42 protein-coding genes are annotated in these 43921 nt (G+C 69.2%); 24 read left to right on the forward strand and 18 right to left on the reverse strand.

The annotated features are described in order from the left end of the window. The 3 genes from Q0W90_RS05750 to Q0W90_RS05760 all read left to right on the forward strand — a co-directional run. On the forward strand, positions 1–966 hold a 966-nt coding region (locus Q0W90_RS05750), incomplete at its 5' end, for an FAD-binding protein (protein WP_297773565.1). 27 nt (positions 967–993) lie between these two features. Further along, positions 994–1818 carry a biotin--[acetyl-CoA-carboxylase] ligase gene (locus tag Q0W90_RS05755; protein ID WP_297597994.1) on the forward strand — a complete coding sequence of 275 codons (825 nt, stop codon included), beginning with the start codon at positions 994–996 and terminating at the stop codon, positions 1816–1818. 27 nt (positions 1819–1845) lie between these two features. Continuing rightward, the gene (locus Q0W90_RS05760; protein ID WP_297773568.1) at positions 1846–2364 is read left to right on the forward strand and encodes a PH domain-containing protein; all 519 of its coding nucleotides are present in this window, start codon (positions 1846–1848) and stop codon (positions 2362–2364) included. Here Q0W90_RS05760 and Q0W90_RS05765 read toward each other — a convergent pair. Beyond that, positions 2319–2978, reverse strand: a complete 660-nt coding sequence (locus Q0W90_RS05765) for a GtrA family protein (protein WP_297597990.1) — start codon at positions 2976–2978, stop codon at positions 2319–2321. The genes Q0W90_RS05760 and Q0W90_RS05765 overlap by 46 nt on opposite strands. A gap of 113 nt (positions 2979–3091) precedes the next feature. Between Q0W90_RS05765 and Q0W90_RS05770 the strand changes: the two genes are divergently transcribed. From Q0W90_RS05770 to Q0W90_RS05795, 6 genes are all read left to right on the forward strand, one after another. Continuing rightward, complete coding sequence (locus tag Q0W90_RS05770; protein ID WP_297598007.1) at positions 3092–4432, forward strand: 5-(carboxyamino)imidazole ribonucleotide synthase; 1341 nt, start codon at positions 3092–3094, stop codon at positions 4430–4432. A 15-nt stretch (positions 4433–4447) separates the two neighbouring features. Further along, positions 4448–4969 (forward strand): 5-(carboxyamino)imidazole ribonucleotide mutase, encoded by a 522-nt coding sequence (purE, locus tag Q0W90_RS05775; protein WP_297597988.1) that lies wholly within the window; start codon positions 4448–4450, stop codon positions 4967–4969. A gap of 68 nt (positions 4970–5037) precedes the next feature. After that, positions 5038–6207, forward strand: coding sequence for an acyl-CoA dehydrogenase (locus tag Q0W90_RS05780; protein WP_297597986.1), 1170 nt, complete (start codon positions 5038–5040; stop codon positions 6205–6207). 254 nt (positions 6208–6461) lie between these two features. Beyond that, positions 6462–7607, forward strand: a complete 1146-nt coding sequence (locus Q0W90_RS05785) for a SpoIIE family protein phosphatase (RefSeq protein ID WP_297598004.1) — start codon at positions 6462–6464, stop codon at positions 7605–7607. Continuing rightward, the gene (locus tag Q0W90_RS05790) at positions 7604–9205 is read left to right on the forward strand and encodes a CHASE3 domain-containing protein (RefSeq protein WP_297597983.1); all 1602 of its coding nucleotides are present in this window, start codon (positions 7604–7606) and stop codon (positions 9203–9205) included. The genes Q0W90_RS05785 and Q0W90_RS05790 overlap by 4 nt, the downstream gene beginning before the upstream one ends. Next, positions 9202–9645, forward strand: coding sequence for a response regulator (locus tag Q0W90_RS05795; RefSeq protein WP_297773572.1), 444 nt, complete (start codon positions 9202–9204; stop codon positions 9643–9645). Before Q0W90_RS05790 ends, Q0W90_RS05795 begins: the two co-directional genes overlap by 4 nt. Positions 9646–9665: 20 nt before the next feature. On the opposite strand, the gene pstA is transcribed toward Q0W90_RS05795, so the two are convergent. The 5 genes from pstA to Q0W90_RS05820 form a co-directional block, all read right to left on the reverse strand. After that, a complete protein-coding gene (gene pstA, locus Q0W90_RS05800; protein WP_297597978.1) occupies positions 9666–10514 on the reverse strand; it encodes a phosphate ABC transporter permease PstA in 849 nt (282 codons plus the stop codon). Position 10515: 1 nt separating this feature from the next. Then, entirely contained in the window at positions 10516–11529 is a 1014-nt protein-coding gene (gene pstC, locus Q0W90_RS05805; RefSeq protein WP_297598002.1) for a phosphate ABC transporter permease subunit PstC, read from the reverse strand. Positions 11530–11563: 34 nt separating this feature from the next. Beyond that, positions 11564–12703 carry a phosphate ABC transporter substrate-binding protein PstS gene (gene pstS, locus Q0W90_RS05810; RefSeq protein WP_297597976.1) on the reverse strand — a complete coding sequence of 380 codons (1140 nt, stop codon included), beginning with the start codon at positions 12701–12703 and terminating at the stop codon, positions 11564–11566. 30 nt (positions 12704–12733) lie between these two features. Next, a complete protein-coding gene (pstS, locus tag Q0W90_RS05815) occupies positions 12734–13828 on the reverse strand; it encodes a phosphate ABC transporter substrate-binding protein PstS (RefSeq protein ID WP_297773604.1) in 1095 nt (364 codons plus the stop codon). A gap of 76 nt (positions 13829–13904) precedes the next feature. Then, on the reverse strand, positions 13905–14699 hold the full coding sequence (locus tag Q0W90_RS05820) for an ATP-binding cassette domain-containing protein (protein ID WP_297597974.1): 795 nt from the start codon (positions 14697–14699) through the stop codon (positions 13905–13907). Between the two features lie 187 nt (positions 14700–14886). Between Q0W90_RS05820 and pstS (Q0W90_RS05825) the strand changes: the two genes are divergently transcribed. Then, positions 14887–15990, forward strand: coding sequence for a phosphate ABC transporter substrate-binding protein PstS (gene pstS, locus Q0W90_RS05825; protein WP_297597972.1), 1104 nt, complete (start codon positions 14887–14889; stop codon positions 15988–15990). Between the two features lie 18 nt (positions 15991–16008). After that, positions 16009–18003, forward strand: coding sequence for a serine/threonine-protein kinase PknD (locus tag Q0W90_RS05830; protein WP_297597970.1), 1995 nt, complete (start codon positions 16009–16011; stop codon positions 18001–18003). A 3-nt stretch (positions 18004–18006) separates the two neighbouring features. Here the strand turns inward: Q0W90_RS05830 and Q0W90_RS05835 are convergent, their stop codons facing one another. Together Q0W90_RS05835 and Q0W90_RS05840 are read right to left on the reverse strand one after the other, a co-directional pair. After that, complete coding sequence (locus Q0W90_RS05835; protein WP_297697346.1) at positions 18007–19209, reverse strand: CoA transferase; 1203 nt, start codon at positions 19207–19209, stop codon at positions 18007–18009. 14 nt (positions 19210–19223) lie between these two features. Continuing rightward, a complete protein-coding gene (locus tag Q0W90_RS05840) occupies positions 19224–20138 on the reverse strand; it encodes a class I SAM-dependent methyltransferase (RefSeq protein ID WP_297598516.1) in 915 nt (304 codons plus the stop codon). 169 nt (positions 20139–20307) lie between these two features. Here Q0W90_RS05840 and Q0W90_RS05845 point away from each other — a divergent pair, with 169 nt between their 5' ends. Next, positions 20308–20958 carry a cation transporter gene (locus Q0W90_RS05845; protein ID WP_297598518.1) on the forward strand — a complete coding sequence of 217 codons (651 nt, stop codon included), beginning with the start codon at positions 20308–20310 and terminating at the stop codon, positions 20956–20958. Between the two features lie 15 nt (positions 20959–20973). On the opposite strand, the gene ctpC is transcribed toward Q0W90_RS05845, so the two are convergent. The 4 genes from ctpC to Q0W90_RS05865 form a co-directional block, all read right to left on the reverse strand. Further along, on the reverse strand, positions 20974–23160 hold the full coding sequence (ctpC, locus tag Q0W90_RS05850) for a manganese-exporting P-type ATPase CtpC (RefSeq protein WP_297773606.1): 2187 nt from the start codon (positions 23158–23160) through the stop codon (positions 20974–20976). Positions 23161–23254: 94 nt separating this feature from the next. Beyond that, entirely contained in the window at positions 23255–23536 is a 282-nt protein-coding gene (locus Q0W90_RS05855; protein ID WP_293035627.1) for a DUF1490 family protein, read from the reverse strand. A gap of 193 nt (positions 23537–23729) precedes the next feature. Further along, positions 23730–24446, reverse strand: coding sequence for a TIGR03089 family protein (locus tag Q0W90_RS05860; RefSeq protein WP_297773577.1), 717 nt, complete (start codon positions 24444–24446; stop codon positions 23730–23732). Then, a complete protein-coding gene (locus tag Q0W90_RS05865) occupies positions 24434–25906 on the reverse strand; it encodes an LCP family protein (RefSeq protein ID WP_297598522.1) in 1473 nt (490 codons plus the stop codon). The genes Q0W90_RS05860 and Q0W90_RS05865 overlap by 13 nt, the downstream gene beginning before the upstream one ends. 108 nt (positions 25907–26014) lie before the next feature. Here Q0W90_RS05865 and rfbD point away from each other — a divergent pair, with 108 nt between their 5' ends. From rfbD to Q0W90_RS05880, 3 genes are read left to right on the forward strand one after another with little or no spacing between them, the layout of a single operon-like run. Next, on the forward strand, positions 26015–26929 hold the full coding sequence (rfbD, locus tag Q0W90_RS05870; RefSeq protein WP_297773579.1) for a dTDP-4-dehydrorhamnose reductase: 915 nt from the start codon (positions 26015–26017) through the stop codon (positions 26927–26929). Continuing rightward, positions 26922–27812 carry a glycosyltransferase family 2 protein gene (locus tag Q0W90_RS05875; protein ID WP_297773583.1) on the forward strand — a complete coding sequence of 297 codons (891 nt, stop codon included), beginning with the start codon at positions 26922–26924 and terminating at the stop codon, positions 27810–27812. The genes rfbD and Q0W90_RS05875 overlap by 8 nt, the downstream gene beginning before the upstream one ends. 1 nt (position 27813) lies before the next feature. Continuing rightward, on the forward strand, positions 27814–28890 hold the full coding sequence (locus tag Q0W90_RS05880) for an NDP-sugar synthase (RefSeq protein ID WP_297598527.1): 1077 nt from the start codon (positions 27814–27816) through the stop codon (positions 28888–28890). 61 nt (positions 28891–28951) lie between these two features. On the opposite strand, the gene Q0W90_RS05885 is transcribed toward Q0W90_RS05880, so the two are convergent. From Q0W90_RS05885 to cofD, 4 genes are read right to left on the reverse strand one after another with little or no spacing between them, the layout of a single operon-like run. Then, on the reverse strand, positions 28952–29491 hold the full coding sequence (locus tag Q0W90_RS05885; protein ID WP_297697341.1) for an NUDIX domain-containing protein: 540 nt from the start codon (positions 29489–29491) through the stop codon (positions 28952–28954). Further along, a complete protein-coding gene (locus Q0W90_RS05890; protein ID WP_297697340.1) occupies positions 29488–31080 on the reverse strand; it encodes a class I SAM-dependent methyltransferase in 1593 nt (530 codons plus the stop codon). Before Q0W90_RS05890 ends, Q0W90_RS05885 begins: the two co-directional genes overlap by 4 nt. Positions 31081–31102: 22 nt before the next feature. Beyond that, positions 31103–32461, reverse strand: coding sequence for a coenzyme F420-0:L-glutamate ligase (locus Q0W90_RS05895; RefSeq protein ID WP_297773587.1), 1359 nt, complete (start codon positions 32459–32461; stop codon positions 31103–31105). Beyond that, entirely contained in the window at positions 32458–33459 is a 1002-nt protein-coding gene (gene cofD / locus Q0W90_RS05900; RefSeq protein ID WP_297773590.1) for a 2-phospho-L-lactate transferase, read from the reverse strand. Before cofD ends, Q0W90_RS05895 begins: the two co-directional genes overlap by 4 nt. A 401-nt stretch (positions 33460–33860) precedes the next feature. Here cofD and Q0W90_RS05905 point away from each other — a divergent pair, with 401 nt between their 5' ends. Continuing rightward, positions 33861–34199 carry a WhiB family transcriptional regulator gene (locus Q0W90_RS05905; protein ID WP_363319584.1) on the forward strand — a complete coding sequence of 113 codons (339 nt, stop codon included), beginning with the start codon at positions 33861–33863 and terminating at the stop codon, positions 34197–34199. Between the two features lie 35 nt (positions 34200–34234). Here Q0W90_RS05905 and Q0W90_RS05910 read toward each other — a convergent pair whose 3' ends face one another. Then, positions 34235–34657 (reverse strand): metallopeptidase family protein, encoded by a 423-nt coding sequence (locus Q0W90_RS05910; protein WP_297598537.1) that lies wholly within the window; start codon positions 34655–34657, stop codon positions 34235–34237. Between the two features lie 189 nt (positions 34658–34846). Here Q0W90_RS05910 and Q0W90_RS05915 point away from each other — a divergent pair, with 189 nt between their 5' ends. The 4 genes from Q0W90_RS05915 to manA all read left to right on the forward strand — a co-directional run bounded on the left by Q0W90_RS05915 (position 34847) and on the right by manA (position 39199). Beyond that, on the forward strand, positions 34847–35299 hold the full coding sequence (locus Q0W90_RS05915) for a DUF3499 domain-containing protein (RefSeq protein ID WP_297598539.1): 453 nt from the start codon (positions 34847–34849) through the stop codon (positions 35297–35299). Between the two features lie 161 nt (positions 35300–35460). Then, positions 35461–36867, forward strand: coding sequence for a phosphomannomutase/phosphoglucomutase (locus Q0W90_RS05920; RefSeq protein WP_297773593.1), 1407 nt, complete (start codon positions 35461–35463; stop codon positions 36865–36867). Continuing rightward, positions 36864–37964, forward strand: coding sequence for a TobH protein (locus Q0W90_RS05925; RefSeq protein WP_297697337.1), 1101 nt, complete (start codon positions 36864–36866; stop codon positions 37962–37964). The genes Q0W90_RS05920 and Q0W90_RS05925 overlap by 4 nt, the downstream gene beginning before the upstream one ends. Positions 37965–37972: 8 nt before the next feature. Continuing rightward, complete coding sequence (gene manA, locus Q0W90_RS05930) at positions 37973–39199, forward strand: mannose-6-phosphate isomerase, class I (RefSeq protein ID WP_297601160.1); 1227 nt, start codon at positions 37973–37975, stop codon at positions 39197–39199. Here manA and Q0W90_RS05935 read toward each other — a convergent pair. Next, on the reverse strand, positions 39177–40541 hold the full coding sequence (locus Q0W90_RS05935) for an oxidoreductase (RefSeq protein ID WP_297601177.1): 1365 nt from the start codon (positions 40539–40541) through the stop codon (positions 39177–39179). The genes manA and Q0W90_RS05935 overlap by 23 nt on opposite strands. 99 nt (positions 40542–40640) lie before the next feature. On the opposite strand from Q0W90_RS05935, the gene Q0W90_RS05940 reads away from it, so the two are divergent. The 4 genes from Q0W90_RS05940 to Q0W90_RS05955 all read left to right on the forward strand — a co-directional run bounded on the left by Q0W90_RS05940 (position 40641) and on the right by Q0W90_RS05955 (position 43872). Next, a complete protein-coding gene (locus Q0W90_RS05940; RefSeq protein WP_297773598.1) occupies positions 40641–42158 on the forward strand; it encodes an amino acid permease in 1518 nt (505 codons plus the stop codon). 103 nt (positions 42159–42261) lie between these two features. Next, positions 42262–43509 (forward strand): alkane 1-monooxygenase, encoded by a 1248-nt coding sequence (locus tag Q0W90_RS05945; RefSeq protein ID WP_297773601.1) that lies wholly within the window; start codon positions 42262–42264, stop codon positions 43507–43509. Then, positions 43506–43673, forward strand: coding sequence for a rubredoxin (locus Q0W90_RS05950; RefSeq protein WP_297601168.1), 168 nt, complete (start codon positions 43506–43508; stop codon positions 43671–43673). Before Q0W90_RS05945 ends, Q0W90_RS05950 begins: the two co-directional genes overlap by 4 nt. A gap of 10 nt (positions 43674–43683) precedes the next feature. After that, positions 43684–43872, forward strand: coding sequence for a rubredoxin (locus Q0W90_RS05955; RefSeq protein ID WP_297601171.1), 189 nt, complete (start codon positions 43684–43686; stop codon positions 43870–43872). The last annotated feature ends 49 nt before the right edge of the window (positions 43873–43921 follow it).

Consider the following 43921-nt stretch of genomic DNA (forward strand, 5'->3'; position numbering starts at 1 on the left):
CGCGACACCGCCCTGGTCGAACTCGTGCTCTCCGGCGGTCGGGTCACCGGCGCGATCGTCGAGACCGGCGGTGAGCGCCGCGCCATCCGCACCCGCCTGGGCGTGCTGCTGGCCGCCGGCGGCTTCGAAGGCAACGACGAGTTGCGCCGCGCGTACGGGGTGCCGGGTACCGCGCGAGACACCATGGGCGGCCCGGGAAGTCGCGGCCTGGCGTTGCAGGCCGGCATCGCCGCGGGCGCGGACACCGACCTGCTGGATCAGGCGTGGTGGTCACCGGGCATGACCCACCCCGACGGCCGGTCCGCGTTCGCGCTGTGGTTCACCGGCGGCATCTTCGTCAACCAGGACGGCAACCGGTTCGTCAACGAGTCCCGGGCCTACGACCGGGCCGGCCGCGAGATCATCGCGCAGCTCCAAGGCGGCTCAATCACGTTGCCGTACTGGATGATCTACGACGACAAGGAGGGCGAGGTGCCGCCGGTCCAGGCGGCCAACGTCTCCATCGTCGAGACCGAGAAGTACGTCGCCGCCGGCCTGTGGCATTCCGCGGACACCCTCGAGGAACTCGCCGACAAGATCGGGGTCCCGGGTGAGCGGCTGGCGGCAACGGTGGCGCGGTTCAACGGTTTCGCCGCCACCGGCGTCGACGCGGACTTCGGCCGCGGCGACGAGGCGTTCGATCGCGCCTTCTCGGCGGGCGCGTCACCGCTGGTGCCCATCGACTCACCGCCGTACCACGCCGCGGCGTTCGGCATCTCGGATCTGGGCACCAAGGGCGGCCTGCGCACCGACGCCGCGGCGCGGGTGCTCGACACGTCCGGGGATCCCATTCCAGGCCTCTACGCGGCGGGCAACACGATGGCCGCGCCCAGCGGCACCGCGTATCCCGGCGGGGGCAACCCGATCGGGACCAGCATGCTGTTCAGCCATTTGGCGGTGATGGACATGCTCGGCCGGTCCCGTTGAGGGGCAACGCGTTCTAGGCTGGGTGCGGTGACAGACCGAGATCAACTTCGAGCACCCCTGGACGCCGCCGCGCTGCGCGCCGAGTTGATCGGCACCGGGCTGGGCTGGCGCCAGCTCGACGTCGTCGAACAGACCGGCTCCACCAACGCCGACCTGCTGGCGCGCGCGGCGTCGGGGACCGACGTGGCCGGGGCCGTGCTGATCGCCGAGCACCAGACCGCCGGTCGCGGGCGGCACGGCCGCGGCTGGTCGGCCACCCCGCGAGCCCAGATCACGATGTCGGTCGGTGTCAGCGTGGTCGACGTCCCGAGCACCGGGTGGGGCTGGCTACCGCTGGCCACGGGGGTGGCGGTGGTCGACGCGGTCGCGCCGCTGCTGGAAGGTGCCGGGGTCCGGGTGGGCCTCAAGTGGCCCAACGACGTGCTGGCCGGGCCGGCGGATTCGCCGGGCAAGCTGGCCGGAATTCTCGCCGAGGTGGCGAAGCCGGTCGTGGTGATCGGCTTGGGGCTCAACGTGACTCAGTCCGCCGACGAGATCGACGGCCCCGGCGCGACGTCGCTGCTCGATCTCGGCGTCCCCGCACCCGACCGCACCCGGCTGGTATCCGCGCTATTGGCCGAGCTCGGACGGCGCCTCGTGGCCTGGCGGGCCGCGCGGGGGGCCGACTGGGCGCTGGCCGCCGACTACCGGGAGCGCAGCCTGACCATCGGCGCCCGGGTGCGCGCGCACCTGCCCGGCGGCAAGCACATCGACGGGACCGCGAGCGGCATCGACGACCAGGGCCGGCTTTGTCTGGAAAGCGGCGGGCAGAGCTCCGTGGTCGCGGCCGGCGATGTGGTGCATGTGCGCTAGTGGTGATCGCAGCTAAAGTCGGCGGGCATGGGCTACCCGGACAATGTGCTGGCCGCCGGCGAGCACGTCATCGTGCACCGCCACCCGCACTGGAAGCGGCTGATCTGGCCGGCGTTGGTTCTGATCCTGACAACCGGGCTGGCGGCGTTCGGCTCCGGTTACCTCAACTCCACGCAGTGGGATCAGCTCGCCAAGAACATCATCCACGGCGTGATCTGGGGGATCTGGCTGGTGATCGTGGGCTGGCTGACGCTGTGGCCCTTCGCAAGCTGGCTGACCACCCATTTCGTGGTGACCAACCGGCGGGTGATGTTTCGGCACGGGGTGGCCACCCGCACCGGAATCGATATTCCGCTGGCCCGGATCAACAGCGTGGAATTCCGCGACCGGATCATCGAGCGAATGTTTCGTACCGGCACGCTGGTCATCGAATCGGCGTCACAAGATCCGTTGGAGTTCTACGACATTCCGCGGCTGCGCGAGGTGCACGCGCTGCTGTATCACGAAGTCTTCGACACCCTGGGTTCCGAGGAATCGCCCAGCTGACCCAGGCGGCCGGCCCGGTTGCGCCAGGCGCGCAGCAGGGTGACGTTCCCGCCCTCGATCTCGTCCTCGAAGACCTCGGCGATACCGCCGGCGGTGAGGGCGGATTCCAGGGCCAGGTCGGGGGTGCGGTCGAACTGGTCGGGAAAGACCCAGCGCCGGAACGCCCAGAAGCGGAACGCCATCTGCAGCAGGTTTCCGATGAGGTAGGCCGAGATGAAGTCGGCGACGTTTTCCACCGTCAGCGACACCATCGGCTGGCGCAGCTGCAACACGTAGCTGGAGAACCACAGCGGCGCCATGGAAAGCAGCACCCCCACGCCGCTGAACGCGAAGAACAGCAGCGCCTCGTGGTGGCGCTCGCGCCCGCCACGGTTGCGGAAACTCCATTCCCGGTTCAGCACGTAGGACGCGATGACCGCCACGATGCCGGCGATCACCTTCGCGGTCACCGGTTTGGGTTCAAGAATTGTCAGCTTGAGCGTGTAGAAAATCGCCGAGTCGATGACGAACGTGGTGCCGCCGACAATGGCGAATTTGATCAGTTCGTGATGGCGTAGCAAATAGGGCTGCAAAACCCTTGGTAGACGCGCGATCGTGGCTTCGGCGAAGGACACAACACGTCAGTGTACGGACGGACACAAATTCGACGCAAAATCGTACATAACAATTCGATGTCGGCCCCGGTCAACACGTCTTTGGCGCCGGTTTGTGAAGCCGTGACACCATGATGGCCGTGCCGAGTACACGCCCGCCGGGCGCAGCCCCGCCTGGGACGGCCCCCGCGGCCGCCCGAGCCGTTCCCCGGGTCACCCCCGTCGTCGCGATGGTCGGTGGCGGTCAGCTGGCGCGGATGACCCACCAGGCGGCGATCGCCCTGGGCCAGACGTTGCGGGTGCTGGCCACCGCCGCCGACGAATCGGCCGCGCAGGTCAGTCCCGACGTGGTGATCGGTTCGCACACCGATCTCGAAGACCTGCGCCGGGTGGCGGCCGGCGCCGACGTGCTGACCTTCGACCACGAGCACGTCCCGACCGAGCTGCTGGACAAGCTGGTCGCCGAGGGCGTCAACGTGGCGCCGGCGCCGCAGGCGCTGGTGCACGCCCAGGACAAGCTCGTGATGCGGCGGCGGCTGGAGGACCTCGGCGTCCCGGTGCCCCGCTATGCCGAGATCCGAAGCGTCGACGAACTCGATGCCTTCGCGCGGCGTATCGCCGGCCCCGTGGTCGTGAAAGCGGTCCGCGGGGGTTACGACGGGCGTGGGGTGCGGATGGCCCGCGACCCTTCGCACGCCCGCGAGATCGCGGCCGCGTTCCTGGCCGATGGGGTGCCGGTGATGGCCGAGGAGCAGGTGAACCTGCGCCGCGAACTGTCGGCCCTGGTGGCGCGGTCGCCGTTCGGCCAGGGCGCGGCGTGGCCGGTCGTCGAGACCGTGCAGCGAGACGGGATCTGCGTGCAGGTGATCGCCCCCGCCCCGGACCTGCCCGACGGCCCCGCCGCCGACGCGCAGCAGCTGGCGTTGCGACTGGCCGGCGAACTCGGGGTGGTCGGCGTGCTTGCGGTCGAGCTGTTCGAGACTGTGGATGGGGCGCTGCTCGTCAACGAGCTGGCGATGCGCCCGCACAACTCCGGGCACTGGACCATGGACGGGTCGCGCACCAGTCAGTTCGAACAGCATTTGCGCGCGGTGCTGGACTATCCGCTCGGTGACACCGACGCCCTCGCGCCGGTGACCGTGATGGCCAACGTGCTGGGCGCCGGGACGCCGCCGGAGATGAGCCTTGACGAGCGGCTGCACCACCTGTTCGCCCGGATGCCCGACGCGCGCGTGCACCTGTACGGCAAACAGGAACGCCCCGGCCGCAAGGTCGGTCACATCAATTTCGTCGGCTCCGGGGCGACAGACCCGATGGACGTAGTGAAGCTGCGGGAACGCGCCGGGCTGGCGGCACATTGGTTGTCACACGGGCAGTGGACGGACGGATGGGATCCACACGCCGGCGACGATGAACAGGGCAGCGCGATCGGAAAGAAGCGAGGAGCGGCGTCGATGGACTGCCGGCGACGATGAACAGGAGCGGCGGAGATGACCACGTCTGAACGGGCTCGGGTCGGTGTGATCATGGGCAGCGACAGCGACTGGTCGGTGATGGCCGACGCCGCGGCCGCGCTGGCCGAGTTCGACGTACCGGCCGAGGTCCGGGTGGTCTCGGCGCATCGCACGCCCGGCGTGATGTTCGACTACGCCCGCGGCGCGGCCGAGCGCGGCATCGAGGTGATCATCGCCGGGGCCGGCGGCGCGGCCCACCTGCCCGGGATGGTCGCGTCCGCGACGCCGCTGCCGGTGATCGGCGTGCCGGTGCCGCTGGAGCGCCTCGATGGCCTGGACTCGTTGCTGTCGATCGTGCAGATGCCGGCCGGGGTGCCGGTGGCCACGGTCTCCATCGGCGGCGCCCGCAACGCGGGCCTCCTCGCCGTGCGCATTCTCGGATCGTCCGACCCGGCGCTGCGGGCGCGGATCGTCGACTTCCAGGAGCAGTTGGCCGCCAGCGTGCGGGCCAAGGATGAGGCGCTGCAACAACGTCAGGGTAAAGTTACCGGCGAGTAGCTTGGCGACCGGGCGGGCGTGCCCGCCGAGGCGCCGGGCAGTGCGGCAGAGCTTAAGAGGAGGCCGAGATGGCTGGATGGGCCGGAAACCCCACCTTTGATTTGTTCCAGTTGCCTGAGGAACACACCGAATTGCGGGTAGCGATCCGGGCGTTGGCGGAGAAGGAGATCGCGCCGCACGCCGCCGACGTCGACGAGAATGCCCGCTTCCCGCAAGAGGCGCTCGAGGCACTGATCGCCTCCGGGTTCAACGCCGTGCACGTGCCCGAGGAGTACGGCGGGCAGGGCGCCGACTCCGTGGCGGCGTGCATCGTCATCGAAGAGGTCGCCCGCGTCGACGCGTCGGCGTCGCTGATTCCCGCGGTCAACAAGCTGGGGACGATGGGGCTGATCCTGCGCGGCTCCGACGAGCTGAAAAATCAGGTGCTGCCCTCGATCGCGGACGGTTCGGCGATGGCGTCCTATGCGTTGAGCGAGCGCGAGGCCGGCAGCGACGCGGCCTCGATGCGGACGCGGGCCAAGGCCGACGGCGACGACTGGATTCTCAACGGCGCCAAATGCTGGATCACCAACGGCGGGAAGTCGAGCTGGTACGCGGTGATGGCCGTGACCGATCCGGACAAGGGCGCCAACGGCATTTCGTCGTTCATGGTGCACAAAGACGACGAGGGTTTCACCGTCGGGCCCAAGGAGCGCAAACTCGGCATCAAGGGCTCGCCGACCACGGAGCTGTATTTCGAGAACTGCCGGATTCCGGGCGATCGGATCATCGGCGAGCCGGGGACCGGCTTCAAGACCGCGCTGGCGACGCTGGACCACACCCGGCCCACCATCGGCGCCCAGGCGGTCGGCATCGCGCAGGGCGCGCTGGACGCCGCCATCGCCTACACCAAGGACCGCAAGCAGTTCGGCCGTCCGGTCAGCGACAACCAGGGGGTGCAGTTCATGCTCGCCGACATGGCGATGAAGGTGGAATCCGCCCGCCTGATGGTCTACCACGCCGCCGCCCGCGCCGAACGCGGTGAATCCCACTTGGGTTTCATCTCCGCGGCCTCGAAGTGCCTGGCCTCCGACGTCGCGATGGAGGTCACCACGGACGCGGTGCAACTCTTCGGTGGCGCCGGCTACACCGTCGATTTCCCCGTCGAGCGGATGATGCGTGACGCCAAGATCACCCAGATCTACGAGGGCACCAATCAGATTCAGCGCGTGGTGATGTCGCGCGCGCTGCTGCGCTGATCGATCCGCGGGGTTGTTGGGAAAACGCCGGCCGCACCGCATAGGATCGCCACGGCGCGTGAAGTCCAAGCCGACAGCCGGTAAACAGTCACCGGCTAGCGCTTCCGGCCAGCGCCACCGAGCAATGGTCTTATCGCGGCCAGGGGGTCTGCAGTGCAGAACGTGACTTCCCACACCCGTCCACGGATGGCCGGGAATTGATTCCGGCGCGTGCTCCGGTCATGCCGGCCGCGCAGCGGCAGCCGCTGAAGCCGATGTCGTTGCTGTTGGTCGAGGACGACCGCGCCGACGCGGTTCTCGTCGAAGACCTGATCACCGACGCGGTCACCGACATCCGCGTGGTGTGGGCCAAGTCGATGGCGGACGCGGAGCGCGAGCTGGAATCCGCCCGTCCCGGGTGCGTGCTGCTGGATTTGCACCTGCCCGACGCCAGCGGGATGGACGCGTTGAACCGCATCGCCAAGCTCGACCCCACCGTCCCGATCGTCGTGCTGACCGGGCTGAACGACGAGTACTTCGGGGCGTCGGCGGTCGCCGCCGGAGCCCAGGACTACCTGGTCAAGGGCCGGGTCGAGCCGGAGATGCTGCGCCGCGCGCTGCTGTACGCGATCGAGCGCAAGCGCGCCGAGCTCATCTCCGCCGATTTGCGCGCGACGCAGCTGCGGGCCCGCGAGAACGCGCTGCTGGAACGCGGTCTGCTGCCGTCCCCGCTGCTGCTGGACAGCCCGGGCGTCGACATCGTCGCCCGGTACCGGCCGAGCCGCGAAGACGCCTTGCTCTGCGGTGACTTCTACGACGTCGTCCAGACGCCCGACCGGATCGTGCACGTCCTGATCGGTGACGTCGCCGGGCACGGCCCGCATGAGGCGGCGCTGGGCGCGGCGCTGCGGATCGCGTTTCGGGCGCTCACCTTCGCCGGCGTGCACGGCGTCGAACTGATGCGGCAGCTGGAGCGGGTGTTGCATTCGGAACGAACCGGCACCGGGATTTTCGCGACCGTGCTCGGCCTCGAGATCTCGCCGGACAGCCCGCGGGTCAGCGTCATCCGTGCCGGGCATCCGGGAATGTTGCTGCAGGGCGGGGGCGCGGTCGAATGGCTCGAGCCGCCGGGCGGCCCGGCGCTGGGCCTGCACGCCGACGACTGGCCGCGCCACGAGCTTGCGCTACCCGCGGGGCACGGGTTGCTGTTGCTGACCGACGGGCTCTACGAGGGATATTCCGGGCACGGAACCGAACGGCTCGGCGAGGACGGCCTGCTCGAACTGGCCCGCTCGCACGCGAACCGGCCCGGCCCGGCGTTCGTCGACGCGCTCATCGACGGCGCCCAGGAACTCGCCGAGCCGCGCGGGGGCCTCACCGACGACATCGCCGTGCTCCGCATCGAGAGGACCACGACGTGACGGCACCGGGTCCCGTTCGGCTCGCGCAGCTCACCGTGCGGGGATGGCTGGCCCTCGTCCTGTGGATCATGGGCGCGACGGTGCTACTCGGGGCGCTGGTCGGCGCGGTGCTGCTGAATCGCACCGACCAGGTGTCGCGCGAGGTGGGTGGCGACATACAGCCCGCGCGCGTCGCGGCGACCCACCTGCAGGCGGCCTTGCGGGACCAGGAAACGGGTGTGCGTGGGTACCTGATCTCCGCCGACCGGCAGTTCCTCGCGCCGTATTACGACGGGCAACGCGCCGAACAGGCGGCGGCCGACGAGATTCGGCGACTTGTGGGGGAGCGCGCGGCATTGATGGCCGATCTGGACGCGGTCGAAGCGGCGGCCGCCGACTGGCGGACGAGCTATGCCGAACCGGTCATCGCGGGTGTGACCCCCAAAGTTCCCAGCGTCGTCAGCACGTCGATGGCCGACCTCGGCAAGGCCAAATTCGACCGTCTACGAGTGCTTTTCGATGCGCAGAACACGCACCTGGCGGACGCGGCGACCAGCGCCGTCGACGAGCTCGACGAGATCAACGGCTGGCGCGACTGGGTGCTGGGCTCGATGGTGCTGATCGTCATAGGGGCGGCCGTGGTGCTGGGGTTGCTGAGCCGCGCGGCGATCACGCGGCCGATCGCAAATCTGGCCGCGGTCTGCCGCCGAATCGCCCAGGGTAATTTCACCGAAACCATCTCGGCGCCCCAGCGGCCCAAGGACATTCGGAACATGGCCATCGACGTGGAGAGCATGCGCAAGCGCATGGTCGACGAGCTCGACGTGTCACGTTCGTCCCAAGCGCAGCTGGATGAGCAGACCGCGGAATTGCGCCGTTCCAACACCGAACTCGAGCAGTTCGCCTACGTCGCCTCCCATGATCTGCAGGAGCCGCTGCGCAAGGTCGCCTCCTTCTGCCAGCTGCTGGAGAAGCGGTACGGCGACAAGCTCGACGAGCGGGGCATCGAATACATCGGCTTCGCCGTCGACGGCGCCAAACGCATGCAGGCGCTGATCAACGACCTGCTCACCTTCTCCCGAGTCGGCCGGCTGGGCACCACGGAAACCGAGGTGGCGCTCGACGCGACGCTCGACGCCGGCCTGGCCAACCTGGCGGTGGCGATCGAGGAAACCGACGCCGAGGTCGAGCGGCCGGCGGAGCCGCTCCCGCAGATCGTCGGGGACCCGATGCTGCTGACGATGCTGTGGCAGAACCTCATCGGCAACGCGATCAAGTTCCGGCACAAGGATCGTCCGCCCCGCGTCGTCATCGAATGCGCACCCGGCACCGGCACCCACGACGGCGAATGGATGCTGAGCGTGTCGGACAACGGCATCGGCATCCCGGAGGAATTCTCCGACAAGGTCTTCGTCATCTTTCAACGGCTGCACGGGCGGGAGGTGTACGCCGGAACCGGTGTCGGTCTTGCGCTGGTCAAGAAGATCGTCGAGCACCACGGCGGCACCGTGCGCATCGACACGTCCTACACCGAGGGCACCCGATTCGAATTCACGCTGCCCGTTCCCGGACCCGTCGAGGAAGAAGACCCAGTCGCTTTGGAAGGAGCGCATCAGTGACCACGGCCGAGGGTAGAGCGATCGATATCCTGCTCGTCGAAGACGACCCGGGAGACGAGCTCATCACGCGAGAAGCGTTCGAGCACAACAAGCTCAAGAACAGGCTGCACGTCGCGCACGATGGGGAGGAGGGCCTCAACTACCTCTACCGGCGTGGTGAGTTCGCCGACGCGCCGCGGCCCGACTTGATCCTGCTCGATCTGAACCTGCCCAAATACGACGGCCGCCAGCTGCTGGAGAAGATCAAGTCCGACCCCGCGCTGGCCCAAATCCCGGTCGTCGTGCTCACCACCTCCTCGGCGGAGGAGGACATCCTGAAGAGCTACAAGCTGCACGCCAACGCCTACGTCACCAAACCCGTTGACCTGGACCAGTTCATGAAGGCGGTCCGGCAGATCGACGAGTTCTTCGTTCAGGTGGTGCGGCTGCCGACCGCCTGAACGGCCCACGCTGAAATGGGTTACGCCGATTCCGAGTGACGCCGCGCGAACCAGGTGATCAGCCGTCCGAGGAGGATCAGCACGAACACGAACACGATCAGCAGGAACGCCGCGTCGTAGGACAGGTCGCGAGCCGCCTTCGACGGCAGGTTGTAGAACGTCCAGATCGGGTAGGTCAGGTAGCCGACCGGTGAGCCGGTGAGCTTGCCGCTCGGCGCGGAATTCGACCAGCCCGCCGTGTACAACATGGGCGCCGTCTCGCCGACCGCCAGCGCGAGCGCCACCAGCAGACCGGTGACGATTCCGGGGATCGCCGACTTGAGCACGATCTTGCGCAGGGTCCAACCGAGCGGTAGCCCGAGCGCTTCGGCCCCCTCCCGGTAGGACGTGGGCACCTGAGCAAGCGCGGACTCGGTGGCCTTGGCGATGTACGGAATGCTCATCGCCGAGAGCGTCAGCACCCCGGCCGCCAGGGAAAACCCCCATCCGAACTTCACCACCAGCGCCAGGTAGCCGACGTACCCGAGCACGATCGACGGGATGCCGGACAGTATTTCGTAGGCACCCCGCAGAATGGAACGCGTTCTGCCGCCGGCGAATTCGGAGAGATAGATTCCCGTCAGCACGCTGACCGAGCCCCCGACCAGCAGGACGCCGACACCGACGACCACCGTGCCGATGATGGCGTTGCGCAGGCCGCCGCCATTGCCGCGGGTGTCGGTCACCAGCACGCTCCAGGTGAACACCGGCAACGCGCGGCCGACGACCTCGATCAGCATCCACAGCGTCGGCACGACCACCACCGCCAAGCAGCACGCGCAGGCGGCCCAGAACAGCGCGTTGACGACCTTGCGTCGGGTACCGACCACGTCAGACCCCTCGTCCCACCGGCAGTGCGGTACCCGACACCCGGCGCACCATGGCGCGGGCCGCCACGTTCGTCAGCAACGTGATCACCATCAGCACCAGGGAGACCTCGGCGAGGGTCTTCACGGCGAAGTCGGTGAAGTCGGTCATCGCCGAATCCAATTGCGACACAACGGTGGCGGCGATGGTGGTCATCGTCGAGTAGATGTTGGTGGGCATCGCGCCCAGCACCGCGCCCGACACCATGGCGACGGCCATCGTCTCGCCCAGCGCGCGCCCGAGCCCGAGCACCACGGCGCCGACGATCCCGCTGGACACCCACGGCAGGGTGACCCGTCGCGCGCACTCCCAGTCGGTCATCCCCAGCGCGACGGCACCCTCGCGCGGCAGCACCGGCACCTGCCGGATCAGGTCGCGGGTGGTGCTGGCGATGATGGGAATCACCATCACCGCCAGCACCAGGCCGGACACCAACAAGCCCTCCCCGTTACCGGTGTTGCCGCGGAAGTAGTCGAGCACCGGCACGTCGGGGGCGTTGCGGGCGATCACCGGGGCCACGTTGTGCGCGATGAACGGCCCGAATGTCATTGCGCCCCATAGGCCGACGATGACACTGGGGATGCCCGCGAGCAATTCGAGCACCATTCCGACGGCCGACGCGAGACGCTTCGGCAACCGCTCCGCGATCACCAACGCCGCACCGATCGACACCGGCACCCCGATGATCAGGGCGATCGCCGACGTCGCCAGGGTCCCGACGATCAGCGGCAACGCCCCGTAGTAGGCGCCGGCCGGATGTCGGACGCCTCGGGTGACCACGGCGTCGCCATAGGTGTTGCCGGGGTTCCAGTCGGTGGCGGTGAAAAAGTGCAGCCCGTTGACCCTGATCGCGGGCAGCGCCTCGAGGAGCAGGGTCGCGAGCACGAACACGAGCGCGAGCAGCGGAACCACCGCACCCACCGCACCCAGGGAACGGATGGCCAGGCCCGGGCGGCGCGCGCCGCGGATCCGCTCCAGCGCGTTCCCCGCCGTGAAGTCGGTCACCAAATCCCTACTGGCCGCTGATCTTGGCGATCTGGGCGTCCGACGACTTCGCGACCTCGGCCGGCAGCGGCTGGAAGTGAACCTTGTCCAGGAAGGAGGCGTTGTTGCCGTCGGTGATCGCCCAGTGCAGGAAGGCCTGCAGCGTCTGGGCGGTGGCGGAGTCCTTCTGGCTGCTGTTGACGATGGCGTACTCGTAGTTGACGATCGGGTACCCGTCCGCGGCCGGGCCGTTGATCAGCGAGATCGCCTGGTTCGCCGGGGTTTTCGTTGCGAAGCCGGCAGCCGCGGCCTGGATGCTCTTGGCGTCGGGCAGCAGGTACTTGTCGGAGGCGTTGGCCAGTTGCGCCTCGCCGAGCCCCTTGCCCTGGGCCTGGTCGAGGAAGCTGATGCCGATGTAGGCCACGCAGCCCGGGGTGTCCGCGCAGCCGGTCACCATGCCGCCGTTGCCGTTCTCGCCGAGCGCGCCGGGCACCGCCGGGAAGTCGACGGTGGTGCCGAAGCCGGGCGAGTGGCCCCAGCCGTCGGGGTCCTGCTTGGACAGGTATTGGGTGAACAGGAAGGTGTCACCGGACCCGTCGGAGCGGTGCAGCGGAACCACCGGTGTGGCAGGCAGATTCACCCCGGGATTGAGCCCGGCGATCTGCGGGTCGTTCCAGGTTTTGACGGTGCCGTGGTACATGGCGGCCAGCACCTTGCCGTTCAGCTTGATGTGCTCGGTGACACCGGGAAGGTTGTAGTTGACCTGCTGTGCCGAAATGGCCAGCGCGATGTTCATCAGCCCCTTGTGCGCGGCCATGTCGCCCTCGGACAGGTAGGCGTCGGAGGCGCCGATGTTGACCGCCCCGGCCGCCGCCTGGGAGATCCCGGTGCCCGAGCCCGTGCCCTGGGTGGTGATCGTGACGTTCGAGTACTTGTCGTGATAGGCCGGGCCCCACAGGTTGAACAGCGGGTACAGCAGCGTGCTGCCGGTCTCCGACAACGTCACCGGCGATGACGCCGGCGTCGTTGCGACCGGGCCGCCGCCGCCACCCGGATTCGGCGAACCGCTCTGCGAGTTCGAACCACACGCGGCCATGCCGACGACGAGGACCAACACCAATGGTGCCGCCGCGGCCGCCGCCAGCAACCTACTCAAACGAACTTTCACGGTCTTCTCCCTTTCATTGCGTTACTGTGCTCATCCGCTGATCTTCGCGATCTGGGTGTCCGACAACGTCACCACCGGTTCCGGCAGCGGCTGGAAGTGAAGCTTGTCCAGGAAGGAGGCGTTGTTGCCGTCGGTGATCGCCCAGTGCAGGAAGGCCTGCAGCGTCTGGGCGGTGGCGGCGTCCTTCTGGCTGCTGTTGACGATGGCGTACTCGTAGTTGACGACCGGGTACCCGTCGGGGGCGGGGCCGTTGATCAGCGAGATCGCCTGGTTCGCCGGGGTTTTCGAGGCGAAGCCGGAGGCCGCGGCCACAACGTTGTTGGCCGTGGGCAGCAGGTACTTGCCGGAGGCGTTGCCCAGCTTGGCCTGACCGAGCCCGTGCTGGTCGGCCTCGTCGAGCGAGCCGATGCTGGTGTAGGCCACGCAGCCGGGGTTCGCGGCGCAGCCCGTCACCATGGCGCCGTCGCCGTTCTCGCCGAGTGCGCCTGGCACCGCGGGGAACTCGACCGTGGTGCCGAAGCCGGGCGAGTGGCCCCAGCCGTCGGGTTCCTGCTGGGACAGGTACTGGGTGAACTGAAACGTGCTGCCGGACCCGTCGGAGCGGTGCAGCGGAACCACCGGGGTATCCGGGAGCTGCAGGCCGGGGTTGATGCCCGCGATCTGTGGGTCGTTCCAGGTTTTTATCGCGCCCCGGTACATGGCGGCCAGCACCTTGCCGTTGAGCTTGAGGTGCTGATGGACACCCGGCAGGTTGTAGTTGACCTGCTGCGCCGAAATGGCCAGCGCGATGTTCATCAGCCCCCGGTGCGCGGCCATGTCGCCCTCGGACAGGTAGGCGTCGGAGGCGCCGATGATGACGGCCCCGGCCGCGACCTGGGAGATCCCGGCGCCCGAGCCGCTGCCCTGGGTGGTGATGGTGACGTTCGGGTACTTCGCGCGATAGGCGGCGCCCCACTCGCTGAACAACGGGTAGAGCAGCGTGCTGCCGGTCTCCGACAGTTCGACGGTGGACGTCGCCGGGGCGGCGGCGACGCTGCCGGCGCTCAGCCCGGTGTTCGGCGCGCCCCCCCTGGGGGTCTCGGCGTGCGAACCGCACGCGGCGATCCCGAGGGCCGGCGGAACAATGGCCACCAGGCCCAGCAGCGTACCCAGACGAGCCCTCACGTCCTCGCTTCCTCTTCCCCTGCGAGACCCTTTCCCGCTATCGACTTTCCGTGACCCCGGCCCTGTGCGAGGAGCCTTGATCCGAGCCCTGGGTTGGCCGGAACGGCGCGAAGTAGCGGACGGTCTCCTCATGCTTGGGCGACAGGAACAGCTGCTCGGTCGGCCCCTCCTCGACCAGCCTGCCCTCGAAAAAGAAGGCGGTCCGGTCGCCGGTGCGGGCGGCCTGGGCGAGGTCGTGGGTGACCATGATCACGGTCAGCCGGTCGGCAAGTGAGCGGATGAGCCCCTCGATCTTTTCGGTCGTGGTCGGGTCCAGCGAGGAAGTGGGCTCGTCGAGTAGGAGCACCGCCGGGTTGACCGCGAGCGCGCGCGCCAGGCACAGCAGCTGCTGCTGGCCACCGGAGAGCCGGAACGGGGAATCACCGAGCCGGTCCTTGACCGCGTCCCACAGGCCGACCTCGGTGAGCCGCGCCTCGGCGACGTTTTTGAATTCCTTGCGCGGCGCCATTTTGTGCGCTCGCACACCGGCCACCACGTTGTCCATGATCGACATCGGGAACGGATTGGGACGCTGGAACAGCATGCCGACGCTGCGGCGAAACTCCATCAGGTCGCGGTCGGAGAAGATGGTGCGCCCGCCCAACAGGACATCACCGCTGTGCCGGAAACCGGAGACCTTGTCGTTCATCCTGTTCAGGGTGCGCAGGAAGGTGGTCTTACCCGAGCCGGTAGGACCCAGCAGGGTGGTGACCGAGCGGGCGGGGAAGTCGAGACTGACCTGCTCGAGGACCGTCTTGGGGCCGAACCCCAGAGTCAGATCGACCGCGCGCATGGGCTGGCGGCCATCATCGGCGCCAGGAGCCGCAACTGCGGCTTGTAGCTGTTGTTCGCGACGCATTGACAACCGATGCTACGTGTTTGCGCCCGGCGGGCGGTCACGGGCCGTTAACCTCCTATTCTTTGTCAAGGGTTTGTATATTCGCGATTAGTTAACTTTCGTTGACGATCGAAGGAGTTTCGTGAGATTCGCTCGATCTGGAGTCGCACTGAGCGTGGTGGCCGCCGCCCTCACGCTGGCGGGATGCGGCGGCGACAACACATCGTCGGGATCGAGCGCCGCGTCGGCGCGGGTGGACTGCGGCGGTAAGAAAGTGCTGAAAGACAGCGGCTCGACCGCGCAGCAAAACGCCATCGAGCAGTTCGTCTACGCCTACGTTCGCGCCTGCCCCGGCTACACGCTGGATTACAACGCCAACGGATCCGGCGCCGGCGTGACCCAATTCCTCAACAACCAAACCGATCTCGCCGGGTCCGACGTGCCCCTGGACCCGTCCACCGGTCAGAACGACCGGGCGGCGCAGCGATGCGGTTCGCCGGCCTGGGATCTGCCCACGGTGTTCGGGCCGATCGCGGTCACCTATCACCTCACCGGGGTGAACGGGCTGAAGCTGGACGGGCCCACCGCCGCGAAGATCTTCAACGGCACCATCACCAAGTGGGACGATCCGGCACTGAAGGCGATCAACGCGGGCCTGGGCCTGCCGTCGACGCCCATCGCGGTCATCTTCCGCAGCGACAAATCGGGCACCACCGCCAACTTCCAGAAGTACCTCGACGGCGCGTCCGATGGCGCCTGGGGCAAGGGCGCCAACGAGACGTTCAACGGCGGCGTCGGGCAGGGCGCCAGCGGGAACAACGGCACGTCCGCGCTGCTGCAGAACACCGAGGGGTCGATCACCTACAACGAGTGGTCCTTCGCGGTGGGCAAGCAGCTGACCATGGCTTCGATCATCACGTCGGCGGGTCCGGACGCGGTGCCGATCACCACGGACTCCGTCGAGAAGACGATCGCCGCGGCGACCTTCAAGGGGCAGGGTAACGACCTGGTGCTCGACACCTCGTCGTTCTACAAACCCACCCAGTCGGGCGCCTACCCCATTGTGCTGGCGACCTATGAAATCGTCTGCTCGAAGTATCCGGACGCGGCGACGGGCACGGCGGTGAAAGCGTTCATGCAGGCCGCGATCGGTCCGGGCCAGGACGGTCTGGACCAGTACGGTTCCATCCCGCTGCCCAGCTCGTTCACGGCAAAGCTGTCGAGCGCGGTCAATGCGATTTCCTGACGCCAAGGAGGCTCGACGGTGAGCGATAGCGGGCCGCCCTCGCGGGCCGGGTCCTGGTTCGGCCCCTACCGGCTGGTGCGACTTCTGCGCCAGGGCGGCATGGGTGAGGTGTACGAGGCCGAGGACACCCGCAAGCACCGCATGGTGGCCCTGAAACTGATCTCGCAGCAGTTCTCGGGCAACTCGGAGTTCCGTGCCCGCCTGCAGCGCGAGGCCGATATCGCCGGACGGCTGACCGAACCGCATGTGGTGCCGATCCACGACTACGGCGAGATCGACGGGCGATTCTATGTGGACATGCGCCTCGTCGACGGCGTCAATCTGGGCACGCTGTTGTACCGGGACGGGCCACTGGCCCCACCGCGGGCGATCGCCATCATTCGCCAGGTCGCCGCCGCGCTGGACGCCGCGCACGCCGCCGGGGTGACGCACCGCGATGTCACACCGGGAAACATTCTGGTCACCCCCAGCGATTTCGCCTACCTGGCGGACTTCGGCATCGCGCGGGCCGCGACCGATCCGGGGCTGACACAGGTCGGGACCGCCATCGGCACGTACTACTACATGGCCCCGGAACGATTCACCGACGATACGGTCACCCACAGCGCCGACATCTATTCGCTCGCATGCGTTTTGAGTGAATGCCTGACCGGTTCGCCGCCATATCGGGCCGACACCGTCGAACGGTTGGTCGCCGCGCATCTGACGAAGACGGCCACTCCGCCCAGCCAGTTGCGTCCCGGCGCGTTTCCGCCCGCCTTGGATCAGGTGATCGCCAGGGGCATGGCCAAAAATCCCGAGGAGCGTTATCGGACCGCCGGCGAATTCGCCGCCGCCGCCCACGACGCGCTGACCACGTCCGAGCAGCTGAAGGCCAGCACGATTCTGCGCGAGGGGGAAAACGCGGCCCAGCGCGCGGAGGCATCGGCTCACCGCCCGGAGCGCGAGCCGCACTCCGGCCCCCCGTGGCCCGGCGCGGAGACCATGGCGGGTCCGGTGGCGTCGAGTACGGGCGGTACCGGTTGGTCGGAGCGCTCCGGCCATAACCCGTCGCTGATTCGCCCCGCCCCAACGACATTCGGCCACGCCTACGGGCCCGAGCCCGACTTCGGGAGGCCCGCTGTGCCGATCGACAGCAAACGAAGGCAGTGGATCATCGTCGGCGCCATCGCGCTCGTCGCCCTCGTCGCTTTCATCGTGGCGGTCGCCGGTTATTTGTCCACGCGGTCCTCGGGGCCGCCAGAGCAGGCGTCCGGTCAAAGTGTGTTGCCCTTCAACGGCATTGACTTCCGCCTCTCCCCGGGCGGGGTGGCGCTGGACGGCGCCGGCGACGTCTACGTCACCAGCGAAGGCATGTACGGCCGGGTGGTGAAGTTGTCGGCCGGTTCGAACGCCACCACGGTGCTGCCGTTCCACGGGCTCTACCAGCCACAGGGGCTGGCCGTCGACGGTGCGGGCACGGTGTACGTCGCCGACTTCAACAACCGGGTGGTCAGTCTGGCCGCGGGCTCCAACGACCAGAAGGTGCTGCCGTTCACCGGTCTGAGCTATCCCGAGGGTGTCGCGGTCGACAGCCAGGGCAGCGTGTACGTCGCCGACCGCGGCAACAGCAGGGTGGTGAAGCTGGCGGCGGGAGCCAAGACGCAGACCGAGCTGCCGTTCTCCGGACTCAACAACCCCGACGGCGTGGCCGTCGACGCCGCGGGCACCGTCTACGTCGCCGACACCGACAACAACAGGATCGTGAAGCTCGATGCCAATTCAAATACCCAGGCGGAGTTGCCGTTTCAAAACATCTCGGTGCCGTGGGGCATCGCGGTGGACAACAGCGGCACCGTCTACGTCACCGAACACGACAAGAGTGACGTGGTGAAGTTCCCGGCGGGCTCGAACACGCCGACCGTCCTGCCGTTCAACGGGCTCAACACGCCCTTGGCGGTGGTGGTCGACAAGGACCGTAGCGTCTACGTCGCCGACCGCGGCAACAACCGGGTGGTCAAGCTGACGCCGTGAGGTTCAGGACGCGGGCTGCGGTGCGCCCAGATACTCGTCGGTGTGCTGCCCGAGGGCCGGGGGAGGGTCGGTGGCATCAGCGTCGAAGCTGGAATAGCGTGCGGGAGTGCGGATCACCGTGACCGCGCCCTCACCGTCGCCGACCGGCAGGGCGAGCTCGTTCTCGGCGAACAGCGCGGTGCCGACCACCTGCTTCCAGGTGTAGGCGTGGCAGGCCATCAGGCCGCCCTCCTGAAGCAGCCGGACCCATTCGTCGGCGGTCTTGGCGGCCAGCGCCGACTCGAGTTCCTCGGTCAGCTCCGGATAGTTGAGCGCCCGGGCGCGCTGGTCGATGAACCGCTCGTCGTCGCGCATGTCGGGCCGGCCGATGATCTCGCACAGCTTGTCCCAGTGCTTGGGCACGTACGCGCTGATCACCAGGTACCCGTCGGCCGCCCGGAACGCGTCCGATGGCTGGGTGGCGAACCCGACGCCCTTGCGCCGCTTGGGCTTTGCCGCCGAAGCCGATTCGCTCGGTTTGGGTTCCGCGTCCGGCTTGTTCAGGTGGATGGTCAGCTGACTGGCCTGCAGGCTGACCGCGACGTCATACATGGCGACCCGCACGACGTCGGCCACCCCGTGGCGCTCACGGTTGAGCAGCGCGGCCAGCACCGCCTGGGCCAGCACGTGACCGCTGGCGGCGTCGACGAGCTGGAACGGAATGATCTGGGGTTTGCCGCTGGGCGTGGGCATTCCGGTGGTCATGCCCGATTCGGCGGCGACCATCAGGTCGACGCCCGGCCGGCTGCCCTCCGGGCCGTTGCCGCCGTAGGCGGACAGGCGCGCGTAGATGAGTGTGGGATTGCGGGATTGCAGCTCGCCGGGGCCCAGGCCCATGCGTTCCATCACCCCGGGCCGAAACCCTTCCAGCACAACGTCCGCGGTGTCGACCAGCCGCAGGATCTGCTGCTTGGCCTCGTCGCTGCGCAGGTCCGCCATCACCGACTTCTTGCCCCGGTTGTGGGGCAGGAACAGGGTGGCCAGCGGCGGGCGGCCGGGAAGGACCGCGGTGATGTGGCGGGCCGCCTCGCCGGCGGGCGCCTCGACCTTGATGACCTCGGCTCCCAGGTCGGCCAGCACCTGTCCGGCCATCGGCCCGGCGATGTTCTGGGTGAAGTCGAGTACCCGGAATCCGTCAAGCGGCTTGGCGGGCTTGCTGTTTGGCACGGTGGTTGCCTCCTTTAACGAGCCGTGTTCAGCACCGCGGTGCAGTAGTAGTTCTGGGCGAAGGGTGCGTCCGGGTCGGTCGATTGCAACGGCAGCCCGTTGTTGGCCAGCATCTGATTCAGCGGGGTGCGAACGGGTTGCCAGCCCCGCCGCTGCAGATAGGCCGCCACGTCATTGCGCCGGCCGGGGAAGCCGAGGTCGCCCAGGGCGATGTCGAGGCCGTTGCGCCGCCATTTTTCGCTCGCCGCGTTCAGCGCGTCCCCGTTGATGCCCGTATTCGCGAAGACCTCGGCCACCAACTGGCTGCCGTCGGCGGACAGCGCGGTGATGTTGTCCAGCAACCGATCCTGGGCCTGCGGCGGCAGGAAGCCGACCAGTCCCTCGGCGGCCCAGGCGGCGGGCCGCTCGGCGTCGAAGCCGGCCTGTCGCAGTGCCGAGGGCCAGTCGTGGCGCAGGTCGACCGGAACGGTGCGCACCTCGGCCGTCGGCCGTGCGCCGAGTTCGGCGACGGTGGCGGCCTTGAATTCGAGGACCTGCGGCTGGTCGATCTCGAACACCGTGGTGCCCGCGGCCCAGGGCAGGCGATAGGCGCGGGCGTCCAGACCGGAGGCCAGGATGACCACCTGGTGGATACCGGCGGCCCCCGCCTCGGCGAAGAACGCATCGATGTACCGGGTGCGGGCGGCCAGCATGTCGGTCATACGTTGCATGCCCCAGGGGGCGCCGGGCACGTCGACGTCGGCCGAGTCGAGTTCGCCGGCGGCCCACCGGGTCATGAAGTCGACACCGACGGCGCGCACCAGCGGCTCCGCGAACCGATCGTCGATCAGCCCGTCCCGGGTGGCCCGGGCCCGCCCCGCGGCGACCATGGTGGCGGTCGCCCCCACGCTGGTCGCGAGGTCCCAGGTGTCGTCGTCGGTGCGCGCCATCGAGGAAATCCCTTCGGGTCTACTGGTTAGCCACAATAACTACCAACGCCGGGCCGCGACCCGCGGCCCGCTCGTAGCCGTGCCGGCGCCGCCGGCGAGGCGCGACACGGATCGATCACGGCCGGGTGTCGCCGCCCCCACCCCGCCGCGCGGTCGCTAACCTGGCGCAATGACCACTTCGGTCGCCACCGCGCGAGAATGCACGGCCCGGCACGACGCCGACTGGCGGCGCGGCGCGCAGTGGGCGCGCCGGCTGGCCTGGATCAGCCTGGCCGTGGTGCTCGTCGAGGGTGTCGTCGGGCTGTGGCAGGGACTCTCGGTCGGCTCCGTCGCCCTGACGGGGTGGGCCCTGGGTGGCGCGTCGGAGGCGCTGGCCAGCGCCGTGGTGGTGTGGCGGTTCAGCGGTGCACGCACCTTTTCCGCCAGCGCAGAGCGGCGCGCACAACGCGGCGTCGCGGTGTCGTTCTGGCTGACCGCCCCCTACATCGCCGCCGAATCCATCCACCACCTGGCCGGTGAACACCGCGCCGAGACGTCGGTGATCGGTATCGGGCTGACCGCCCTGGCCTTGCTGCTCATGCCGGTGCTGGGCCGCGCCAACTACCGGCTGGGTGCGCGGTTGGGCTCGGGAGCCACCGAGGCCGAGGGAATCCAGAACTACCTGTGCGGCGCACAGGCCGCCGGGGTGCTGATCGGCCTTGCGGTGACGGCACTGTGGTCGAGCGCATGGTGGATCGACCCCGCGGTGGGACTCGCGATCGCGGGTGTTGCCGTGTGGCAGGGCGTTCGCGCCTGGCGCGGCGAGGAGTGCGGCTGCTGAAGGGGCGGTACGCGCTCACTTGCCGTTGATGACGCGCGGCGACCCGCGGCGCCCGGCTTCGCCGCTTGTCGCGCTGTTGCGCGGCGCATCCAGCCGGTACCTGATCAGCCGGGAGCTGTTGGCCACCACCGCCACCGACGACGCGTTGTGCAGGATCGCGGCCAGCACCGGGGACAGCGCGCCGCCGGCGCCGATGATCAGCCCGGCGGCATTGACGGCGATGGACATGCCGTAGTTCTCCCGGATGACGTCGACGGCGCGGGCGCCCAGGTCCCGCACGTCGAGCAGGCGATGCAGATCGTCGTTGGCCAGTGCCACGTCGGCGGTCTCCACGGCGACATCGGTTCCGGCCAGCCCCATCGCGATCCCGATGTCGGCGGCCGCCAGCGCGGGGGCGTCGTTGATACCGTCGCCGACCATGCCGACGACGAAGCCCTCGTCCTGCAGTTCGCGCACCGCCGCGAGTTTGTCCTCCGGCATCACCTCGGCGCGCCATTCGTCGATCCCGAGTTCGCCCGCCACCACCTCGGCGATGTCCGGGTGATCTCCGGTGAGCATCACGATCCGGCGAATACCATTGGCGCGCAGCTTCTTCAGCACCTCGGCGGCCTCCGGCCGCACCTCGTCGCGCAGGCTGATCAACCCCACCAGCGTGCCGTCGACCGCGAGCAGCAGTGGCGTCTCGGCCTGGCGGCGCAGCTTGTCCACCCAGTCCGACGCCTTCTTGGACACCTTGACCTTTTCGGAGCGCAGCAGCCCGGGGCTGCCCAACAGCAGGGTCCGGCCGTCGGCCCAGGTCCGCATGCCCAGCCCGACCAGCACCTCGCACTCCTCATGCGGCGGAATGGTGATGTGGCGTTCCTCGGTCGAGCGGATCACCGCCTCGGCCAGTGGGTGGCGGGAGTGGATCTCTGAGCTGGCCGCATACGCCAGCACCTGCTCGGGTTGCCAATCCTTGTGCAGTGCAATGATATTGGTGACGACCGGCCGCCCGACCGTCAGCGTTCCGGTCTTGTCGAACACAACCGCGTCCACCCGGCCGGCCTGCTCGAGATGCGAACCGCCCTTGATCAAAATGCCGCGGCGCGCGCCGTTGCCGATCGCGGCGCTGATCGCCGTCGGGGTGGCCAGGCCCACCGCGCACGGGCAGGCGATCAGCAGCATCGTCATCGCCCGGCGGACGTCGCCGGTGATCGCCAGCGTGATGGCCGAGACGATGAAGGAGGTGGGAACGAAACGGCGAGAGAAGTTTTCGCCGATGGTCTGGATCGGCGCCCGATCGTGCTGCGCCTCTTCGACCCGGCTGATGATGCGCCCGATCGTGGTCTGGCTGCCGACCGCGCTGGCCCGCACCACCAGGCGCCCGCGCACCACCACCGACCCGGCGTGCACCTGCGCGCCGACCACGACGCTGACCGGCAGATTCTCGCCGGTGATCGCGGACTGGTTGACGACCGCCTCGCCATCGACCACCTCGCCGTCGACCGGTATCGCGACGTGGTCGTGCACCACCACGTCGTCGCCGATCTGCACGGTGTCGATCGGCACCTGCACCTCGGCTTTGGGCCCGGGTGCCCCAGCAGGACCCGTCAGCCGGATCCACGCCGTGTCCTGGCTGCCGCGCAGCAGCTCGGAGATGGCCCGCCGCGTCCGGCGCAGCGTCAGATCCTGTAGGTACTCGCCGATGTTGAGCAGCCACAGCACCGTCAGCGCGACGACGTTCTCCCGCAGCACCAGGCTCGCCACGGTCGCCGCCGAGACCAGCGCGTCGGTCCCGGCCCTGCCCGAGCGCAACGAGCGCAGCGCGCCGCGCAGGAAGGGGTAGCCGGTGAAGACGGTGACGCCGGTGGCGAACAGCCGCCCGCTCGGGCCGAGCAGCGGCGGTCGCGCGAACACGTAGCGGCGCACCCCGAGCAGGGCCAGCGCCGCGCCGCCGACGACCATGCGCAGCACGTCGGCGTTGCGGATCTCCTCCGAATGCGGCGCGCGGGCGGGGATCAGCTCGGCGGCGACGTGTGCCGCGTCGCCGATGGCCGCCAGCACAGAGTCCCGGTCGCAGCGCCGGGGCGAATACCAGACGACCACCGACCCGGTGCGCGGGTAGGCGTGCACCACGCGCACGCCCTCGCACTTGGCGACGGCCTCCTCGACCGCCACGGCGCGCCGGGAATCGGCGCGCACCCACCCGACCGAGACCCGCATGCGTCCGGCCGCATCCGAAACCACGTGCAGCGCAGCGTCGTGCGCCCGCGCCTCGTCTGCAACGTCGGAGACCAGGGCCAGGTCCATGGCGCGATCAGTGCTCGTGGTCGTGGGTGTCGGCGATCGACGGCGTGGGCGCCTCCTCGCCGATACGTTCGCGGGCCTCGGCCATGACGTCGGCGAGCCGCAGCCGCGCCGACTCGGCGGCCTCCTCGGCCTTGCGGGTGCCGCGCAACCCCAGCTCGGCGGCCGACACCGCGGTCTCGTGCAGCGGCGCCTTGGCCACGGCCTTGCGCACCACCTCGTAGGCCGTCACTCCGACCAGCCCGGTGACGACCGTCCCCGCCGCCTTCGCCAAGAGCCCGTACACCGCCATTGCCGCACCCTTTCTCGTCGTCTCAGCGTTTAGCCCATGCTCGCTCGACGTTAACATCGAAATATTGCGATATCAATATGTATTGGGGCCGGCGCCTGGCATCCCCGCCGCGGCCTCACCCCGGCGCGAGGGTGTGCAGATGTACGCCCTCGACGGCGCGTCGCCGGACGGACACGCACGCTCGGCGGGGGGCCTACAGAACCCGGGTGACCTTTTCGCTCTCGATTCGGCGCGCGTGGGCGGCCGGGTCGGCGTTGGCCACCTGCACCAGCGAGGCGCCGACGGCCATGATCGCCAGCAGGCCGTCCACCAGCTCGGCGGGCCGCGACCACGGCGCACCGGAAAGAACCCGGTCACTCGAGGTCAAACCCCTTGTCGCCGCGGAGGTTTGACAGTCGGCCAGCACCTCGTCGACCGATCGCCCGCCCAGCGCCGGGCCCGGATGAGGTTCGGGAACGATCTGGTCGCCGTGCACCCGCACCGCGGTGGCGTAGTCGGTCACGCCGATGGGCAGGTCGGGTGCCGAACGGCCGAACGGATCCAGCGACAACACCGCGACCTCGCCCCCTGCGACCGCGTCGTCCGCCTCGCCCAGCCGCTCGGCCGTGCACAGTGCGATGTCCGCCTCGCCGGCCAGCACCGCCTCCGCGCCGATCCACCACACCCCGAACAACACCGCCGCCGTCTGCCAGTGCGCGGGCAGCAGGATCGCGACCCGGCTGGCCGGGCCGGTCCCGAGTTCGTCGCGCAACAGGTTGCCCGTCTTGGCGGCCCAGTTCGCCAGCGTCACCCCGGACAATTCGATGCGCTCGCCGGTGGCGTCGTCGTAATAGGTGATCCGTGGGCCGACCGGGTCGGCCCGCAGCATCGGATCGAGGATGGCCCCGGACAGCGTGCTCAGTTGATGCACTCGGGCTTGTCGGAGCCGGCGGTCAGGATCGGCGACGGCGCCGGAACGTCGGGGTTGGCGGCCACCGCGCCGGCCGTGGACACCCGGGCGGGCATGATCGATTCGGTGCCGGAAAGCCCCGAGCCCGGACCGCTGTAGTCGTTGGCCAGCACCACCCGCACCGCCCCCGGCGCCAGCGAGGTGTCGGCGACCACCGGCAATCCACCCAATTCCTTGGAGACCTCCTTTGCCCCCAGGTCATCGCTCTTGGCGGCGCGAACCTGGCTGGCCTTGACGTGCCCGCCATCGTTGTTGCCCACCATACCCGTGGCAAAGCCCTTGGCGCTCAACACGTCTGACACGGCCGAGGCCAGCCCGTTGATATCGGTGTCGTTGACGACGCTGGCGGTGGTCTTCGCGGGGGTGTAGGCGATCTCCTCGGTCTTGCCCTCCTCCTGTTCGTGCAGCAGGCCACCGACCCAGTCGGCCACCTGGTGCGGGTCCACCCGCACCACGCTCTGCATGCCGTCGTCGCTCCAGCCGGCGCCGTCGAGCACCGGGATGGTGGCGAAGGCGACGTTGCCGCCGGCCAGCTTCTGCATCTGTTGCACGAAATCCATCACGTCCCACCCGGCGGAGATCACCACCGACCGCTGCACGGCGGCTTCCAGGCGCCTCACCGTGGTGGGGCTGGACAACGTCTTACCGGAGATGACCCGGTGGGCCAGCGACGCCATCACCACCTGCTGGCGCACCACCCGGTCCAGGTCGCCGCGCGGCAGTTCGTGGCGCTGGCGCACGAAGCTGAGCGCTTCCGCGCCGCTGAGCCGCTGCGGGCCCGCCGGGAAGTCGGCGCCCGACATCGGTTCGAAGACCGGCTCTTTGAGGCAGACGTCGACGCCGCCGAGCGCGTCGGTGATCAGCGAGAAGCCGAGCAGGCCGATCTCGGCGTAGTGATCGACGGTGACGCCGGTGAGATCGGCGACCGTCTTGATCAGCGCCTCGCGACCGGCCTCGGTGCCCTGGGCGGCCGCGTCCGCCGCGGCATCCCCGGCCCTGACCAGCCCGGCGCGCTTGGCTTCCCGGGTCTGGCCGTAGACGCCGTTGATCTTGGTCTTGCCCAGGCCGGGGGCGGCGACGTAGGAGTCGCGCGGGATCGAGATCGCGGTCGCCGACTTCCCGTTGTTGGGGATCCGGATCAGGATGATCGTGTCGGTGTTGGTGGCTTCCTCGTCGCCGGCCTTCAGCGCGTCCAGTTCCTCTTGGGACAGCGGGTTGCCGTGGGCGTCGGTGCGGCTGTCCAGGCCGACCAGCAGGATGTCGATCGCGCCGTCGTCACCGCCCTTGCCCAGCGAGGGCGCCGACATGTGAAAGATGCCGTCTTCGAAGGACCGGACATTGCTCCACGCGATCCCGGTGCCGACGACGACCGCGAGCGTCAGCACGGTGGCAATCACACGAACCACACGTTGCACAGGCATCCCACTACATTACTTGCGACACATGAGCTTCTCGGGTAGCCGACGGCGGCGTGGCCCGCGCTACCCCGCGATTTCTTGGGGCTTTTCGGGTCATGCCAAACTCGAACCATGTCAGGCAGGATCGTGATCGCCGGCGCCGGTGGGCAGCTGGGCGGCTATTTGAGCTCGCTGGCAGCACGTCAGGGCCGTGACGTCCTGGCGCTGACGTCGTCGCAGTTCGACATCACCGACCCCGCGGCCGCCGAGCGGATCGTGCAGCGCGGTGACGTCGTGATCAACTGCGCGGCCTACACCGACGTCGACGGCGCCGAGACCGACGAGGCGGGCGCCTTCGCGGTCAACGAAGCCGGTCCCGGGCACATCGCGCGGGCGTGCGGGCGGGCCGGCGCCCAGCTGATCCACGTCTCCACCGACTACGTCTTCAACGGGGACTTCGGCGGCGCGGCGCCCCGACCGTACGAGCCCAGCGATCGGACCGCGCCGCAGGGTGTGTACGCCCGCAGCAAGGCCGCGGGGGAGCAGGCCGTCCTGGCGGCGCTGCCCGAGGCGGTCGTGGTCCGCACCGCCTGGGTCTACACCGGCGGCACCGGCAAGGACTTCGTCGCCGTCATGCGCCGGCTGGCCGCCGCGGAGGACTCAGATCGCCCGGTGGATGTGGTCGACGACCAGACCGGCTCCCCGACCTACGTCGGCGACCTGGCCGAAGCACTGCTGCAGATCGTCGACGATCGGGTGCCCGGCCCGATCCTGCACGCCGCCAACGAGGGCGCGGTCTCGCGCTTCGACCAGGCCCGCGCGGTCTTCGAGGAATGCGGCGCCGACGCGGCGCGGGTGCGGCCGGTCAGCACCGACCACTTTCCCCGGCCGGCGCCGCGGCCCAGCTACTCCGCGCTGTCCGGTGGTCAGTCCGCGGCGGCCGGGCTGCGGCCGCTGAGGCCCTGGCGCCCTGCGCTTGTCGCGGCCCTGGCCGCCTCTGGAAGCGGTGCCGCGGCCGATCGACCGTTACCCTCGACGCGTGACTGACGCCCTGCCGGTCGTGACGGTGACCTACTCGCCGGGCCCGCACCTGGAGCGCTTTTTGGCCTCGCTGTCGCTGGCCACGGAGCGGGAGGTGCGCGTGCTGCTTGCCGACAACGGCTCCACCGACGGCACCCCGCAGGCGGCGGCCAATCGCTACCCCAACGTGCGGCTGTTTCACACCGGAGCCAACCTCGGCTACGGGACGGCGATCAATCGCGCCGTCGCGCAGCTGGGCCGCGAGGACGACTGGGTGATCGTGGCCAACCCCGACGTGCAGTGGGGCCCGGGCAGCATCGACGCGCTGCTGGACGCCGCGTCGCGCTGGCCGCACGCGGGTGCGCTGGGCCCGCTGGTCCGCGACCCCGACGGATCGGTCTACCCGTCGGCGCGCCACCTGCCCAGCCTGATCCGCGGCGGCATGCACGCGGTCGTCGGGCCGTTCTGGAAGACCAACCCGTGGTCGGCGGCGTACCGCCAGGAACGGCTGGAGCCCAGCGAGCGGCCGGTGGGTTGGCTGTCCGGGTCGTGCCTGCTGGTGCGCCGGTCGGCCTTCGGCCAAATCGGCGGGTTCGACGAGCGCTACTTCATGTATATGGAGGACGTCGACCTCGGCGACCGGCTCGGCAAGGCCGGCTGGCTTTCGGTCTACGTGCCGTCGGCGGAAGTCCTGCACCACAAGGGCCACTCCACCGGCGGGGACCCGGCCAGCCACCTGGCCGCCCACCACAAGAGCACGTATATGTTTCTGGCCGACCGGCACGCCGGTTGGTTGCGCGCGCCGCTGCGCTGGATGCTGCGCGCCTCGTTGGCGGCACGTTCCCGCCTGATGGTGCGCAACGCGGTGCGCGCATCCGGCCGGCGGAAACTGGTAGAAGGGCGACACTGAGGTGGGAACTCCGCAAGTCGACGTCGTGATCCTGGTCGGCGGCAAGGGCACCCGGCTGCGGCCGCTGACGCTGTCGGCGCCCAAGCCCATGCTGCCCACCGCGGGACTGCCGTTCCTCACCCATCTGCTGTCCCGGATCGCCGCCGCGGGCATCGAGCACGTCATCTTGAGCACGTCGTACCGGGCGGCTGTCTTCGAGGCGGAGTTCGGTGACGGCTCCAAGCTGGGCCTGCAGATCGAATACGTCACCGAGGAGCGGCCGCTGGGCACCGGCGGCGGCATCGCCAATGTCGCCGGCCATCTGCGGCACGACACCGTGATGGTGTTCAACGGCGACGTGCTCTCCGGCTCCGATCTGGGCCAGATGCTCGACTTCCACTCCGCGCAGGAGTCCGACGTCACCCTGCACCTGGTGCGGGTGGGCGACCCGCGGGCGTTCGGCTGTGTGACCACCGAGGAGGGCCGCGTCACCGCCTTTCTGGAGAAGACCCAAGATCCCCCGACCGACCAGATCAACGCCGGCTGCTACGTGTTCTCGCGCGCCATGATCGACCGGATCCCGCGCGGCCGTGAGGTCTCGGTGGAGCGCGAGGTGTTCCCCGCGCTGCTCTCCGACCCGGACGTCAAGGTCTGCGGCTACGTCGACGCCAGCTACTGGCGCGACATGGGCACCCCGGAGGACTTCGTCCGGGGGTCGGCGGATCTGGTGCGCGGCATCGCGCCGTCGCCCGCACTGCACGGCCACCGCGGCGAGCAGTTGGTGCACGACGGTGCGGCGGTGTCGCCGGGCGCGGTGCTGATCGGCGGCACCGTGGTGGGGCGGGGCGCCGAGATCGGGCCCGGCGTCCGGTTGGACGGCGCGGTGATCTTCGACGGCGCCAAGGTCGAGGCCGGCAGCGTGATCGAGCGCTCGATCATCGGATTCGGTGCGCGCATCGGTCCGCGGGCCCTGATCCGCGACGGGGTGATCGGCGACGGCGCCGACATCGGCGCGCGGTGCGAACTGCTGCGCGGCGCCCGGGTGTGGCCCGGTGTCTCGATTCCCGACGGCGGGATCCGTTACTCCAGCGACGTCTGAGCGGATTGCGCCGCCGAACGTGACGCTACCGTCACGCTCGCCGCCGAACGTGACGCTACTTTCACGCTCGACCGATCGCCCGCGCGACCAGATACGCCAGCGCGTGATCGGTGCCCGCCGGCAGCGCGTCGGCGGGCCACCACCGCAGGTCCTCCGACTCGTCGCTGATCGCGATCTGCGCGCCGGCCGGTGCGTGCGCCACGAACTGCACATCCAGATGGCGGGTCGGCACCCCCAGCGAGCACACCACCGGGTGCACGTGCACCGCGGCCAGCTCGGGTTCCATGCGCAGCCCGTCGACCCCGGACTCCTCGGTGGCCTCGCGCAATGCCGCGGCGACGATGTCGGCGTCGTCGTCGTCGCAGTGGCCGCCCAGCTGCACCCACCGGCCCAGCCGGCGATGCAACGTCAGCAGCACCTGGCTGCCGGTGTGATCGAGGACCAGCGCCGAGGCGGTGACGTGGCCCGGCACGCACTCGCGGCGGCACGCGTCGGCGCGGGCGTGCACGAAGGCCAAGACGGCGTGCCGCAACGCATCCTGGGCCGCATCAGGGGGCTCCCAGGCGGACAGGACCGCGATCGCCGACTCGCGCAGGCTCACCGCGAACCCCGCCGGTTCCTGCGATCGGCCAGCGACACCCACACCGCGCGGCAGTCCGCCACCGCCGCGGCCGGCAGGCCCAGCCCGTCGATCAGCACGCGGCGGTCGACCAGGTCGAGCGCCTTCTCGATCTCGTCGGCCTTCAACAGCAGGTCGACATCGCAGGGGAGCTCGGGGTCGGCGTGCTCCGGCCGGGGAACGGGCAGCTGCTCGGCCTCACGGGGTTCCAGCTCCAGCACGCCCCCGCCGTAGCTGCGTCCGATGATCTCGGTGAAGGCGAACGTCACGCTGTTGTGGAACACCGCGGCCAGCGCCGCCGGGTCGACCCCGGGCGCCAGGCGCACCCGGTGCACCGTATCGGTGCTCGTCGCCGCGGCCGCGTTGACGGTCAACCGCGGCGCCCGGTGAATCTGGCGCAGCAGGAACAGGTCTGGCACCCACAGCGACGGCGTGCTCCACCAGGGCTTGCGGATCGAGCACTTGTAACCGCGGTGCACGCCGGCCGCCTCCCCGGCGCGGATGTGGGCGATCAGTGCGGGATCGGTCGGCTCACGCGGCGCGTTGAGCAGCCAGCTGCGGTGCCCGGCGGCGACATCGCTTGCCCGGCAATCGGTGTCGTAGAGGAGCCCGGACAGCTGGGCGCTGCGCGAGACGAGCGGGAGGCAGTGTGGGCGTAACCCCAGCTCGCGAGCCTGCGCGTCGGTCAGGGTGAAAAAGGCGTTGCGCCCGGTCACGATGCCCACCTCCACCTCGGCGAGAGACCCGAGCGGGGTCAACGCTTCGGAGCCCTTGAGCGCCCGCAACAGCCGGATCGCGGCGGGGTCCAGAAAGTACGTGGTCCACTTCTCGTTTTCGTGCAGCAGCGCGGGCGCCCATTCGACGCCCAGGTCCGCGTCGGCCAGCGCGTCGGCGTCCGGCAGGTGCACCGTGCGGATGCGCGCGGGGATTTGTCCCGCGCCGCTGTCTCGGACGCCGCAGAACAACACCACCTCTTGCAGGATGCCGTCGAACACCAGCCGCTCGAAGGTCAGCAGCGTGATGTCGCGGAATCGGCTCAGCAGAAAATCGCGCAGCGGTGCGGCGTAGGTGACCTGCAGCAGCTCGGCCGGAAGCACCAGTCCCACCCGCCCGCCGTCGCGCACCAACATGGTGCTCGCCACGACGAACGGGACCCAGGCGTTGGTCAGCCTGGTGGGACGCAAGCCCTCGCGTCGCATCACCTCCAGCGCCGGGTCGCGCTGCTGCGCTGCCCAGTTGCCGAACCGGATGTAGGGCGGGTTGCCGGCGACCCCGTCCCAGCCGCCGGCCTCGGTGCCGGCGAGCCAGGTGAACAGGCTCTCGGCGTCGACGGGAGCGAATCGCCGGGACTTGGCCGCCTCCCGCGCGATCAGCTCGACGCCGCGCACCCGGTCGCTGAGCCCGGCCAGCTCACGCAGGATCGCGCCGTCGCCGCAGGAGGGTTCGACGATCTTGGGGCCGGCCTCACGAACCCAGCGGGCCAGGAACTTCGCCACCGGCGCGGGGGTGTAATAGCCGCCGCGGGCCTTGTCGGCCGAGGCCGCCACCTTGCCCGCGAACGTCATGGGCATAAGTATCTCGGAAAACTCCGGCTCACCTGCGGATCAGGAGATCCCCGGCGTCCGCGGCGTCGCGCGGGCCGGTGGGGTCGGCGGCATAGCCGATGGCGATGGCGCCCAACGGCTCCCAGTCGGCGGGCAGCTCGAGCTCGGCGCGCACCAGGTCGGCGGCGAAAATCGTCGAGCCGATCCAGCAGCTGCCCAGCCCGCGCACCGCCAACGCGACCAGCAGGGCCTGCACGGCCGCGCCGACCGCGACGGTGAACATGGTGTGCTCGGCGCCGGTGCGGGCGGCATCGGGATAGGCGTGGGCGCCGTCCGGAACCAGCATCGGGATGACGACTTCGGGCGCGTCGTAGAGGAGCTGGCCGCGCGCCACCCGCCGCTCGACGGAGTCGGCCGCCCGGCCGTCGCCGGCGAGGTCGGCGCGCCACTTGTCCTTCATCCGGTCCAGCAGCCGGGTCCGGGTGGCTGGGGTCCGCAGCCAGACGAACCGCACCGGGCGGGTGTGGTGGGGGGCCGGTGCGGTCAGCGCCTCGGCGACGGCCGCCTCCACGAGATCCGCGGGCACCGGCTCGGCGCTGAACCGGCGCACCGAGCGCCGCAACAGCTGCGCCTGGCGGCGGCCCAGGTCGACGGCCTCGGCGGTGCCGAGCCAGAACAGGTCTTCGGTGCCGGGCCGCACCAAGTGCCGCGCCGTCGAGCCGTCGTCGCTCACGGCCAGGCCGCGCACCACCGCCACCGGCATCGCGGTCAATTTGCCCTTGACCAGATCGGCGGCGGCGGCGATCTCGTCGGCGACCGCGACCTCGGTGACCAGCAACTCGTTGCCGTGTTGGTCGATCGCCCCCGAATAGCCATGCAGCACAGCCAGACCCGCGGCGCCCACCGCCGCGTCGGTCTGGCCGTTGCGCCAGGCGCGGCCCATGGTGTCGGTGATGACCACGGCGACCTCGACCCCGAGCCGCTCGCGCAGCCCCGCGCGCAGCGTCGCGGCGCTGCCGTCCGGGTCGACGGGCAGCAACGCCAGCTCGTCGCGGCCGACGTTGGATCCGTCCACGCCCGCGGCGGCCTGCACCAGCCCGATCCGGTTCTCGGTGATCAAGGTGCGGCCTTTGCGGGCCAGCACGCGAACGGCTTCGTCGTCGACCAGCTTGCGCCGCAGTCGATCGCGCTCCTCGGGATCCCGGGGCGCCGGCACCAGCCGGCCCTCGCATTTGGACACCGCCTTGCTGGTGACCACCACGACGTCGCCGTCGCGCAGCCACGGTGCGGCCGCGGCGATGGCCGCGCCCAAATCGTCGCCGGGCCGGAATTCGGGCAGCCCGGCGACGGGCAGGATCTCGATCGCGGCGGCGGTGCCGTGTTCGCCGGGTGAAGGCGAGTGAGTCATGGCGCCACCCCCGCAAGGTCCAGCCCGGCCCTGACCATCTCGGCCGTCGCCTCGGGGTCGGTCATCACCAGCGGCACCGCGCGCACCGCCACCCCGTCGATGTCGGCCCCATCGCCCTCGCTGACCAGCCAGCAATCCAGGATGCCGGTGCCCCGCCGCGCGCCGTAGTGGCGCCCGACGGCCTCGGCGGTGGACTCGACCCCGATCACGGACAGGCAGGTATCGGCCATGCCGCGCAACGGCTTTCCAGCGATGATCGGCGAGTAGCCGACGACCGGGGCCTTCGCCGCCCGCAGCGCGCCGCGGATGCCGGGAACGGCCAGGATAGCGCCGAGGCTGACGACCGGATTAGACGGCGCCAGCAGGATGACGTCGGCGTCCGCGATGGCCGCTATGGCTTCAGTTGCGGCGGCTGCCTTTTCGGCGCCGACGAAAGCGAAGCTGTGGGTGGGCACCTGGGCCCGGTAGCGCACCCACCACTCCTGGAAGTGGATGGCCCGCCGACTGCCATCGTCGGGATCGGTTATCACCACGTGTGTCTCGCAGCGGTTATCGGTGACGGGCAGCAGCCGCGCGCCCGGCTGCCAGCGGTCGCACAACGCCGTGGTGATCTGTGACAGCGGGTAGCCGGCGTTCAGCATTTGGGTGCGCACCAGGTGGGTGCCCAGGTCACGGTCGCCGAGTCCGAACCAGTCCGGCTGCACCCCGTAGCGCGCCAATTCCTCTTTGGCGTGCCAGGTTTCGTCGCGGTGCCCCCACCCTCGCTCCGGGTCGACACCTCCACCTAAGGTGTACATGCAGGTGTCCAAATCGGGGCAGACTCGCAGTCCGTGGATCCAGGCGTCATCGCCAATGTTGACGATCGCCGTCAGCTCGTGACTGCCGGCTTCCGTGTCTGGGCGCCGTTGCGTGTGAAATTGACCCAGCCCGAACAACTGTTGAACCCCCAGCAGGAAGCGGGCGCCGCCAACCCCACCGACCAGAACGGTGACCTTCACTTGAGCCTCACAGAGCACGACAGTACTGCCCGCCGACAGCGCCGTGGCGGGCCCGTCGGGGCGGCCTCAAAGTTGAGGTTCCCCACCGCTTGTGGGGAAGCTCGTGGGGGAGAAGTGAGCTATGTGATCGACACGCCGACGGCTCAATACAACAGAAACGCCGAAATTCGATCACGAGATGGTATGGAAATGCGCCAAAGTGCTTGACCCGGCAGATCAACCCGTGTCTAATCACAACAGTGTCATTTCCCGGTTGGCCGGCCGACTCCGGTGTCGCAGACCGAGATTCGATCACTTGTTCGAATTGTCTGTACATCAGAACAGTGGGAAACCAAACACTCTCTCTCAATCAAGCTGAGGAGGCGGACGACCGTATGTCTTACGACACTTTTCGAAGCGCCATGGCGAGCACGCCGCACACCGATATCGACCCGGCACTGGACCGCCCCGCTCGGCCGCACCTGACCGTGGTTCCTGATGCGCCAAGCGTATTCGAGTCCGAGCCGTTGCCGGCGCCCGTCGCCGACCAATGGCAGGACCGAGCGCTGTGCGCCCAAACCGACCCCGAAGCCTTCTTCCCGGAAAAGGGTGGTTCCACCCGCGAGGCCAAGAAGATCTGCCTGGGCTGCGAGGTGCGCCACGAGTGCCTCGAGTACGCCCTCGAGCATGACGAGCGCTTCGGCATCTGGGGCGGTCTCTCCGAACGCGAGCGCCGCCGCCTCAAGCGCGGCATAATCTGAACAGTCGCCACGTGGCGCTTCGCGCCGCACCGTAGTTATTCGTCGTCGATCATCGGATCGATGACTGACGGTTCAACGTCGAGGTAGATGGCGACTTGGGCCACCAAAATTTCGTGCAGCAAGTCGCCGAGTTCGTCGGTGTCCTTGACCCTTCGCTCAATTGGCTTGCGGAACAGGACAATTCGTGCCCGCGTGGAGTTGCCGCGGATGTCGACACCGGCCGGGATCAAACGGGCCAGGGGGATCGGTCCGTCGGCGATCACCTCGGGTGGCCACTGCACACTGTCCGGATCTTTGGCCGCGATGCGCGGGATTTCGTCGACCGCCACGTCGAGGTCGGTCAGCCGGTCCTGCCAGTTGCGCTCGATGGGTTCGTAGGCCTCTAGCACCGCCATGTCGAACCGCTCGGCACGGCTGCGCCACCCCGGAACACTGGGCGGCAGCAGGGAGCCGCGCATCTCGCGCCCCCTGCGGAAGAGTCGATGGGGGACCGGCTGGCGCGGAGCCGATCCGTCCGATAACCGCTCTCTTCGCGGGGAACTGCGCGAATCGCCCACGAGCCCGATGGTAACGGTTGCACATCAGCGGCCGAGGAGTTGCGCGTGTCCGGCGCTTCGGCGGCGTTTGTGCACGATAGCCTTTCGAACGTGAACGTTCCCCGTCGCTGTTGCCGGCCCGGGTGCCCGCACTACGCCGTGGCGACCCTAACGTTCGTCTATTCGGACTCGACGGCAGTCGTCGGCCCGCTGGCGACCGCTCGGGAACCGCATTCCTGGGATTTGTGCGTCAACCATGCCGGCCGCATCACCGCGCCCCGCGGATGGGAGCTGGTGCGCCATGCCGGTCCCCTCGTTTCTGAGCCCACCCACCCTGACGAGGACGACCTGGTCGCCCTTGCCGACGCGGTTCGCGAAGGCGGTTCGGGAGATCACGGCCCGTACGGCGGCGCCGGAACGCCCGTGAGCGGCTTCGCCGATCCGCACATCCATCACGGTGGATCGCAGGCCACCGCGCCCAGCAGCAGCCTGCTCGCCCCGCCCGAGCATCGTTCCGGACGGCGCCGCGGACATCTGCGCGTGTTGCCCGATCCGACCGACTAGCCCTGATGGTGGCGACCCGGGTCGCCCCGCTCCGCCGCGGCTCGCGAACTCCACGGGCCGCGCGCACCGGCGTTCGGCAAATCCGCGCGCACCGTGGGGGCTCGTGTTCTCTTTGGCCCGATAGGCTGACGGCCAAGAGTTCACGTCGTCAGGAGTCCCGCATGTCTCGGCCCGCCGCGACTGTCCACCGTGTCGTCAAGGCATACGACGTGCGTGGTCTAGTCGGCGAAGAGCTCGACCAGTCGCTGGTCGCCGACCTGGGCGCGGCCTTCGCCGGACTGATGCGCGCCGAGGGTGCCCGCCAAGTCGTGATCGGCCACGACATGCGCGACAGCTCGCCCACGCTGGCCGCCGCCTTCGCGGCCGGTGTCACCGGTCAGGGCCTTGACGTCGTGCGAATCGGCTTGGCCTCCACCGATCAGCTCTACTTCGCCTCCGGGTCGCTGGACTGCCCCGGCGCGATGTTCACCGCGAGCCACAATCCGGCCGCCTACAACGGGATCAAGCTGTGCCGGGCGGGGGCCAAACCGGTCGGCGCCGAGACGGGGCTGCGCGTCATCGCCGACGACGTGATCGCCGGCATCGAGGTCTCTGAGGGCTACGACGGGCAACCCGGAACGGTCACCGATCGCGACGTGCTGGACGACTATGGGCAGTACCTGCGCTCCCTGGTGGACACCTCCGGGCTGCGCCCTTTGCGGGTGGCCGTGGACGCCGGCAACGGCATGGCCGGTCTGACCACGCCCGCGGTGCTCGGCCCGATCGACTCGATCGCGTTGTTGCCGTTGTACTTCGAGCTCGACGGCGCATTTCCCAATCACGAGGCCAACCCGCTCGAACCCGCCAACCTGGTGGACCTGCAGGCGTTCGTGCGCGAGACCGGCGCCGATATCGGGCTGGCCTTCGACGGCGACGCCGATCGCTGCTTCGTCGTCGACGAACGCGGCAACCCCGTGTCGCCGTCGACCGTGACCAGCCTGGTCGCGGCCCGCGAACTGGGCCGCGAGATCGGCGCGACGATCATCCACAACGTGATCACCTCGCGCGCGGTGCCGGAGCTGGTCGCCGAGCGCGGCGGTACGCCGCTGCGGTCCCGGGTGGGGCACTCCTATATCAAGGCGCTGATGGCCGACACCGGCGCGATCTTCGGCGGCGAACATTCGGCGCACTACTACTTCCGCGACTTCTGGGGCGCCGACTCCGGGATGCTGGCGGCGCTGTACGTGCTGGCCGCGCTCGGCGAGCAGGACCGCCCGCTGTCGGAGCTGACGGCGGACTACCAGCGCTACGAATCCTCCGGCGAGATCAACTTCACGGTGGCCGACGCCGCGCAGTGCACGGAAGCGGTGTTGAGGTCGTTCGGCACCCGGATTCACTCCCTCGACCACGTGGACGGGGTGACGGTGGACCTGGGCGACGGCAGCTGGTTCAACCTGCGGAGCTCGAATACCGAGCCGTTGCTGCGGCTCAACGTGGAGGGCCGCACGGCCGAGGATGTCGGCGTGGTGGTCGCCCAGGTCAGCACTGAGATCGCTGCGCAGACGTCACGCGCGAAAGCCGCTCCGTGAACGCCACCCGGGCGATCGATCTCGAAGACACCGAGGGCCTGCTGACCGCGGACCGCGACGGCCTGCTGCGCGCGGCGTCGTCGGCCGGCGCGCAGGTGCGCGCCGTCGCCACCGCGGTCGAGGAGGGTGCGCTGGATCCGCTGCGCGCGGAGGACCGTCCGCGCAGCGTGATCTGGGTGGCCGGCCGGGGTACCGCCGAGGCCGCCGGGGCGATGCTGGCCTCGACGATGGGTTCGGTGGCGTCCCAACCGTTCACGCTGGCCGCCGAGGCGCCCCCGTGGGTGGGCCCGCTGGACGTGCTGATCGTCGCCGGCGACGATCCCGGCGAACCCGCGTTGGTCGCTGCCGCCGCGACCGGGGTGCGCCGCGGTGCGCGGGTGGTGGTGGCGGCGCCCTACGAGGGCCCGCTACGGGATTCCACCGCCGGCCGGGTTGCGGTGCTGGCGCCCCGGCTGGGGGTTCCCGACGAATTCGGATTGTGCCGGTACCTGGCCGCCGGGCTGGCGGTGATGCACGCCGTGGACCCGCGGCCCAGCATCGACCTGGGGTTGCTCGCCGACGAGCTCGACGCCGAGGCGCTGCGCAACAGCGCCGCCCGCGAGCTGTTCACCAATCCGGCCAAGCTGCTGGCCGCGCGGATCGCCGATCGCCAGGTGGCGCTGGCCGGCGACGGTGCGGCGACGCTGGCGCTGGCTCGGCACGGCAGTTCGGTGCTGCTGCGGGTCGCGAACCAGGTGACCCCGGCCACCGGGCTGGCCGACGCGGTAGTCGCCCTGCGCGCTGCGGCGCCGCACGGCTTCGAGGATCCAGACGCCGCCCTGTTCCACGACGAAGAGCTCGACGGGCCGCTGCCCCCGCGGTTGCGGGTGCTGGTAGTCGTCTTGGCGTCCGAGCAAACGACGGTGGCCGCCCGCACGGCCGGGCTCGATGACGTGTACGTGCTCGCCGCCGAGGATGTGCCCGACGGACCGGGCGGTTCGGCCGGCTCGGGTGTTTCGCCAGCGCTGGGGGGCCCCGGGCGCGCCGAGCAGCAGCTGGCAGTATTAGCCGTCCGGCTGGAGATGGCCGCGGTTTACATGCGACTGGTGCGGGGATAACTAGAACAGTGGAACTGCTTCGCGGGGCCTTGAGAACGTACGCGTGGGGTTCGCGTACCGACATCGCCGAGTTCACCGAGCGTGCGGTGCCGGCGGCGCATCCGGAGGCGGAGCTCTGGTTCGGCGCCCATCCGGGTGATCCGGCCTGGCTGGAAACCGACAACGGTGAAATCACCTTGCTCGAAGCGCTGGACGCCGACCCGGAGGGTCAGCTCGGGCCGGGCTCGCGGGCCCGGTTCGGCGACGTGCTGCCGTTCTTGGTCAAGGTGCTGGCCGCCGACGAGCCGCTGTCGTTGCAGGCGCACCCGAGCGCGGCGCAGGCGGCCGAGGGTTACCTGCGCGAGGAGCGGGTCGGCATCCCCCTGAACTCACCGGTGCGCAACTACCGCGACACCTCGCACAAGCCGGAGTTGCTGGTGGCGCTGCACCCGTTCGAGGCGTTGGCCGGCTTCCGCCCGGCGTCGCGCACCGTCGAGCTGTTGCGGGCCCTGGCCGTCTCCGACCTCGACCCCTTCATCGACCTGCTGAACGACCAGTCCGACGCCGACGGTCTGCGCGCGCTGTTCACCACGTGGATCACCGCCCCGCAGCCCGACATCGACGTGCTGGTGCCCGCCGTGCTGGACGGCGCGATCGCGTACCTCAGTTCGGGGGCAACCGAATTCGCGGCCGAGGCCAAGACGGTGCTCGAGCTCGGCGAACGCTATCCCGGCGACGCCGGGGTGCTGGCGGCGTTGCTGCTCAACCGCGTCAGCCTGGCCCCGGGTGAGGCCATCTTCGTGTCGGCCGGCAATCTGCACACCTATCTGCGGGGTTTTGCGGTGGAGGTGATGGCCAACTCCGACAACGTGTTACGGGGTGGCCTGACCCCCAAGCACGTCGACGTGCCCGAGCTGCTGCGGGTGCTGGACTTCGCCCCCACCACCGAGGAGCAGTTGCGGCCGCACATCCGCCGCGAGGGCTTCGGCCTGATCTATGAGACACCGGCCGAGGAGTTCGCCGTCGCGCTGCTGGACCTGGAAGACGAGTACGTCGGCCACGAGGTGGACGCGACGTGCAGCCACGACGGACCGCAGATCCTGTTGTGCATCCAGGGCTCCACGACGGTGCACGGCAAATCCGGCTCGCTGACGCTGAAGCGGGGGATGGCCGCCTGGGTGGCGGCCGACGACGCGCCGATCCGGCTGGTCGCGCACGAGCCCAGCAAGCTGTTCAGGGCGACGATAGGGCTGTAGGGGCCCGGCGTCGCTCGCCCAGCCACAGCCGCGCGTTGTGTGCGATGGCCCGCCCGATGATCCGCGGCGGCGGAACCATATAGAGGCTGTCCAGCAGCGAGAACCTGCGCAAAAACCATTCCGCCAGAACGGGTTCGGTCTCGGCGGCCCCCAGGAATTGGTCGAACAGCGCACCGGAGGGCCGCCACCACCAGGGAATCGGTCCCTTCGTGCCGGCGTGGTGGAAGGTGACGTCGCCGACGGCGTTCATCGCCCACACCGGGAAGGTGCTCTTGGCGGTGGCCCGGTTGAGCGTCGTGGCCAGTCGATCGTCGGGGCCTTGCAGCGCGCGGCGCAGGTGATCGGCCTGCAGGGAGGTCATCGTCATGCCCTGCCCGAACGTGGGGTTGAAGCTGGCCACCGCGTCGCCGAAGGCGATGATGCCGTCCGGGAAGCGGTCCAGCTTGTCGTAGCGGCGCCACCTGCTGGCCGGAAAGGCGTGGAACGACGGATCGCCGAACGGCTCGGCGTGCGCCAGCGCCGCGGTGAAGTGGGCGGGAAGGAGTTGCTCGGCCAGGGCCAGCATCTCGGGGAATGTCCTCGGGGGTTTGACGTTGGCCACGCCGAAGGTGGTGAGGACCCAGGTGCCGTCCTCGTAGCACAGCATGCCCAGCCCCAGTGACTCGTCATGGGAGGCTCCGGCGACCACCACCTTCTCCGCGATCAGCCCGTCGGGGATACGGAACTGCTGGGTGGCGTAATTGATGCCGATGTCGACGGCCTGTTCGACCGGCCGCGCAAAACCCCACTGCGTCAACCACACCGGCAGCCGGGTGCCCCGGCCCGCCGCGTCGACGACGAGGTCGGCGGCGATGAATTCCGGCTCCCCGTCGTCGGGGCCGGCCGGATCCACCAGTGCACCGATCACCCGTTGCCGCGCGCGGTCGAACCGCGGCTCGGCCACCGAGCGCCGCACGATCGTGACGTTGTCGAGGCCATGAACGCGTTTGCGCAACTGCCATTCCAGATGCGGGCGGCTGGGCACGTAGGCGGTGAATTCGTCGCGCAGGGTGTGGCCCGTCCCGAGAACGTGGCCCGCGGCGCCCAGATGGATGCAGTCGGGCCGATTCTCCAGCTTGGGCACGCCGGCGTCGACCATGTCGTCGAGCAGGCCGGGAAACAGGTTCTCGAATTCGATCGCCCCGCGCGCCATCAACATGTGCAGGTGGCGGTCCTGGGGAACCGCCGCCCGGTTCGCCGGGGCGGCCGGCAACTCGTCGCGCTCGTAGACCGTCACCCGCGAATACGCGTCCGAAAGCACCCGCGCGGCGCACAGCCCGGCAATGCTCCCCCCGATGACCAGCGCGTGGTTCCTCGTTCTGGCTTTGCTGTCCGGCATCCGCGGAGAGTACCCAGTACTGTGTCGGACCAATGGCTCCCAGCGTTGGGAAAGGGCGGTTGCATGGCCAATCGATGGCGCACGAAGTCGGTCGAACAATCGATCGCCGACACCGACGATCCGGACACCAAGCTGCGCAAGGAGCTTACCTGGTGGGACCTGGTCGTTTTAGGCGTTGCGGTGGTGATCGGCGCCGGCATCTTCACCGTCACCGCCTCGACGACCGGCGACATCACCGGTCCGGCCATCTGGGTGTCGTTCGTGATCGCGGCGGGAACCTGCGCGCTGGCGGCGTTGTGTTACGCCGAGTTCGCCTCGACGCTGCCGGTGGCCGGTAGCGCCTACACCTTCTCCTACGCGACCTTCGGGGAGTTCCTGGCCTGGATCATCGGCTGGAACCTGCTGCTGGAATTGGCGATCGGTGCCGCCGTGGTGGCCAAGGGCTGGTCGAGCTATCTGGGTACGGTGTTCGGGTTTGCCGGTGGCACAGTCGGATTCGGTTCGGCCCAGGTGGACTGGGGCGCGCTGGTGATCGTCGCGGGGGTGGCGACGCTGATCGCGTTGGGCACCAAGTTGTCGTCGAGGTTCTCCGCGGTGGTCACCGCGATCAAGGTGTCGGTCGTGCTGTTCGTCGTGGTGGTCGGCGCCTTCTACATCAAGCGGGCCAACTACTCGCCGTTCATCCCCAAGCCGGAGGCGAGTCACGAGGCCAACGGCATCGACCAGTCGGTCCTGTCGTTGCTGACCGGCGCGCACAGCAGCCACTACGGCTGGTACGGCCTGTTGGCGGGGGCATCCATCGTCTTCTTCGCGTTCATCGGGTTCGACATCGTGGCCACCATGGCCGAGGAGACCAAGAATCCGCAGCGCGACGTCCCCCGCGGGATCCTGGCATCGCTGGGCATCGTGACCGTGCTCTACGTCGCGGTCGCGATCGTGCTTTCCGGCATGGTGTCCTACACGGAACTCAAAACGGTTCCGGGCCGTGGCCAGGCGAACCTGGCGACGGCCTTCACCGCGAACGGCATTCACTGGGCCAGCAAGATCATCTCGATCGGCGCGCTGGCGGGATTGACCACGGTCGTGATGGTGTTGATGCTCGGCCAGTGCCGGGTGCTGTTCGCGATGGCGCGCGACGGGCTGTTGCCGCGGTCGCTGGCCAAGACCGGCGCGCGGGGAACCCCGGTGCGGATCACCGTGGTGGTCGCCCTGGTGGTGGCCGTGACCGCGTCGGTGTTCCCCATCACCAAGCTCGAGGAGATGGTCAACGTCGGGACGCTGTTCGCCTTCGTCCTGGTCTCCGCCGGCGTGATCGTCCTGCGCCGGACCAGGCCGGACCTCAAGCGCGGCTTCAAGGCGCCGTGGGTGCCGGTCCTTCCGATCGCCTCGATCGCCGCGTGCCTGTGGCTGATGCTCAACCTCACCGCGCTCACCTGGGTGCGATTCGGCGTCTGGCTGGTGGTCGGCACGGCGATCTACGCCGGCTACGGCTACCGGCATTCGGTGCAGGGCGGCCGGGAATCGGTGGAGCCCGTGCGCAACGCCTCGCTCGAGGCCGATCCCCACAGCCCGGTGCCGTAACACCCAGCGGCTTTACAAAATAGCATCGTTTGTCTAGACAGAAGACGCAAACCTCGGTATTGTCCAACCTGAACGTGGTGTGACTCACAAGGAGGTTTGGCATATGACGACACTCGAACCGCAGGTAAACCAGGGAACCGATGCCCCCGCCTGGCGGGACAAGAAGCGTCGCCTGTGGCTGATGGGCCTGATCGCCCCGACGGCGCTGTTCGTGATGCTGCCGCTCATCTGGGGGTTGAACCGGCTTGGCTGGCATGCCGCCGCCCAGGTGCCGCTGTGGATCGGGCCCCTCCTGCTCTGGGTCCTGCTGCCGATCTTGGACCTGCGTTTCGGGCCCGACGGGCAAAACCCGCCCGCCGAGGTGATGGAGCAGCTGGAGAACGACAGGTACTACCGCTACTGCACCTACGTCTACATCCCGTTTCAATACCTCAGCGTGGTTCTCGGCGCCTACCTGTTCACCGCGTCGAACCTGCACTGGCTCGGCTTTGACGGGGGGCTGGGCTGGGCCGGCAAGCTGGGCCTCGCGCTCTCGGTCGGTGTGCTCGGTGGCGTCGGCATCAATACCGCGCACGAGATGGGCCACAAGAAGGACTCGCTGGAGCGCTGGCTGTCCAAGCTCACCCTCGCGCAGACCTGCTACGGCCACTTCTACATCGAGCACAACCGCGGTCACCACGTGCGGGTGGCCACCCCGGAGGACCCCGCGTCGTCGCGCTTCGGGGAAACCTTCTGGGAGTTCTTGCCGCGCAGCGTCTTCGGAAGCCTGCGCTCGTCACTGCGGCTGGAAGCGCAGCGGATTCGCCGGCTGGACAAGAATCCCTGGAATCCCGCCACGTACCCGTCCAACGACGTGCTCAACGCCTGGGCCATATCGCTGCTGTTGTGGGGGATCCTGATCGCGGTGTTCGGGCCGGCGCTGATCCCGTTCGTGATCATCCAGGCGGTCTTCGGCTTCAGCCTGCTCGAGTCGGTCAACTACCTGGAGCATTACGGCCTGCTGCGACAGCAGAACTCGAGCGGCCGCTACGAGCGGTGCACCCCGGCGCACAGCTGGAACTCCGACCACGTGGTGACCAACCTGTTCCTGTACCACCTGCAGCGGCACAGCGATCACCACGCCAACCCGACCCGGCGCTATCAGACGCTGCGTAGCCTGGACGGCTCGCCCAACCTGCCCAGCGGGTACGCGTCGATGATCTCGCTCACCTACTTCCCGCCGCTGTGGCGCAAGGTGATGGACCACCGGGTGCTGGCGCACTACGACGGCGATATCACCCGGGTCAACGTCGCGCCGCGGCTGCGCGAGAAGCTGTGGGCGCACTACGGGGTCCAGGAGGTACGGGCATGACCGTGTACCGCTGCCCCGGCTGCGACTACACCTACGACGAGACGAAAGGCGCTCCGCGGGAAGGCTTCCGGCCGGGCACACCCTTCGATGACATTCCCGACGACTGGTGCTGCCCCGATTGTGCGGTGCGCGAGAAGGTCGATTTCCACAGCGTAATTGGATAGGAGTGAACCGATGAACCAAGCCCCGTTCAAACTCTTCATCTGCGTGCAGTGCGGATTCGAATACGACGAGGCCAAGGGCTGGCCCGAAGACGGCATCGCCCCCGGAACCCGGTGGGACGACATCGCGGAGGACTGGAGCTGCCCGGACTGTGGCGCGGCGAAAGCCGACTTCGAAATGGTGGAGATCGCCCGTTCGTGACCGCCGGCGACGATGCAGAGCGTAGCGATGAGGAGGAGTGGCGCTGTGA

It is taken from the genome of Mycobacterium sp. (assembly GCF_025933915.1).
In the GTDB taxonomy this organism is placed as follows: Bacteria; Actinomycetota; Actinomycetes; order Mycobacteriales; family Mycobacteriaceae; genus Mycobacterium.

Coding starts and splice junctions, on each gene's coding strand:
- Q0W90_RS05785 (WP_297598004.1), top strand. CDS start 6,462: ATGTCGTTGCTGTTGGTCGAGGACGACCGCGCCGACGCGGTTCTCGTC.
- rfbD (WP_297773579.1), top strand. CDS start 26,015: ATGTCAGGCAGGATCGTGATCGCCGGCGCCGGTGGGCAGCTGGGCGGC.
- Q0W90_RS05910 (WP_297598537.1), bottom strand. CDS start 34,657: ATGCGCGGCTCCCTGCTGCCGCCCAGTGTTCCGGGGTGGCGCAGCCGT.
- Q0W90_RS05890 (WP_297697340.1), bottom strand. CDS start 31,080: ATGCCCATGACGTTCGCGGGCAAGGTGGCGGCCTCGGCCGACAAGGCC.
- Q0W90_RS05905 (WP_363319584.1), top strand. CDS start 33,861: ATGGCGAGCACGCCGCACACCGATATCGACCCGGCACTGGACCGCCCC.
- Q0W90_RS05770 (WP_297598007.1), top strand. CDS start 3,092: ATGGCCGTGCCGAGTACACGCCCGCCGGGCGCAGCCCCGCCTGGGACG.
- purE (WP_297597988.1), top strand. CDS start 4,448: ATGACCACGTCTGAACGGGCTCGGGTCGGTGTGATCATGGGCAGCGAC.
- Q0W90_RS05940 (WP_297773598.1), top strand. CDS start 40,641: ATGGCCAATCGATGGCGCACGAAGTCGGTCGAACAATCGATCGCCGAC.
- Q0W90_RS05895 (WP_297773587.1), bottom strand. CDS start 32,461: ATGACTCACTCGCCTTCACCCGGCGAACACGGCACCGCCGCCGCGATC.
- ctpC (WP_297773606.1), bottom strand. CDS start 23,160: ATGCGGGTCTCGGTCGGGTGGGTGCGCGCCGATTCCCGGCGCGCCGTG.
- Q0W90_RS05950 (WP_297601168.1), top strand. CDS start 43,506: ATGACCGTGTACCGCTGCCCCGGCTGCGACTACACCTACGACGAGACG.
- Q0W90_RS05855 (WP_293035627.1), bottom strand. CDS start 23,536: ATGGCGGTGTACGGGCTCTTGGCGAAGGCGGCGGGGACGGTCGTCACC.
- Q0W90_RS05920 (WP_297773593.1), top strand. CDS start 35,461: ATGTCTCGGCCCGCCGCGACTGTCCACCGTGTCGTCAAGGCATACGAC.
- Q0W90_RS05945 (WP_297773601.1), top strand. CDS start 42,262: ATGACGACACTCGAACCGCAGGTAAACCAGGGAACCGATGCCCCCGCC.
- Q0W90_RS05845 (WP_297598518.1), top strand. CDS start 20,308: ATGACCACTTCGGTCGCCACCGCGCGAGAATGCACGGCCCGGCACGAC.
- Q0W90_RS05865 (WP_297598522.1), bottom strand. CDS start 25,906: ATGCCTGTGCAACGTGTGGTTCGTGTGATTGCCACCGTGCTGACGCTC.
- Q0W90_RS05760 (WP_297773568.1), top strand. CDS start 1,846: ATGGGCTACCCGGACAATGTGCTGGCCGCCGGCGAGCACGTCATCGTG.
- Q0W90_RS05840 (WP_297598516.1), bottom strand. CDS start 20,138: ATGGCGCGCACCGACGACGACACCTGGGACCTCGCGACCAGCGTGGGG.
- Q0W90_RS05820 (WP_297597974.1), bottom strand. CDS start 14,699: ATGCGCGCGGTCGATCTGACTCTGGGGTTCGGCCCCAAGACGGTCCTC.
- Q0W90_RS05955 (WP_297601171.1), top strand. CDS start 43,684: ATGAACCAAGCCCCGTTCAAACTCTTCATCTGCGTGCAGTGCGGATTC.
- Q0W90_RS05780 (WP_297597986.1), top strand. CDS start 5,038: ATGGCTGGATGGGCCGGAAACCCCACCTTTGATTTGTTCCAGTTGCCT.